This is a genomic window from Schaalia hyovaginalis (assembly GCF_014208035.1).
GTDB classification, from domain to species: domain Bacteria; phylum Actinomycetota; class Actinomycetes; order Actinomycetales; family Actinomycetaceae; genus Pauljensenia; species Pauljensenia hyovaginalis.
Genome location: NZ_JACHMK010000001.1, coordinates 515003 through 572673, shown reverse-complemented (window position 1 = coordinate 572673; position 57671 = coordinate 515003). Strand labels below are relative to the sequence as shown.

Here is a 57671-nt window from a genome sequence, read left to right as displayed (position 1 = left end):
CCGGAGCGAGAGAGCGGGATGCGAAATCCGAGAAGGTGACGGTGTCTCCCGCTTGGCCGATATCGAAATTCGTCGACTCCGTGACGAAGGCGGCATCGAGAAGCCGGGCGTCGTAATTCATGTGACCAACCATGAGCTTCGAGGCGTTGGTCACCCAGATCCCGCCGTCGTCCACATTCACTTCAGTGGTTTCGACCCCTCGGTGAATGATCGCCAGGACCGAAATGATCAGCGAGAGCACAACGACGAAGACCGCCGGAGTCCGCCGAAGCAGACGGCCACGACGGCGCGAACCGGCGCGAGAAGCCATGAACCCCTCTGATCTTCTTCCGATAGCCGACAATCCGCAGACATTCTGTCACGGCCTCTCCCGATTGTGGACGGATCGTCCAGAGATGGGACCGGAGGCCCCGGTCTCACTGGCCGTTGAAGGTGAACTTGCGCTCCTTGCCCTCGCCCTCGACGCCGACGGTGACGACCTGACCGGCGGTGATCTCCCCGAAGAGGATCCGCTCGGACAGGGCGTCCTCGATCTCCCGCTGGATCGCACGACGCAGCGGACGCGCGCCCAGCACCGGATCGAAACCGAGGTCGGCGAGCAGATCGCGCGCCGCGTCGGTGAGCTGCAGGCGCATGTCCTGAGCCTCCATGCGCTTGGCGAGCTTGGCGATCATGAGGTCGACGATGAGCTTGATCTGCTCCTTGCTCGACTTTCCGATTCTCTCCGCGCCCTGCCGGGGAAGCGGGTCTAGACGAGCGCCTCGGAAACTCTTAGTATCGCTGATACTCGAGTAGCTCCTCGTGGCAGTGCCGCCACGAGACCAACGATCCGCGTCGGATAGCGAAAATACCCAAGACACCTACTCACGGATTGAGGGAATGATGACCGTAGTTCGACGAGTATCCGCCACTGCGCTGAGCGTCGCGATTCTCATCACATTCGGAACGACAGCGAGTTACGCCGATTCATCTTTTGACGACTCAATCGCAGGGGAAGTCGGCCTGTCCGACCCGTATGAATCCACCGCGCATGACCTGTCCGCTGACGAGTCGACGAACACGATCGACACGCCTCAACCAACAGCGGTAAACATTAAGACTTACGCACGAGCGCGAGCAGATCTTCCCCACTGGAAAGATACTGGAGGATTCGGCGAAATTGCCGGACACGGATGGTGGGACACCGTAGGAACCACCCATCCGGTGAACCGCGCTCAGGTTCAAAACACTTTATGGCTATGGGATGGGCAGTGGTACGTCGTTAAATCATCAGAATGGGACTGGTACTACCCAAACGGAGGCGCAGGGAAGCGGTCGAACGTCCATGTTCCATGCAAGACGGGCAAAGAGGTTCGCTGGGCGAATCAGTCCAAGGTTTGGGTAGGAGATCATGCGACCACAGGAGTTTCAGAGAGCATCGAGAAAAACCATTTCTGCTACCCCTGGAAATGATCATCAGACGATGATCGAACTGACACTCAGCATATACGGAAAAATCTCATCTCCAATTGAAAACACGCTATCCCATCTTCCAGAAATCGGATTGATGGAATTCGAAAGGATCGCGAAGGCGGCAGGCCGCTACGCCACGGCTCCGAGCGAAGCGGGAAACACTTCACTCGCCTTCTACCCCTTCGACGTCGATCTCCATCTGGAGCCAAGGGAAGGCGAGGGGAACGAGGGAAGAGAACTCATCACCGCTCAATTCGATGTCTGGCCAGAATATCCACCGTTCTCGATCCCCTTCCAACCGATCATCGAATTCACGAAACACACACTAGATCTATTCGTCTCGGCAGAGATCAGCGGAGTATCCGTCGAGCTAGAAATCCCCTCCAACAGAATAAGAGAATCCACCTTAATAACAGATCGGACCTGCGAACACTATTCCCACAATGATTCGGAATGTGGCGCAAAACAGTCGGAACAAGCACTGGGCATCAGTATTGAACACTGCAAGAACATCACATTCAACACCGATGTCTTCATGGAGAAACTCAAGAATCGCCTGGGCCAGAACGAGGATCTCAATGATCCGGTCACCGCATTACTCAGCCCATCAGAGGGAAGAGAAGTCGAACACACCAGAAATTCTTACCTCAGGCACATCTGCACCGAGGGGATCAAGCGCCATTCATTCATATGCAGAATGCCCCGAGCAGCGCTGGCAGATATCAGCAGGATCATTGGCGCCGCCTTCTTAGCGCACCAGGAAGCCGTTGATCAAAAAACAATGATCAGGAGACCGTTAGACGAGCCCGATTCACGATTCACCTTCCTCGAAGATCAGAGGAATATTCCAATTCGCCGTGAACGCGGCGAGTTCATTCGAATTCGGATCAATCCCTTCAACGAAGAGACTGACGACAAAATAAGTCCTCTCTCCACCCTTATTAATCTTTTCAAACGGAAGAGGAACCACATAAGAACCAGATTCAAGATGCACATCTCGACAATTCGCAACATGCCCCTCAGGGTGCTTCTGACAAACAGGAATTCTGTCGATCCTCCCGTTCTCCGCGCGACCGGCGCCATCAATCCCGTTTTCAAAGAATGCGATATCCAAGAATGTTGGCTCGTTATCCAAGATGAGTTCCAGCGAAGTGCCCCGATCGACTAGAAGATCATCCTCCATCCATTTGAACTCAGGAGCGTCATCTCCGAGTTGAACACTCTCCGATGTTTGGCCCACATGGAATCAGTCGGAGGAAACTCTTCAGTTCTCTCGTCTCCTCTTCTCACGATCAGTGACGGAGGCCGATCAGGCAAGAAGTCGGCCATATGAGCGATGTCCTCCGGAGAGTTCCCTGTTTTCTGATCAGCAGAAGAGCAACCGGTCAGGGCAGCGAGAGCAACAAGCACTCCAACTAAGGCAACCATATGCAGTCGCAGCACAGGATGATCCTCTCCTTTCCAGACGAAGAAGAGATCGAATGCTCTGCACGCATCAGTCACTATAGACGCGTATGAACCGCAGGCACTCAGACCCGGAGCTCCATCGCACGCCCCTCCTCGCTCCCGGGGCCGGGGCCGGGGCCGACAGCCTCTCGACTCAGGCGCCGTTGAAGGTGAAGTTGCGCTCCTTGCCCTCGCCCTCGACGCCGACGGTGACGACCTGACCGGCGGTGATCTCCCCGAAGAGGATCCGCTCGGACAGGGCGTCCTCGATCTCCCGCTGGATCGCACGACGCAGCGGACGCGCGCCCAGCACCGGATCGAAACCGAGGTCGGCGAGCAGATCGCGCGCCGCGTCGGTGAGCTGCAGGCGCATGTCCTGAGCCTCCATGCGCTTGGCGAGCTTGGCGATCATGAGGTCGACGATGAGCTTGATCTGCTCCTTGTCGAGCGGCGGGAACACGATCGTGTCGTCGACGCGGTTGAGGAACTCGGGGCGGAAGTGCTGCTTGAGCTCCTCAGCGACCTTCGCCTTCATGCGCGAGTAGTCGTGCGTCATGTTCTCGGCCGACTGGAAGCCCGTGAGGACCCCCTTGTTGATGTCGCGCGTGCCCAGGTTCGTCGTCATGATGATGACGGTGTTCTTGAAGTCGACCTTGCGGCCCTGGGAGTCGGTGAGGCGGCCCTCCTCGAGGATCTGGAGGAGCGAGTTGAAGATGTCCGGGTGCGCCTTCTCGACCTCGTCGAAGAGGACGACGGAGAAGGGCTTGCGGCGCACCTTCTCGGTGAGCTGGCCGCCCTCGTCGTAGCCGACGTAGCCGGGAGGGGCGCCGAAGAGGCGCGACGCCGTGTGCTTCTCGGAGAACTCGGACATGTCAAGCTGGATGAGAGCGTCCTCGTCGCCGAAGAGGAATTCGGCGAGCGCCTTGGCCAGCTCCGTCTTTCCCACGCCGGTCGGGCCGGCGAAGATGAAGGAGCCGCCCGGACGATTCGGGTCCTTCAGGCCCGAACGGGTGCGGCGGATCGACTGGCTGAGGGCGCGCACGGCCTCGTCCTGACCGATGACGCGCTTGTGCAGCTCCTCCTCCATCTTGAGGAGCTTCGTCGTCTCGGTCTGGGTGAGCTTGAAGACCGGGATGCCGGTCGACATCGCGAGGACCTCGGCGATCTCCTCCTCGGTGACCTCGGCGATCTCGTCGGTCTCACCGCCCTTCCAGGCGGCCTCGCGGGCCTTGCGCTCCTCGCCGAGCTTCGACTCCTCGTCGCGCAGCGCCGCGGCCTTCTCGAAGTCCTGGTCGTCGATCGCGGACTCCTTGTTGCGACGGACCTCGGCGATCCTCTCGTCGAGTTCGCGCAGCTCCGGCGGCGCGGTCATGCGACGGATGCGCAGGCGGGCGCCCGCCTCATCGACGAGGTCGATCGCCTTGTCCGGGAGGAAGCGATCCGAGATGTAGCGGTCGGCGAGCTCGGCCGCCGCTTCGATCGCCTGGTCGGTGATGATGACGCGGTGGTGCGCCTCGTAGCGGTCGCGCAGGCCCGTCAGGATCGCAACGGTCTCCTCCACGCTCGGCTCGTCGACCTTCACCGGCTGGAAACGGCGCTCGAGGGCGGCGTCCTTCTCGATGTACTTGCGGTACTCGTCGTTGGTGGTCGCGCCGATCGTCTGGAGCTCGCCGCGGGCCAGCATGGGCTTGAGCATCTGGGCGGCGTCGATCGAGCCCTCGGCGGCGCCCGCTCCGACGAGGGTGTGGATCTCGTCGATGAAGAGGATGATGTCCCCGCGCGTGCGGATCTCCTTGAGGACCTTCTTCAAGCGCTCCTCGAAGTCGCCGCGGTAGCGCGAGCCCGCGACCAGGGAGCCCATGTCGAGGCTGTAGATCTGCTTGTCCTTGATCGTCTCGGGGACGTCCCCGTGGACGATCGCCTGGGCGAGGCCCTCGACGACGGCGGTCTTGCCGACGCCCGGCTCGCCGATGAGGACCGGGTTGTTCTTCGTGCGCCGCGAGAGGACCTGCATGACGCGCTCCATCTCGGTGCGGCGCCCGATCACGGGGTCGAGCTTGTTTTCGCGCGCAGCCTGGGTGAGGTTGCGGCCGAACTGCTCGAGGATCGCGGAGTTCGCGCGATCCGGCCCGCCCGATCCTCCGACTCCCGCGCCCACGGACTCGCGGCCCTCGCCCTCGCCGCGCTGGTAGCCGGAGAGGAGCTGGATGACCGTCTGGCGCACCTGCGCGAGGTCCGCGCCGAGCTTGGTGAGCACCTGCGTCGCCGTGCCCTCGCCCTCTTTGAGGAGGCCGAGGAGGAGGTGCTCGGTCCCGATGTAGTTGTGGCCGAGCTGAAGGGCCTCACGCAAGGAGAGTTCGAAGACCCTCTTCGCGCGCGGGGTGAAGGGGATGTGCCCTTCGACCGGCTTCTCGCCCTCGCCGAGGAGCTCGACGACCGCCTCGCGGACCGCGTCGCCCTTGATGTCCATCATTTCGAGGGCTTTGGCTGCGACGCCCTCGCCTTCGCTGATGAGGCCGAGGAGGATGTGCTCGGTCCCGATGTAGTTGTGCTTGAGACCGCGGGCCTCGTCCTGCGCGAGGACGACGACGCGGCGCGCGCGGTCGGTGAAGCGTTCGAACATCACGTGTTCCCTTCGACGGGCCCTCGCTGTCGCGGGCGGGCCTTCGTACGAACTCCGCGCGTGCGGAGTTCTCGACTGGTTCCCACACTAGGTGCCCGCCGAGCCGGATGCGCGTTAGTTCGCCCAGGGCGTGAGAAGAACGTTGTGCGTGCGCCGTGTGAGCGGGTCACTGACCGCCGAGGGCGGCACCGCATTTCCGGTCGAGTTCGGCGTAGACGTCACCCGTCTGGTCGAGTATCGCGGCGATGGCGCGAAGCGCACCTGCTTCGGTCATCATGAGCTCACGCCACTGCTTACGGGCATTGAAAGCCGCCTCAGCAGCATCGCCTTCCCATTCATTTCTAAGGGAGGAAGTATCGGCATCGAAGTGCTCGAGTGCTGCGTCAATCGCAGTTGCCATTCTTCCCAAGTCGGTCGCCGCGCCAGACAAAGAACTTGGATCAACAACGATCTTCGTCACTGGGAGCCTCCTATGATGCAACCCCGAGTCGGGCGCGCCGGAGGCGCGGGAAAGGTGTCCTCGATTTGGACGCTGAGACTGCGGTAGAAGGGGGAGTCTCCCGGAAGAACAGAGGACATCAGTGTGATCCCTTGGGTGGCCGCATCGTGTTGAGCGCGCGCAATCGTCTCGGTGACCAGGGCTGCAAGCTTTTCACTGCCGAGGGCGAGAGCGTTACTGCTGAAGGTGAGGTTAAGAATTCGCCCCGTCGCTTGAGCAGTCACTTCCACTTCACCCCGAGGTGAGCGGACCGTCGCTGAATGCGACTGGGCGTCTCTTGAGACTTGAGCGAATTGATCTTTGCGGTCTTGAGCTTCACGAAGCTGACGTTCGGCGCGGGCGCGCACAGCCTCAAGCCGGGCATATGCCTCTTCAACGTCGCCCATGTGGCTCCTTCCTTGAAGCGATGAGAGGGGGCTCGGTTCTATATTCGTTGCGCACTGGTCGGATTCTCATTGACGTACGTAGTCGGCAAGTTGGTCGAATTTCTCATCACCGGTAAAGGAGAGGCCTGCCAGTTCCTTCAAGCTCTCCAAGGCGGCGGCAACATCAGCATCACTTGCTTTTCCCTGACCTTCGATGAGAGCATCAACCGCTTCAATGAGGTCAACCTGCTCTCCAGACGCTGCATCCGTAAACACCAGGGAAACTTGACCCGCGCCATGAAAATCGACCTCGTCCGCTAGGGCAACGAAAACATTTTGGAGGAGGCCAGCATCTACTGCCGCCGGATCGAGAGCGACCGTAACGACCGTGCGCCTATTCAGGCCGTCATATCCTCTTCCAACCTTGACCGAGGTCACGCCCTCGATCTCATTCAGGGCAGCAGGGATCTGCTTCACATATCCGCCACCGAAAGCGCAACCGGCCAGAACACCAATCATTGCCGCCCCCACAACACCCACACGAAATCGCATGCACACCCACTAATTCTTTTCAATCCCGCATGTAGTCGGCAATTTCTTTCAAGCGCTCTGGATTTGAGATCGACAGGCCAGCACTGCGCGCAAAGTAGTCAAGAGCAGCCGGGAGATAGTCACCAGTTGGACCACCTTGGTTGTCGATGACATCTTGGACCCCGTTGCGAACGTCACTCCGAGCCTTGGTTTGCACATTGAGGAAGCTCAGGTTTATGTTGCCTGCCCCTGAAAAATCAATATCCCCGAGGGCGACGAAAACTCGCTGAATGTTCTCGGCAGTCACCGGGTCCGAAGCAAGGTAGATCTTGATCACTGTCTTCCGGGTCAGACCGTCATATCCTTTTCCGACCTCGACCGAGGTCACGCCCTCGATCTCATTCAGGGCAGCAGGGATCTGCTTCACATATCCGCCACCGAAAGCACAACCGGCCAGAACACCAATCATTGCCGCCACCACAACACCCACACGAAACCGCTTGCGCACCTGCTACGCCCTTTCCTTCCCGCCAAAACTGCTCATCGCTGCACGACGTCGAACACTTGCTGCTCGATGACCTTGCCGTACATGAACTCGTAGTCACCATAAATGTCAGACGAATACCGATCCACAGAATCCGCATACTGGTTGTTATTATGCGCGCGCATAATTCCATCTTGTCCGGGGAGGAGCACCCTGTGAATATTCTCAGGAACCTCACCATTGGCATTGAGATCGAGCATCGGGACAGGGTCATTCGCGTGCTGGAACGCCACAACAGGAATGTCCTGCGGGATGGTGAAGCCGTCAATCGGCGACCCGTTCGTCACGACACCGATCGTCTGATACGGGAAGCTCGGGTCCGCAGCGAGATTCGCCGCCATGATTCCGCCCTGACTGAAGCCTGTGAGAACAACCGGGTCACCCTGGGCGACTCCCGCCTCAGCCATCGCCCGCAGAACCGCGCGCTCATACTGGCTCTTGAGAACCGGATTATCCATGAGCACGAGCTCGACGTTGGTGTTGCGATCCGCCATCGTCCCCGAACCGAGGATGTCCACCCAGTCCTGAGTTGAAGGCAAGGCGACAACCCAGTGACGTGACCCGTCAGCCGCTTCGACGAGCCTTACCGAAATGGCGGTGGTACGCCCAGTGCCGGTGATCATGTCTGCTAACGAATTTGCCTGCACAAGATCAGCAAGACTACGTATCTCGCTATTCTGGAGAGCCTGAGCGCGCGCCGCCGCAAACTCCTGGTCAAGGGTGGAATCCGGATCGTTGAGGGAATCAACGACAGCTTTCAAGGCTTCATCCGCCTTTTCGTCGGCCGTTCTCACCACCGGCCTGATCGGAATAAAGAGGTCACGCACGCCTCCCGCAATCGTCGTTCCGAGTAGACCCGCCATGAGGGCGCCACTGACTCCGCCAACCAGCGGGCCGATCGGCCATAGAACTGCGGAACCCGTAAGTAAACCAGCAACTCCCCCGAGCAGAATCCCCGCCACGCCACCGGCAATCGGCATGATCTTAGAGAGCTGGATTGCAAGTTTTTCAAGCGCGTCTCGGATCAGAGGAAGGAGCGCAGCGATGAGATCCACAAGCCGTTTGAAGGCATCGATCATCGCACTGATCAGCTTGAAGGCCGAGACGGCGAGATCGTAGACCGCTTCAACGAAAATCTTGAGTTCGGCGAATTTCTCAAAAGGACTGAGGGTGAAGGAAAACAGCGCCTTCGCTGCGGCCTCAAGGGCGGCAAGCGCTTCCATGATGAACCCGCGTGTACCGGCGACAATTGAGGATGCGAGGCGCGCCGCCGCGGCGGCAGCGCTTGACCATTGCGCAGCGTCTTCGGCGATGGGAATGAGGTCGCTGTAGCGCAGTTCAAGGGCCCTGACAGTCCGCCCTTCGTAGTCGGCAATCACGTCCTCGGCGGAACGCAGATCACCGACGATCTCCCAGAAGGACGATTCGATGGAATCCCAGGAAGCCGCAACTGCCTCCACTTCCGTTGGGTTCCCGAGAAGCTCATCCGACCAGGTTGCCAAAGGCTCGACGTATTCGAACAACCAGCCGAAGAAACCTGAAGACTCTTGGTCCTCCACCGAAGGAGAGCCCATTACCGTGCCGACAGCCCATGTCCCGGAGGCAATTTCAGCCGTTCCCATGGGATCTCCTTTCAGCCTTGACCAGCGAATCGATCGAACTGCGCGACCAGTGAATCCTCAAGCTCTTCAAAGGCTTCGGACGTACGGACAAGATTTTCGCTGATCCGCATGCACAGAGTCGCCGCATCCGTCGCGACCCTCTCAGTCCCCTCCGCCAAACGATTGAGCATGGGGACAACACCGGCGTTCATCACTCCAAAAGACGTGGCGGAGATTCGCGCACGCGCCGGGACGACCGACGTTGTGAAGGCGTGCGACGCATTCTCCAAGCTCGCGGCTTGAGTGCGCAGCACTTCGAGGTCGAGGGCGATGCGCTCGTTGATACGGTGATCAGCCATGTCGCAGGGCCTTTCGATCTGAACGATGACGGGACACATCGGTACCCAGCTCTGCGCTGAGGCAGGAATCACCTCACGATAATGGGTGGAAGGCGAGCAATGGAAGAACTTCAGGCTTCGACGAGGACGGTGAAGGGCCCGTCGTTGACGAGCTCGACCTGCATCATGGCTCCGAAGCGCCCGGTTGCGACCTCGAGGCCGCGGCCGCGCAGATCCGCCACGACCGCTTCGACGAGCGGCTCGGCCTCGGGGCCCGGCGCGGCCTGCGACCAGGAGGGGCGCCGTCCCTTGCGGGTGTCCCCGTAGAGGGTGAACTGGCTGACGACGAGGACGGGGGCGCCGGCTTCTGAGACGGACGCCTCGTCCTCGAGGATGCGCAGCTCGGCGATCTTCCGGGCGACGGTGGCGGCCTGCTCGGGGCCGTCGCCGCGTTTGACGCCGAGGAGCACCATGAGACCCGGCCCCCGGATCTCGCCGACGATGCGGTCCTCGACGCTGACCGAGGCGCGCAAGACGCGCTGGATGACGGCCCTCATCAGCGGGCCCCCAGTCCGCCGAGGCCGCCGATCGGGGACGCGTCGTGCCGGCGCAGCGCCGGATTGGCGAGGCCGGCGCCGGGGCGGACGGCCGGGGAGATCGAGGACTTCCCGTCGATGGGGACGATGAGTTCCTGCGCGGCGGCGATGCCGTCGAGGTCGAAGACCGCGTCGGCGGGGACGTTGCGCGCGAGGAGGGCCAGGGCGATCGGGCCGAGCTCCGCGTGGCGCGCCACCGAGGTCACCACCCCGAGCGTTCGCCCCTTGAGCAGGATCTTCTCACCGCGCTCGGGCAGGTCCCCTCTGGAGCCGTCGAGCTGGAGGAAGACGAGCCTGCGCGGCGGGCGCCCGAGGTTGATGACGCGCGCGACCGACTCCTGGCCGCGGTAGCAGCCCTTGTCCGTGTGGACGGCGGTGCGCAGCCAATCGAGTTCGGCCGGGATCGAACGGGAGTCCGTTTCGAATCCGAGGCGGGGGCGCCAGGCGGCGATGCGCATCGCCTCCCAGGCGAGGAGCCCTGCGGGGCGGCGCTTCGCGTCGGCTCCGAGCCAGGCGTCGACGAACTCGCCCGCCCGCGCCTCATCGACGAGGTGCAGGCGCATCCGGGATGCGGCTCCCGGGTGGACGCCCCGGAAGTACTCGGCCCCGCCCTCGGCGACACCGGGCCACGGATCCGCCCAGGTGAGCACGTGCCCCGGAAGGCCATCCGCGGTGTCGGCGTGCGAACCCGCGGTCGCGAAAACGCTGAGGCCCTCGCGCAGGCGGACCTCGACGCGCAGGGCGAAGCGCATGGAGTCGAGGAATGCGGCGAGATCCGGAGCGTCGCCGCCTTCGGTGATGAGGTGGGTCGCCGCACCGTCATCGAGGACGGCGGCGGCGTGTTCGATGCGGCCCTGCGGGTCGAGGACGAGGAGTTCGCGCGAGTCCCCCGGGCCCATTCCCGTGATGACCTGCGTCGTGATCGAGGTGAGCCAGGTCTGCCGGTCGGGGCCGGCGACCGTGACGACGCTCAGATCGGAGCGATCGACGAGTCCGCGCCCGGCTTCGAGCGCCCACTGCTCGCCCGAGGGATCGCCGTAGTGCCAGGCGACGGGGCGGGACGAGGGCGGCGCATCGTCGGCGCAGGCGCCGGGTCCGGCGCCGGACTCATCGCTCTCATCGCTGTCGAGAACCGCGCCGGGCAGGAGCGTCATCGGCGAGGCCCGGTGGTCGTCGTTTGCGGGGTGCTCACACAAGGAAGCCGTCCTCGGTGTCGTGATCGATGCCGTCGATCTCCTCACCGGACTCGGTGGTCGCCTGAGCGGTTCGCATGAGACGGCCGGAGTATTCGACCTCCGTCTCGGCCCCCGCGAGCGTGCGCTCCTGGGTCCACATGAGTTCACCGGCGACCAGGCCGTACATGCGGCCGAGATGCTGGACGTCCTCGGCGCCCGCGCCCCTGGCGATCGCGTCGGAGACCATCTGGACGCGCGGACCGACGCCGACACCCGCCCACAGCACGGCGAGGCCGTTCGTCATCGCCGAGCTCGCGGTGAATTCGCGCGGCGCGTACTGCCCGGGAAGGGGCGGCTCGCCGGTCGAAGGCATGACCGAGACGTAGGCGGTCTCCTCCCAGAGGAGCTCTCCACTGCCGATGAGGCTCAGGCCCGTCGGGGCGTCCCAGGTCGGGTCGATCTGCGCATCGCGGGCGGGGACGCCCTCGTAGACGGATGTCGTGAAGAGCATCTGCTCACCGCGGATCTCGGCGCGGATCTCCTCGATGACGGCGGTGTCGGGGGCGTCGCCGGCGACGGCGCGCATGCCCCAGCCCTTCCACGTTCCGAGCATCCAGGCGAGCGGGGCGAGGCGGGCGGGCAGGTCAGCGGGAATGACGATCATGCGACCAGCCTAGGTCGCGCCGGCCCGGGTCGCGAAGCGGGCCTGCGAGGATCGCGTCTCAGATCCCGCCGATGCGCACGAGCGCGTAGATCGGGATCGCCGCGATGAGGAACTTGGCGGCTCCGCGTGAGATCGTCCCGAGAGGAGGGCGTCGGGCGAGGTGGTCGCCGAGGATGCCGTCGACCACGATGACGGCGAGCGCGATCGTCGTACCGGCGGCCAGGCCGACGATCGCGAAGGCCACGGGCCGTCCGAGGGACTGGGCGATCCCGGGCAGGATGATCGGCATGAGCGAGGTCGCGCGGCCGAGCTGGTAGGCGAGGAGCGATGTGGCGATGCCGGTGAGGACCCCGGCGCCGAGGGCGCTGAACGACTGTGCGCGGAAGCTTCGGCCGATCTGGTCCCCCCAGACGACGACGGCGATGATCGCCGATGTGAGGGGGACGAGAATCCCCCAGTTCTCGAGGACGTCGATGGCGGTCCAGGCGGTTCCCCCGCCGATGAGGACGAGCAGGGACATGGCCGAAGCCACGGACAGCGTCGTCGGTCGGGTCGCGGTCTCCGGTCTCGCCCTGCGGTGGGCCGGGGGCTCGGGGGTTTCGGTCTTGCGCAGTTCCGGCAGGGAGTGCTCGCGGGGCGCCGGCGCGGACAAGATCGTCGCCGCGAGGGTCGCGACCACCGCGATCCCGAGGATCGGCACGGCGTTCCCCAGGTCTCCGGTCGCTGCGACGACGACGGGGAGGACGGCCGATGTGCCGGCGAGCATGATCGTCGTGGCGATGGGCAGTTCGATGCCGGTGAGCGCCGACCATCCGAGGACGAGGGCGATGCCCGCGAGTCCGATCACCGCGCCTAGGGTCCAGGCGCTGCCCGAGATGAGCCAGGTGAGGATGGCCAGCAGTGAGAGCGTCATGACGGTGAAGGCGGAGAGCCTCATTCCGGGCCTGCGCCGCAGGTCGTCTTGAGCGAGGGCGTCGATCATGCCGAGCATGCCTTGCGCCCTCTTGGTGCGGACGACCGGGATCTCTGAGGTGCGGCCGTGCGCTCCGGCGCTCGCGCGGTCCCTGCGTCTGGGGAGTTCGGGCGTCGGAGGCTGTGTGCTCATACCCCAATGGTCGCATATGCGCCGCGCGGGCCGGGACGTGTCATGAAGGCCACGCCTTCGCAGGGGCGCGGCGAGGACCGCGCCGCGTATAGTGGGGCGCGCACCGAGTCGTTAAGCCCCGGGCTCCACACTTCGCCGCTACGAGCGGCCTTCGCGCCGACAGGCGCTTTCGGCTCGGTGCCTCAGCGTTCCCCTTCCGGTCCCCCGCGCGGATCGCCGAAGGCGGAGGACGCTGCGGGGCCGCTTCCTCCGAAGCGGCCCCGCAGCGCGTGCGATGAGGATCGGGGATCAGATCAGCGGATAACGCACGATCGTCGCCTCGCGGCCGGCGCCCACGCCGATCGACTGGATGCGGCAGCGCGAGAGCTCTTCGAGGCGCGCGATGTAGGCCTGCGCGGCGGCGGGGAGCTCGTCGAAGCTCCTGCATTCGGAGATGTCCTCGGTCCAGCCGGGCAGCTCCTCGTAGACGGGGACGGCTCGCTCGAACCCGCCCTGGTCGAGGGGCATCTCCTCGGTGCGCACGCCGTCGACCTCGTAGGCGGTGCACACGGGGATGGTCTCGTAGCCGGTGAGGACGTCGAGCTTCGTCAGGCAGATGTCGGTGAGGCCGTTGATGCGCGTCGCGTAGCGCATGACGACGGCGTCGAACCAACCGGTGCGGCGCGGGCGGCCCGTGGTGACGCCGAACTCCCCGCCCTTTTGGCGCAGGGCCTCGCCGACCTCGTCGTCGAGTTCAGTCGGGAAGGGGCCCTCGCCCACGCGCGTCGTGTAGGCCTTGGCGACGCCGACGACCCGGTCGATGCGGGTCGGGCCGACGCCGGTGCCCGTGAGGGCTCCGCCCGCCGTCGGGTTCGAGGAGGTGACGAAGGGGTAGGTGCCGTGGTCGATGTCGAGCATGGTCGCCTGGCCGCCCTCGAAGAGGACGGTGTCGCCGCGGTCGAGGGCGTCGTTGACGACGAGCGACACGTCGCACACCATGGGGCGCACCCGTTCGGCGTAGGACAGGAGCTCCTCGGTGACGACCGTCGGGTCGAGGGTCTCCATGCCGACGGCGGCGAAGATCTCGTTCTTGGGGGCGAGCGCGGCTTCGACCTTGAGGGAGAGGCCCTCCGGGTCGAAGAGGTCCTGGATGCGCAGGCCGATGCGGTTCATCTTGTCGGCGTAGGTCGGGCCGATCCCGCGGCCGGTGGTGCCGATCTGGTTCTTCCCGCGCGCGCGCTCGTTCGCCTGGTCCATGAGGCGGTTGTAGGGCGGGATGATGTGCGCGTTGGAGGAGATGAGCAGGCGCGAGCAGTCGACGCCGCGCGAGGTCATCTCATTGAGCTCGGCGAAGAGGACCTCGAGGTCCACGACGACGCCGTTGCCGATGATCGGGGTCACGCCCTCGGAGAGGATGCCCGCGGGCAGGAGGTGAAGGGCGTACTTCTCATCGTCGATGACGACGGTGTGTCCGGCGTTGTTCCCGCCGTTGAACTTCACGACGTAGTCGGTGTTCTGACCGAGCTGGTCGGTCGCCTTGCCCTTGCCTTCGTCGCCCCACTGGGCGCCGAGCACGATGACGGCTGGCATGAGTTTCTCCCGCGAATCGGTGTTCGTGCGACGGTGGCCGCACCTTTGCCCAGTCTACTGAGTTCGCGGGCCTGCCCGCTCGGGCCGTTCGGCTCCGATTCGCCCGCCACTCGACTTCCACTCCCCCTTCACCGAGATCATCACTTTTATCCATCGAAAGCATCACTTTCGTCCATCGAAAGCATTACCGCCGCGATTCCCTGCGGCGGGCTTCGCCCTCCGCAGTACGTAAGGGAACACTCTCGACGAAGAAAGGTGATGACCTCGGCAGAGAAAGGTGATGATTTCGACGCAGAAAGGTGATGACCTCGGCGGAGGCGGGAGGCGGGAGGAGGAGGGGTCAGGCGCCCCTGTCGGGTTCCCCCTCCGATGCGCCGGGAGCCCCGCCCTCGGCGATCGGGGTCTTGCGGGGCCTGCCGCGCCCGCGCATCGGGGCCGCCTTCGGGTCGCGCCCGGAGTCCTTGAGGGCGCGCCGCAGGACCATCTCGATCTGGGCGTTCACGGAGCGCAGGTCATCGGCCGCCCACGAGGCGAGCGCCTCATGGACGGCCGGGTCGAGCCTGAGGAGCAGCTGCTTGCGCTCGCGCTTGCCGCCCGCCACGGTTCGGATCCTCCTCCTGGATCGAGGCCGCTCAGTAGAGCGAACCCGCGTTGATGATCGGCTGGGTGTTCGTGTCGGAGCAGAGGACGACGAGCAGATTGGAGACCATCTGGGCCTTGCGCTCGTCATCGAGGGAGACGATCTCGTCCTGCTCGAGGCGCTCGAGGGCCTGGCGGACCATGGAGACCGCGCCCTCGACGATCTGTTCGCGGGCGGAGATCACGGCGCCCGCCTGCTGGCGCTGGAGCATCGCCTGAGCAATCTCGGGGGCGTAGGCGAGGGAGGAGATGCGAACCTCGACGATTTCGAGGCCGGCGAGGGCGACGCGGGCCGCGACCTCGGCCGCGAGCTCTGCCGAGACGATGTCGGTGCCGCCGCGCAGGGAGGTCTCGCCCGGGCCGGGCTCATCGTAGGGGTGCGTCGTCGCGACGTGGCGCAGGGCCGATTCGGCCTGGGCCTTGATGAACTCCTCGTACTCCTCAACGGCGAAGACGGCTCGGGCGGTGTCGGCGACCTGCCAGACGACGATCGCGGCGATGTTGACGGGGTTGCCGTCGGAGTCGTTCACCTTGAGCTCGTGCGTCTCGAAGTTGTGAACCTTGACGGACACCTTCTTCCCGTTCGACAGCGGGGGGACGAGGACCAGGCCCGTGCGCCTCACCGTGCCGATGTACTTGCCGAAGAACTGGCGGACCGAAGTCTGGCCGGGCGAGACGACCGTGAGCGAGGTGAACAGGATGAGGACGAGGAGGAACACGATCGAGGCCACGACGATCCGAAGGATCCCGCCGGCCTCATTGGCGTCGGCCATGATCACGCCCGTGATGAAGAAGTAGATGGAGAAGACGAACCCGGCCACCAGGATGAGGAAGGCCGGGAACGCGGCGGCGGCCCCGAGGGAACTCGCGGGCCTCTCCGCGATTTCAACGCGGGCGGCGGTTCGCGTCGGGTCGTCAGCGAAGTCGGAGCGGGAAGTGGGGGTTGTGGGCGCAGTCATCGCGTTCTCCTCTGCCGTCTCCGCCCGTCGCGCCTTCACGCGACTTCAAGGGCGAAGCCATATCAATATGATATCTATTTTTTATGGCTGCGCAAGACCCCTCCCATCGCCCTCGCCGCTCCACGGCATCGCAGGCTCATCGCCATCGACCGGAGGAAGCCCCCCGACTGATGGGCTCTCGATATTCACGATCCGCCCCTTCAGCCTCGCCGCGGCCCCGTCATCCCGAGGCGATGGTGATCATGAGCGCGGCCACGAAGGCGACAGCGTCGAGCCGCCGGTATCCCGCCCCACCCTCAGACGGCCTTCGCGCCCTCGCCGATGCGCAGCACGACGAGCGGATCGCCGGTCGGCTGATCCGAACCGCCCTCGGGCTCCTCGGTGATGAGGATCTCGATGCCCGGCTCGGGCATCACGTCGAGGAAGGAGAAGGTCGTCCCCTTCGCCGGCTCGTACATGCCGGCCTTCGTGACGACGCCCTTCTGACGGACCCACACCTGGAGGCTGCGCCCCTTGGAGGCCCTGAGCTCCGCCGGAAGGGTCACCGCCGCCATATCCATCCCCTTCGACCAGGTGAGGGTGACGACATGCCCGTCGGGCATCGTGTCCGTCACGCGATCGACGTCCTGGGCCTGATTGAGCTGAGCGTAATGACTGGTCGACTCCATCCCCTCCATCATCGACCAGCGCCCCACGCCCACCCCCACGGCGAGGATCACGAAGGAAGCGGCCATCTGCGCGAACACGCGCACCAGTCGCCGCCGCGAAGAACGGGCAGACACGAAGTCGACGACCCCGGCACCCGGAACGGCGGCGGCAGAGCCCCCGCCCTCCTCGGCGACGGCGTCGACCGCCCCGCCGACGCCTCCGGCCGAAGACTCGCGCACCCGCCTCATCAGCTCCTCACGGAGCGCCGGCGGCGGGGCTACGGGGCGCAGGGACGCGCCGAGGAGCGCCGCCGCCTCGGACTCCAGAGGATCGATCCCGTCGAAACGCTCAGATTCCCCGTTCATCGAGTCACTCCCATCTCGGCCCTCAGCTTGTCGATGCCGTCACGGATCCTGCTCTTCACCGTTCCCAGGGGGACGCGCATCCGCTCCGCGATCTGCGCGTGAGTCAAGCCCGTGAAATAGGCGAGCTTGATCGTGCTCGCATGCGGTTCGCCCACTCGGTCCAGTGCGCGCCTCACCCGCTCCCCCTCCAATCGCTCTTCGATGGCGTCGAGCGTCGAATCGAAATCCGGGTAGTCGCCGTGGTGGCGCGCCTCCCGATCACGAGCGGCCTGACTGGAACGCACCCGGTCGATCGCCCGGCGACGCGCGAGGGTCACCAGCCACGCCCTCGCACTCCCGCGTTCCGCCTCATAGGAGGCCGCAGTCGTCCACACCTGCCAGAAGACGTCCTGGAGGACCTCCTCCGACTGCGCGCGGTCGACGACGATCTGCAGGACCAGGGCGAAGAGGCGGGATGCCCAGCGGTCGTAGAGCTCGGCGAAAGCGGACTCATCCCCCCGCGCGACCTGCGCGAGGAGACGTCCGTCTTGGTCTGCTTCTTCCACGCATGACATGCTACGGGGCTCGCGCGGATCCGCTCATCACGACGGCCCTCCTTCCGCATCCTCATGACGCTCCTTCCGATTCACGGCTCCGCCCGGATTCGCAGCCCTCACCCGAAGGTGAAGGAGTAGAGCTTGAGCCCGGGCGAGGCCTTCAATCTCAGCTCCCCCTCATGGGTTTCAGAGGAGGCGAAGAGTTCGATGCCGTTCGGGGTTCCGGAGATGCGCTTCGTCATCTTCTGGCCGTTCACCTCCCATTCGAGGTCCCCCTCGCCGGAGACGACGAGGTTCACCTGCTTCCCTTTGAAGGCCAGGGAGAGCCCGGCTCCGCCCTCGGCGGGGGCGATGAACTCGTCCTCGACCTTCCAGCGGCCGTCGAGGGCGAAGGTGTCGCGCGCCTGGCTCTCGGGGAGGGAGTATTCGGCGGTCCCGATCTTGAGGCCCCCGTCGACGAAGTGGTTGGCGCGCGCCGCGCCGAGGTAGGTCTCGGGGCTCCGCTCCCCGGTCGCAGTCGGTTCATCGGATGCGAAGACCGGCGCGGGAAGGACGAGGCCGGGATTCGCTTCGGTGAGGAGGCTGCGCACCAGCTTCTCGGTCGTCGCCTCGCCGCCCTCGCCGTACTTGAGGGCGCGCAGCTCGCCCTTCGCGTCGGCGAGGTAGTGGGCGGGCCAGTAGTGGTTGTCGAAGTTCGTCCAGGTGACGAGATCCGAGTCGACGGCGACGGGGTAGGTGATCCCCAGGGATTCGGCCCCCTTCTTCACGTTGTCGACCTCCTTCTCGAAGGCGTACTCGGGAGAGTGCACGCCGATGACCTGCAGGCCGGAGTCCTTGTAGGTTTCGTAGAGCTTCTCGACTCCGGGGATGGAGCGCTGGCAGTTGATGCACGAGTAGGCCCAGAAGTCGACGAGGGTGACCTTGCCCTTCCGCTCGGTCTCGGTGAGGGGCTGGTCGCCGGGGGTGTTGAACCATGCGACGGCGCCTTCGATCTTCGGCAGCGGACCGCAGTTCGCGAGTTCGTCCGCCCCGTCGAGGCAGGTGGTGGACGAAGAGCCCCTGGGGGTGGAATCGCGCAGGTACTTGTCGGTGCCCGCCTGCAGGGATGAGGTCCAATCGGGCAGGGCGCGCTGAATCTTGGCGGGCAGGTCGGTGGCGAGACCGATGGCGAGGAGGATCATCGCGGCGCCCGCGATGATGCGGATCAGTTTCTGGCGGCTGCGGAAGGCGGCGATCCTCTCGGTGAGGCCCCTGCCCGCGAGGGCGAAGGCGAGAAGAGGGATGCCCGTGCCGATCGCGAAGGACAGGGCCAGGGCGACGGTCTCGGGGCCGATGCGGCCCGTGGTCCCCGCGACGGAGACGGCCGCGAGGACCGGACCGGCGCAGGGAACGTAGGCGGCGCCGAGGACGATGCCGAGCAGGAAGCCGTTGTCGGGGCGTTTGCCCTGGGAGCGGCCGAAACGGGTGAAGGGCTTCTCGAGGATCTCCATGAGGCGGGGAATCATCATCGCGATGCCGATGAGGACGAGGGCGACGATTCCGGCGATGCGGATGAAGTCCTGAGGGAGCCCGAGGAGGGTGAGGATCGTGGAGCCCAGCAGGGTGAAGAAGGTGAAGCTGAGGACGAGGCCTCCCACGACGAGGTAGGGGCGCCATTTGCTCGAACGGGCGGGCGACAGGCTCGTCGTCGATTGCGCCGGGGCGCTCCCCAGCGAGGCGAGGGAGCCGGCCGTCATCATGCCGGGGATCCGTGCGATCGAGGATTCGGACTCCCGGGAGCGCGCGCCCTGGGCGCCGCCCGACAGGAAGATCACGGGGAGTACGGGCAGGATGCACGGGGAGATGCCCGTGATGAAGCCTCCGATGAGGCCGATGAGAACGAGGGTGACCATGTATTTCCTCCTTGGACTGTCATCTCTCGTTCGCAGCCGAGGGCGCTTCGGATCGATTCCCTCCAGGATTTGAACAGTGATCCATGTCACCGATCCGAAAGTCTTGCCACTCCGAACCACCCAACGAGCGGGTGCCACAGGGGCGCCCCGGAAACAGATTGGGACATGCATGAACCTCCGCAAGATCCTCGCCGCCTCCGCCCTCGTCGCCACTGCCGCCGTGGGCATCGCCGCCTGCAGCTCCACCGCGACCCCTGACAAGATGGGCAGTGGCGGCACGTCCATGACGGACAAGATGGGCGACAAGAACGCCATGTCCGACCACGGCGCCATGTCCGACAAGGACAAGATGTCCGACAAGGACAAGATGTCCGACAAGGACAAGATGACCGACCAGGGCGCCATGACCGACAAGGACAAGATGACCGACCACGACAAGATGGATGACGGCCAGTCGGGTCACATGCACAAGCACTGAGGCCCTCGGCCCCATCGAGGCGGACCCCGGGGTGCAACCGTGTCCGAGTCGCACCCCGGGATCCACCTCCGTTCTCCGCCCTCTTTGGGCGCGGGCGGGAAGCGCCCGTCGGGAGTGCGAGACGGGCAGGGATGAGGGTCCCGATGCCCCTCATCACGAGCGCCGGGTCACGCCCTCGTCACCCGCGCCGGACCGTCCCCGTAGAGCACGCCCTCCTTCGCCTTGACCGCTGCGACGAGGACGAAACTCAAGGTGACGAGGAGTGCCCACGAGCCGAACTTGCCGACGTGGACCATCTGCCAGCCGGCCTCCTGATCCGGATAGCGCCAGGCGTTGAGGAATGTCGCCGCATTCTCGGCCACCCACAGGAAGAAGCCGATGAGGACGAAGGCGAGCGCCGTCGGCATCCGGTAGCGGTCTCCCCCGACCGTGAATCGGACCTTCGAGCCGTGCAGGGCGAAAAGGAGCGCCACCGCGATCAGCCACCGCAGATCGACGATGTAGTGGTGGGTGAAGAAGTTCGCGTAGACCGCGAGGGCGAGGACGCTCACCGGCCACCAGCGGAAACGGTCGACGTGCAGGTCGAAGCGCCGGAAGGCCTGGCAGATGTAGGAGCCGACCGAGGCGTACATGAAGCCCGAGAAGACCGGCACTCCCCCGAGGCGCACGACCCCGGCGTCGAGGTAGGCCCAGGAGCCCTGGCTCACCTTGAAGATCTCGAGGGCGAGGCCGAGGACGTGGAAGACGCAGATGACGCCGAGTTCCCTCCATGTCTCGAGCTTGAAGGCGACGAAGGCGATCTGCACGATCACGACGTAGATGAGCAGCGCGTCGTAGCGGGCGATCGGCATGTCGAAGCGGGCCCACACGAAGGAGGAGGCGGCGAGGCCGAGGAAGACGGCCGCCGGGAACAGGCAGCACTGGATCTCCATCCACGCGAACTGGACGAGGCGCAGCGGGAGGAGTCTGAGATCGCTCAGCGGACGGCGTTCGGGCATGGGTTAAGGGAAGCACGGATGAACGGCGGAATGTGGGAGCCGCAGGCTTGAGCTGCAGTACGCCGACGGAACTGAAACCGCCAGTCCCTCGCTCACACCGACAAGACGAGGCTGATAGCGGAGTACTCCGAGCCGCACCAGAACCCGTCAGTCAACTGCAGTTCGTCGGTTCGTAGCGAAGACGGGGAGTGGACATGCCGTTCTGGAACTCGTTGAGAGTCGTTCTCATCCTCTCGTGTCGGAGGGCCGATCCGAAGCGCCGAAGATAGGGCCGACAGCTCCGCGAGGCTCGCATTCACGAGGTGATGCGGGGCTTGAAGAAGTCATACCAGAACGGCAGCTCCTCACGAATGATGCCGATCTGCTCTTGTGTGAAGGCGTGAAGAAAATCGGGGAACAGGTTGTAGGACGTCTTGCGATTGAAGGTGACGTTGACTTCGCCGATAACCGCACTCCCATCGACATAGCGGCTCGCGTGGCGGACGCGCGGAGGAGTCGGACGATCCCAGTCCTCTGGTTCATCGATTTCGTAGTGGTCACATGATGTCACATGACTCCCTCTCTCCAGCCCGCTTTCTAAGGCATAGAAGACTCTGATGCGATCACCCTCATGTGAGCCTTTTAGCAAGGTGAATAGCCCTCGGTTACAGGGAGCGCGACTGCCGAGCCGGGGCCATCTGCCCGATCAGAGCCAGCACAAGCCGGGAACGCACGAACACGCACTCCGCTTGGTGTGTACCCTCTGGAGATCGTCCCCGTATAGGCGGGGAGCACGGAAAACAGTTGGCCGACCTCCTCGAAACCCTCGGATCATCCCCGCCTATGCGGGGAGCACTCGTCGTCGAGGCCGTTCCAGGCGTTGCGGACCGGATCATCCCCACCTATGCGGGGAGCACGTCGCCTGCGGTGGAGACGATCCAGAGTTGCCGAGGATCATCCCCGCCTATGCGGGGAGCACCCGACCCCATAGACCCGATGCCGTTGATGAACCCGGATCATCCCCGCCTATGCGGGGAGCACGGCCTCGACGAGATCCGTACCCTCCGCACCGCAGGATCACCCCCGCCTACGCGGGGAGCACCAAGTCGTCCCCGCCCTGACCGGCGCCGCCGCCGGATCACCCCCGCCTACGCGGGGAGCACCACCTCGCCTCCAAGTGGGACGACTGGGACGCCGGATCACTCCCGCCTACGCGGGGAGCACAATCTACCTGGTGAACAACCAGGACCCGACGTCGGATCACCCCCGCCTACGCGGGGAGCACAGGGTGAGGCGGGCGAGACGGTTGTCCGCCGCCGGATCACCCCCGCCTACGCGGGGAGCACGCGGGTGGCGCGGCTTGCCGTCGATGAGCCACAGGATCACCCCCGCCTACGCGGGGAGCACAATGCGGCTGGCCCGCATGGAATCGCCCAGTCTGGATCACCCCCGCCTACGCGGGGAGCACGGGCGGGCTCGGGGCTGATGAGCGCGATCTCGTAGGATCACCCCCGCCTACGCGGGGAGCACCTCGCTGCGGATCTCGCGTTCCAGTGCGCGTTGGGATCACCCCCGCCTACGCGGGGAGCACGCTGGCTCGAACGAAATCCACACGAGTCGACGCGGATCACCCCCGCCTACGCGGGGAGCACAAATTGTTCGCCTGACTGCCGGAATCAATTACCGGATCACCCCCGCCTACGCGGGGAGCACGTGGGCGCGCAGGGCGACGGTGGCGGCGATGAGGGATCACCCCCGCCTACGCGGGGAGCACGCCGGCGGTGGTAGGGGTGCTCTGCTCGAGGTGGGATCACCCCCGCCTACGCGGGGAGCACCCGCTAATGCCGCGCCTGGTGCGGGTGTCGGTGGGATCACCCCCGCCTACGCGGGGAGCACCCCCTCGCCCGCACTCTAACCCCCTGCCCCCCGGATCACCCCCGCCTACGCGGGGAGCGCCAACGGCCCGGGCAGGCCGTCGCGTAGTAGTCTGGATCACCCCCGCCTACGCGGGGAGCACCCCTACCAAAGGATCGTGTTTGCCATCGGATCCGGATCACCCCCGCCTACGCGGGGAGCACCGACGCGGCCGACCGCGATGGGGCTGATGAAGCGGATCACCCCCGCCTACGCGGGGAGCACGGCGGCGGCGTGGCGATCCTGGACATCAACGGCGGATCACCCCCGCCTACGCGGGGAGCACCGCCGTGTTGAGGACTCGTATCGGCCCATCTCGGGATCGCCCCCGCCTACGCGGGGAGCACGTGGAAGCCGATCCCCAAGGAACGCAAACGCTAGGATCACCCCCGCCTACGCGGGGAGCACACGATCCTGTCGATCTTTCGCCCCTGCCTCCCCGGATCACCCCCGCCTACGCGGGGAGCACTCCGGCTATACTCGCGTCCCATTGTGTTCCTCCGGATCACCCCCGCCTACGCGGGGAGCACAGACGCGACTGCGGCGCGAACATCTACGCTACCGGATCACCCCCGCCTACGCGGGGAGCACGGGAGCGCCGGGGCGCGCGATCGCGCAGGATGCGGATCACCCCCGCCTACGCGGGGAGCACATGATCTTTACTCGGTCGGATGAAAGCCCGTAGGGATCACCCCCGCCTACGCGGGGAGCACGCGGGCGCACACCTGGTCGCTGCCCTGTGCCGCGGATCACCCCCGCCTACGCGGGGAGCACGACGCCGTGCAGTGGACGGCGACGCGCCAGAACGGATCACCCCCGCCTACGCGGGGAGCACAACCTGTGGATGGGCACCAGCGCATGGCAAGGAGGATCACCCCCGCCTACGCGGGGAGCACCGAACCCAGATGAGGGGCGTCTGCGGGCGCGTGGGATCACCCCCGCCTACGCGGGGAGCACGGAGCCATGGGGGCTATCGGCGCGGCGGTTGGAGGATCACCCCCGCCTACGCGGGGAGCACGGAATGGCCGACGAGAAGAACATCTCGCCGGACGGATCACCCCCGCCTACGCGGGGAGCACTGTGAACTGCGCAAGCTGGGTCTCCCCGGCAAGGGATCACCCCCGCCTACGCGGGGAGCACATGCGTCCCGAGATGCTGGAAGCGTTTCCCGCAGGATCACCCCCGCCTACGCGGGGAGCACCCATCAGGCAGCCGAGGACGCGCACCTCGCAGAGGATCACCCCCGCCTACGCGGGGAGCACACTCTCATGCGACGCCTGAAAGACGGCGACCAGGGATCACCCCCGCCTACGCGGGGAGCACCAGTTCAACGAGTCCGGGTGGCGGTCTGGACAGGGATCACCCCCGCCTACGCGGGGAGCACCGTCGGCTTTGTCGAGCTCGTCTCTGATGAGCTGGATCACCCCCGCCTACGCGGGGAGCACCAGAACTCCAGAACATCGACGCGGAAACCCAGAGGATCACCCCCGCCTACGCGGGGAGCACATGGTTCCCGTAGAGAAAGACCCGGCCAAGGGCGGATCACCCCCGCCTACGCGGGGAGCACCTCATTGTCTTGACGGTCATCGTTAGTGCTCCGGGATCACCCCCGCCTACGCGGGGAGCACGCCTGCCCCTGGTTGACGAGGTTCGCGAGTGCCGGATCACCCCCGCCTACGCGGGGAGCACCTCGACGAGCCGATCAGCATCCGCGCTGTCTTCGGATCACCCCCGCCTACGCGGGGAGCACCTGCGTGGTGTGCGGGCGGCGTTGCTCGCGCTCGGATCACCCCCGCCTACGCGGGGAGCACAGCGGATCTATGAGCAGGTGCGCCGTGGGGAGCGGATCACCCCCGCCTACGCGGGGAGCACGCCGCCCGGTCGTGGGGGCGCAGGCCCACTGAGGGATCACCCCCGCCTACGCGGGGAGCACGTACGCGTATGCGTCGCATGAGATCGTCATCGAGGATCACCCCCGCCTACGCGGGGAGCACTGTGTCACGGGGCCACAGTTTGGAGGGGTTCGAGGATCACCCCCGCCTACGCGGGGAGCACTCTCCCGCATCGTTGGGCGACGGTTCACGTCAGGGATCACCCCCGCCTACGCGGGGAGCACCACTCCGACAACGATGTGGAAGAAGGTGGGTGCGGATCACCCCCGCCTACGCGGGGAGCACCGCGGTTGGGGTCGTCGCGGTAGCGGGCGGCTCCGGATCACCCCCGCCTACGCGGGGAGCACCAGGTAGGCGGCCTCGCGTGCCGCCGCGTTGACGGATCACCCCCGCCTACGCGGGGAGCACGCTCCTTCACTTTCTGGTGCTGCGCTTCGTCGGCGGATCACCCCCGCCTACGCGGGGAGCACTCCGCAGGCAACTCGATGAAGCGGTCGCCGCCAGGATCACCCCCGCCTACGCGGGGAGCACCCAATCGTTGTCTGCGATCTCCTCGAGTGGCACGGATCACCCCCGCCTACGCGGGGAGCACGCACCTCGTCTACGTCGCCGAACTCGACTTCGAGGATCACCCCCGCCTACGCGGGGAGCACTCGCTTCCAGATGCGGATCGAGAGGCGGGCCGCGGATCACCCCCGCCTACGCGGGGAGCACCCGACCTGCGGGGCTGGAAACCTCCTCGCAGTCGGATCACCCCCGCCTACGCGGGGAGCACAAGTCCTCAACGCCAGGATGCCCGGCGGGGACAGGATCACCCCCGCCTACGCGGGGAGCACCGTCAAGGACATTTCGGATGATGGTGGTTCTTGGGATCACCCCCGCCTACGCGGGGAGCACGACAACTGGGACTATCACGATCAACGGCCATGAGGATCACCCCCGCCTACGCGGGGAGCACGTCTGGCCTTTCCCGGTGACCTTCGGTGTCTTGGGATCACCCCCGCCTACGCGGGGAGCACGGCCTGCAGTTCTTCCTCTGTGGCGCCTTGTGCGGATCACCCCCGCCTACGCGGGGAGCACGAATCCTGCCTGCTCGAGGATGGTGAGGGTGTGGGATCACCCCCGCCTACGCGGGGAGCACCGCCTCGTATCGGCCCATTTCGTTGCCGTCGAGGGATCACCCCCGCCTACGCGGGGAGCACGATGGTGCCCGTCACGATCGGGCCTCCCTCTTCGGATCACCCCCGCCTACGCGGGGAGCACACGAATCGCCTCGTTCTTCGCCGCGATTCTGAAGGATCACCCCCGCCTACGCGGGGAGCACTTGTGATACCCGGTCATGTGGTGTCATGTCCGGGGATCACCCCCGCCTACGCGGGGAGCACTATCCGCTGACGTGGCAACAGGTGACAGCACAGGGATCACCCCCGCCTACGCGGGGAGCACCCTGCCCAATCGATCAAGCTCACACCGTTGACCGGATCACCCCCGCCTACGCGGGGAGCACGCCAGTGGGACGAGTCCACGTCCGCGCACTGTAGGATCACCCCCGCCTACGCGGGGAGCACGGAAGACTCATGGGAACCATCAGCTTTGCCGGGGGATCACCCCCGCCTACGCGGGGAGCACGCCACCGACAGCGAATACTGGTTCACCGTCTCCGGATCACCCCCGCCTACGCGGGGAGCACGTGATGGTGGCGTGACCGTATCCGACTGCCGTCGGATCACCCCCGCCTACGCGGGGAGCACACGGGGCAGGAAACCAAGGAAACACAGCAATCCGGATCACCCCCGCCTACGCGGGGAGCACTCCCTTCCCCGGCCGAGCATCATTCGTCGCTCCGGATCACCCCCGCCTACGCGGGGAGCACATCCCAAGTATTCCCCTCAAACCGCTTGCACTAGGATCACCCCCGCCTACGCGGGGAGCACAAGGCCTTTTCGCCCACGGCGTGCCCGGGACAGGGATCACCCCCGCCTACGCGGGGAGCACGAACTCGTCGAAGCCGGGGTCAGTGTCGGGTACGGATCACCCCCGCCTACGCGGGGAGCACTGTTGCGTGAGGTCACACTCGATGGCGCTCCGGGGATCACCCCCGCCTACGCGGGGAGCACTTCCTTCGTGGACACTCCGGCCTTCTGCGAGGCGGATCACCCCCGCCTACGCGGGGAGCACCGCATGCAGGCGGAGCGGGTAAGGCGCAGAGGGGGATCACCCCCGCCTACGCGGGGAGCACAACGACCTCGAGAACCGCCTGCTCCTGCTGCCCGGATCACCCCCGCCTACGCGGGGAGCACCAGGCCGTTGGACTCGCACAGGTCTCGGATCGCGGATCACCCCCGCCTACGCGGGGAGCACCGCACCTCAAGATCCACAGGCTTAGACCCGCTGGGATCACCCCCGCCTACGCGGGGAGCACGGAAGCGTTCCAGCGTTCTTTCGCTTCGTCGGCGGATCACCCCCGCCTACGCGGGGAGCACTTACAAGGCTCATGAGATGGTGTCTTTCTTGGGGGATCACCCCCGCCTACGCGGGGAGCACGTGTCCGCAGTCAAGTCCGCCACCCTGTGGGGCGGATCACCCCCGCCTACGCGGGGAGCACCCTGGTGGCCGAGGGAGCGGACCGCATCCTCGGGGATCACCCCCGCCTACGCGGGGAGCACTCCGCCCATCGCTCGACACCATCGCCAAGAGCAGGATCACCCCCGCCTACGCGGGGAGCACTTCGAACCGCAGCCCTATACATACACACACCCCGGATCACCCCCGCCTACGCGGGGAGCACGCAGGCATCCAACTCCCCGTCGACTACCAGTGGGGATCACCCCCGCCTACGCGGGGAGCACTCGGTGATGGTCCAGGTGGGCATGAGGGGGTCCGGATCACCCCCGCCTACGCGGGGAGCACCTTTTGCCATGGTGTGGGGTCCTTGCGGAAGAGGGATCACCCCCGCCTACGCGGGGAGCACCTTCCGGGCTGGGATGTCGCGGTCTGGTCCGAGGGATCACCCCCGCCTACGCGGGGAGCACCGACGTGTGGAGCATCGAATGAGCAAAGCAGTCGGATCACCCCCGCCTACGCGGGGAGCACCTGCTCAACGCAGGAAAGAGCGTCATCCAGGGCGGATCACCCCCGCCTACGCGGGGAGCACTGCGTGCCACGCGGTATCCGTCGGGTCGACGAGGGATCACCCCCGCCTACGCGGGGAGCACGCTTCTTGATCAGCGATGTTACCCCATCGGGCGATCAGATCTTGGGAAGCCCCGCCGTGATCTTCTTCGCCTTTCGAAGTCACTCATGCCACGACGCCCTTTCCCCTGACTCATCGCATCCTGTCGAAGTTCAGGAGCGATTGTCGCATCCACGGTATTTGGCCGGACCATCAAGGTCAGCCCTTCGAAATCTGCCGGCTCCCAGGCATCTCCAAGCGTCAAGAAAGAAAGGCCCTGTTCATTGGGCGCATGAAAGACGAGAACTGCTCGGCCGCCGCCAATATGGGTTTTCACCGATTCCCACAAGCGTTCCCGCACCCGAGCGTTCACACGACCAACGAAAACCCCCGGCGATATCTCGAGAAGCCAGCGACTGACATGCCCACGAAGACCTTCTGACACCGCCGACAGAACGAGAACGATCATCACGATTCACCGTTCGGCATATGAGATTCCCGATGGGACGAACCCCTGGACCTCGTCCCATAGGCGCAAATCGTCAACTTCCAGATCGTCCCAACCATCAAGTTCCTCGCCCTCCGAAAGGAGGCTCTTGATATCTCGTACGGCGCGCTCGAGAACTTGACTCTGCCTCATGCTGTCTCTCATCCGCCGACGGCTCTCCTCCCCAACCCCGGCCTCGAGTTCCTCTGCTGCGACATCGAATGCGACAGGGATCGAGAGATCAGCCTTGTAGAGATCCGCGATGTCATAGACGAAGGAACGATAGGTTCCGGAGTGGACGAACCCGAGTCCCGGAGAGCAGCCAAGAGCGACGATTACAGCATGCACAACTCCATAAAGTGCACTATTTGCAGCAGAAAGGCACCTATTCACCACCGATCCGGAATCAAAATCGTCCGGATCGTATTCCCGACCATCCCATTCAACGCCGGTCCTTCGGGAATTCTCCCTGTAGAGGCGGCGCACTCGTGCCCCTTCCCGTCCGCGGAGCTGCTGCATCGACAGGCGATCAACGCTTTCACCCTCGAAACGCATGAGATACATCCTGCGCGCCACAGAGAGACGCGAAGCAGGATCGCTCACAAGCCTGGCTTGCGCCTCCAGGAGTCGTGAAGAACGCGATGGCGGGGCTCCATGCGCGTAGTAACGGACTCCATTCTCCCCCACCCAGATCGCCGTCGACCCGCTTTCGGCGAGCAGCGAGACCGCACTGTGAGTAATCCGCACTCCGGGTCCCATCATGAGGACAGAAAGCGCAGCCGCTGGGATGTGAGCGACTCCTCGAGCATCCGTGACTGTGATGGCATTCGAGTCCCGATGAACGACGCATTTCTCAACATAGAGAAAAGTGAGCCGATCCCGGACCCGAAGGAGGTCCTTCGGGTCCGGGGGTCGTATTCCGGGCTTCGGAGTCATGGCTTCGCGAGTGTGAGAAGACCAGAACCATAGCCCTTCGCTCGTCCGATCCCGTTAGTCATGGAATTGCGCAGCAACACAGGATCAACGATTCGGAGGTGTCCTTCAAAGGTGGCCAGCTGCAGAGTAACGATACGGGCATCTTCACCGACTCCCCGCCGGAACCTCTCGGTGCGACGATTAGCCAAACTGATGAGAAGAGCATCCCCATCGCACCTCTCACCCTTTTCTGTCTCCATCACCGGAAGGTCGCCACCGATCTCGGCCGCTGTCGGAATTTCAAAGCCGAGGGAAGGAATGCGATCGAGCAACCACTGCGTCTGTTGTGCAACGGTGATGTGCGCGAGAACCTTTTTCCTTCCATTCTCAGCGACTTGACCTGCTCTACGGAAGGTTGGATTCACGGTCACACGGAACGCCCATGCCTGCCCCTCTCGAAGGGAGTCAAGGAAAGGGTCCATCCGCTTGATGAGAACACCCCCCTCGGTCTCATAACCCGCTTGCTCGATCAATCCCGCCGGATCCGGCGGCACAGGGCTCGAGATGTACAGGCTGAGTGCAGGGCTTTCGCGAAAAGCGCCCCCGCCATCTTCTCTTGTGCGTTGAGGCGGGAATGACGGGGTGTCGAGTCGCCACAGAACCCGGCCCGACTCATGTGCTCCGTCAAGAACTCCGGGGGGGAAACTCGCAAGCACAGCAGCGTGCATCTTCTGCGGAGAGGAGACAAGCCGTTTGCACCCCCGCCGGTATGGATTGAGATAGATCCTGGTCAAGTACATCAGAGCACCTCCATCGGATCGTGGGAGAGCACTTCTCCTCCGAGACGCGGATTCCTCACGCCAACGAAAGCGGGATTCATGATGTCGACTCTCGATTCCTCCACGGTTCGAGTGCCGTATTCCCTTCGGAGAGGATCGAAGGTGATGGGAACATCACGAATGTCTCGTGACGAGAGATCCTGACCTGGGATCACCCCTCGATCGGCGACAACGCGAAGACTTACCCGCTCATCGAAACGGTGCCTGCGCTGATGGAAGTTCGCCGCGAGCCACGGCAACTCCTCGATCGCTTTCCAGATGGTGCCCTCCCGCGTTTCGAGTAGCAATGGCAAGGTGGGAGGACATGCTCTTCGCCCGAGGAACAAGGGGTAGACCGGGTTCCGAATGGCATCCGCGAGGGCATCGATCAGGTCATCGGGCCCCCCGATGAAGGCTGCGAACACAGCATCTGAGACGTAATATCTCCACGACAGGGGCATCGCCTTATCCCCGCGGTGTGCGGTATGAAAATCCTCCAGCAATTCCCCTGGCTGATCGATCCTCGCAGCCATGGTGAGGGAAGCCAAGTCTTCAATCGGATCCGTGCGCCGCCTGCCTTCCGCAGCGGCGAGGAGGCCGACGATTCCACTCTTCGTGGGAAAGAACTCGGTGCTCCGATTCGTAAATCGACTCGCAGATCCCCAGGACTGCATCGGTCCTGCGAGCCTGAGGACGAGCACTCGACTCATTGCTCGCTCCGGATTGCCTTGACAGTTTCCTTTCCGAGTTCCGAAAGCGGAACTCGCTTCCCGAGAGCAGCGATCTCGCCCGCTCGCTCTGTCGTCCATGCAACCAGGGATGTCGCGGGGCGAAGCCCGCTTCCCTCTTCAAGGTCTTTCTCGTAGCCAACGAAGCGCTTCGTCGCTGGAGCAACGAAGCCACCCTCATCCGAGCTGACCGGATCTTCGAACGCTCCAACGAGGTTGATCGGCTGATCATCCCGAACTTGAACGAGTACCGCGTCAGGAAGCGTGCGATTCGCAAAAGTTGTGATCTTCCCGGTGGGCATTGCCCGGACGAAGCTGGTGATGAACATATCGACCGCTTCCTCAGCGACCGCCTGATCCCCAAGGTTCTTACGAAGCATCTCGAGGTCGATCGTGGCATAACGGTAGAGGGTCGCCGAAGCGAACTCGATCGTACCGATCATCCCGGCGCCTTCATCCGCGTCATCGTCAGCGCTCTTCGCATCATCGACGGCCGTGTAGTAGTCGAACTCGGACATCACCGCGCCGACGCCGAGAGCGTGAGCAACTTGGCAGGCCGCATCGACGTTGAGGGCGTTGGGTTCTGCGACCATCCTTCCGAAGAGGGCAATATCGACCGAGTGATCGGTATCCACAAGGGTTTTCGGCCTCAATTCCTTGAACGCCTTCTTCACGTCCTCGGCCTCAGCAACCGAAATGATCGCATCGGCAACATGCTCGATCTGCTTTGCCGAGAGGAACACGAGGAATCCCGCTTCTTTCAGCTGTTCCTCCGTCTTCTTGCCCTTCGGATCGCCAATCTTGAACCCAATTTCAGTCAGCGCCGTTTCGGCGAGGGCAGTCGCCTGAGACTCGAGCTCAGGACGACGCGAAACAATCTCCTCACGGAGGATCTCAACGATTCGCTTCGTCCGAATCCCCCGGTTCCCATCAGGCAGGGAGGTTTCGAAATCTTTCCTGGTTGCCCGTTTGATCGCTTGCGAAGAGATTCGCATCCTTCGAGCCCCTCCGAAAACTGCGGACTTGGGCGCCCCGGTTTGATCACGATTGGGATTCGAGGGCGGGAGGGTCTGAAGAACGTGGATATCAATGAAACGTGCCATGGTAGGACTTCCTTTCGAAGAAAACTGAGTGGGGAATGAGAAGGCGGTGAGGGCTGATGTTCAATCGGATTCCGGCTCGTCATCATGAGGCGTTCGCGCGAAGTCGCGTCCCCACTGTCGAACGACTCGGGATCGCCTCTCGGGATCCTGCCACTCGTAGAGATCCGCTGCGAATCGCCCATAATCCATCGGAATATCTGACGAAGAGAGGAGCGCGACGAGCCCTCGAGCATGGACGGAAAGAGCCGCGAATGTCGGTGCCGCAATCATCGCACACAGACGTTTGTAGCTCGAGTGCTCTTCTGGATGCTCGGCACCAGCCGCCACTGCGAGTCGTCGAACGGAGCCGCCGATGGTCGATGCTCGTCGCGTCACCAGGTGCATCGGCGTCGGATGCGATCCTTGATGAAGCGCCCACAGGGTAAGGGCAAGGTGAACAGCACATTCACCCCGTGTCGGTTCATCGCCGAGAAGGCGTTCGGGGCCTTCCTCGAGAGTGTATGCCCAAATCGCCGGATCACTCCCGGGCTCCTTGGCAATGGCCGAACGCAATTGCGCACGTCCGGCGACTGCTGAGGGACTCCGGCCACTGAGTCTGGCGATCACAGCGAGCATTCGCTTCCGAACCGCCTCCCCGTCTCCTAGATCTCGGGGCCGATCAGCACCCGGCTTGGTCGATGTCGTCATGCTGATTCTCCTTTCGTGTCGCTTCCAGACAACTGAAGGATTCGATTGAGGTCATTTCTGAAAATGGATTCAGCTCGCCATGCGCTCATGAAGGTCATGCCTGTATCTCTTCCGATCAGCGCGCTCTCGGGTGCGCGATCGATGAGTTCACCGGCGAGATGGAGCGCCGTATTATGAAGAACGCGCTTCCACTGATCACGCTCAGATTCAATGTTCGAAGTCTCAGCAATTTCGGACAGCCATTGCCTGAAGGGAGCATCGATCAACGAGAAGAATCGCGTTTTAGCCCGATCGCGGGCTCCATCGCCGACTCCTTCGCCGCTCTCCCCTGCAGCTCGCGCAAGGTTTGCCGCAAGAATGCCGATTCTCGTCGCAACTTGCTCGACGGCTTCCACTTCAGTCCGAATAAGGTCGGGGAAGTCTCTCTTCCGCTCTCTGAGGAGAACTGTCGCGAGGTCTACTTCATCGTGGTAAATGTCGTCGATCGATGCCTCTTGAGCACCGTATTGAATGCCTACGGCCTCGAGCCGAATCCGGATCGGATACTCCTTCGACACGGTGAGATTCTCGATCGATGCGTGGAACTCAAGGGTTGCGCTGGGAAGAAAGGCATCATGCGCCTGTCCGTCTACTCCCTTGGTTTTTTCAACAAAGGGAAGCGTTCCCGGAAGCGAACGCCAAAATGCACGGCCCGGCTCGTGCTTTCTCGGCATGTACACCGTTCTTGAGAATTTCTTTGATTGCGGAGCGGAATACCGCCATAGACTCATCGGCTCGTAGTCCTGCATGTTCTGCGGCCCGAGCTTATCGCCTTGCGCTAGGATCACACCGGTGACACCGTCAACATCGCCGAAAAGACGGATCCTCCTGGAATGCCAGGTGAGGAGCCGCGAGATCGCGTATCCCTGAGGATCGGGATTGCCATTCGGATTTTCTTTCGTCTTCTGCGCGTAGTTCCTACGGATGGCCGTCTCAATTTCATCCGTTTCCCAAGAGCAGGCGCCGAGGGGGCCAAGGCTTGAGGGCCCCTTGGTCTTGAGACGATCTCGCGGAACGAGGTTGAGGACCAGAGACTCGTCCAGGGTCTCTCCTTTGAGCCATACGCCTCCGAGTTGCCCTGTCCAGCTGGGGCCAATCGGATAGCCCTTTCCATTGGTCTGCTCAGGGTCGCCGACCGCACCTGATCGGATTCCTGAGGGATCGAAGGCCTGCGCATGAATCAGCCATTGTGCGCCCTCAGCCGGGGAGATCCGCTCGATCGAGCGCTGCTGTCGAATCGTGAAGAAGGGTTCGCCGTTCGGAATGTCGGCGACGATCTTCTCCAGTCCGGACACGGCGCCCTTCGGAGTGGCGAGCTGCGGCGCCTGCATGAAGGGGTACTGAGGATCGAAGAGGTAGAAACGATCATTCCACCGATCGAAATACTGTTGAATCGGCTCTTCCGGCAGACCCGAGTCCCAGATCTCTCCCCAGGATTCAAGATCTGGCACATCGATGGTTCGATAACAGATCGCAAGAAGCAGCCGTTTAATCGCGAAACTCACCGTCGGCAGCTCGCAGGCAAGATCAGCGATTTCTCCTGCTCGAGAGAAGAGCTCTCGGAAACCGACATGATCCACCGTGCCGTCGAGCAGGCGGATGGGAATCCATTTCTCGTCGAGAAGGTTGTAAGCGGATTCCGTCATGAGTTCTGCACCTCCAATCCTCGTCGATTCGTGTAGACGAGTCGCCGCCCTCGAACCTCTGCTTCGAGGCGGTCCGAGAATTCGTCGACTTTGACCATGGGAAGAACAAGCTCGCCGCTGAGCAGGGGATGCTCGAGGAGCCTCCACTTCGTCACGCGTTCATCTTTCCAGATGGCTTGTGCAACTGCAGCGATCGTGGCGTCGAGATCCTCCGCCTTCTCTTTGAACTTCCAGGGCGGCAGCGAGACGCTCCAGGAGCGGATTCGTCTGGCCAAGCCGCTCGACGGCCATGTACTCGTTTCAATGATGCGCAGTTCGCCGCCTTCCCCTTCCCATGGAAGTTCAACCGCCACTCCCCCCAAGAAGGGATCGATGGGCACAACGATGATGGGGATCTGGTCCTCCGAGTCGCGCACCGCCGCACGAGCCCCGGCCCGCCCGACGGGACTCGCTTCCTCACCTGTCGCTTCATTCCCGGAGAAGTGAATCAAGAGCGATTCTCCCGTCCAGGACTGGAGTTCAGGAGAATAGAGCGACCACTCATTGGCCCTGAGTCGAGCAGTGTTCTCATTCGACTCGACTTCCCGCCGCGCTTCTTCCATGAGTTCCTGCCACGACTTCGGACCGAGGGGTTCGTCAGAGTATGCGCGCTGAGTGAGCATCGCGTAGTCCTGGGGCTCAGCGACGGTGAGCTGCCCGGTCTCGGAGAGCATGGCGAGCATTCGGAGGATCCTGTGCGCGCCATACACCCGTTCGCTTCCCTTCGAGTACTCCCACGGATCCGAGCCGATCGTTTTGAGGAGCACAAGGCATTCTGCCTCGTGAAGTCGTGAAGGTCTGATGCGGCCGATGTGACGATGCAGCCGGCCCGCCCTCTGCAAAAGGAGATCCATCGGTGCCGGATCAGTGAAAACGACGTCGAAGTCAATATCGAGGCTTTGTTCGATCACTTGCGTAGCGACGACGACATGCCGACGCGGCCGCTGCCTCGAGTTCTTCCCGAAAAGATCGCGCATCTTCGCGTCAAGCACGATCCTGTCACTCGCAAGAAAACGGGAGTGCAGGAGTGTCGTCTCATCTGCGTCGAAGAATCCAAGAAGGGCATCGTAGGTTCGTTGGGCCTCGTCCACGGTGTTTCGTACGACGAGGGCACAGCCGCCTTCGTCGAGCAGGTCATGAAGGTGACCTCCGATTTCTTCCTCACTCGCCATGCACACTGGGCGGATCGTCTTCTTCACGTGGTCCTGCCCACCATCGAAGACTTTCACCGATGGCGGACGTCCATCCGAGGGGAGGCTGGTGATCACCGGGTAGCCGATATCCCCCTCGAGTGCCGCTGTCCCGACCTCCTTCCCAGTCCGCCCTCGCTGATAGGCGCTGACGAGGGCGCGTCGCCGAGCCGAGGGGAGGGTCGCAGAGAGAAGAACGACCGGCACTTCATACATTCCGAGCCATGTGAGCGCAGATTCGAGATAGGTCTCCATGTAGGCGTCAGCCGCATGCACTTCATCGATGATGACGACTTTCCCCATGAGACCGAGGTGACGCATGAGCACATGCCGGGACTGAAGGGCAGCGAGCAGCACTTGATCGATCGTGCCGACGACGACGGGGGAGAGCAGGCTGCGCCAGCGCGAGGCCATCCAACTGTTCGCCACGAGCCCCGCACCAAGCTTGGTCTCCCCGTGCGATCCCAGGAGCGGAGATTCGTCATCGTAGACCTCGAGCCCCCGAGCATCGTTGTCGAGAAGCTGAAGGAAGTCCTCATTGAGTTCGTTCTTCCCATGGGCGAGGAAGATGCCCAGGTTTTGTGGCACATCTTCGAGAATGCTCCTCAGCCATGCTTTGGCGCGCTCGAACATGGCGTCGGTGGTCGCCTGAGTCGGAAGGCCCACCATCACACCCTGAAGGCTCCTCTTCTTCATGAGAACTTCAGCCACGGAGAAAGCAAGCTCAGTCTTGCCGCTACCGGGCGGGGCTTCAACGATCATGAGATCCGGGTCATCGTCCTCCGCAGCCTGCACAGCACCGACCTGTGCGGCCGTTGGGCGGATCTCATCTCCCCAACCAAAGCGGAGGCGATAGCGATTCGGAATGTCGTTCTCAATATTTCTTCCGAAGCGCATGGGCGAGGGCATGCGCGCAGCTCGCCAACCCGCTTCAACTCTGCGAATTTGGGCGGCGGGGCACATCGACGCGAAGCGCTGTTCGACCGGCATGAGAGGGAAATAGGCTTCGTTCGAGGCAATCCAATCGGCCATGACAATGAGCGAGGCGTACACCGAGGCAACCGCGATCGGCAGTTTCGGCAAGGCGCTCGGCTCAGGAGCGCTCAGCGGAAATCCGCTTCGCTTCGCCGCCCACTCGATGATTTCCCGCCTCGCCGCACGCCATCGTTCAGCGCCCGCCAGTCTTGTGTCCGCATAGGCAGCTCTCGCATCATTCATGGTCGAGGGGCTCGGATATCTCCCGTGATGCACACCGACGAGCGCGGCCCACTGACGGGCCCGAATCTCATCCCCACCACCTGCGACGATTGCTTCGACAAGGGCGAAGTAGCTGACGAAACCGTGTGGTAATCGTGAACGCCCAGGCAACTCCTTCCAGTGAGGGACCTCGAGATCTTCGGGCCGAAGGAGATCCGCAAGGGTCGGCACTTGGCAAGCAAATGCTGGAGAGCACTTACCAACATCGTGCACCGCAGCCAGGAAGCACAAAGCGGAGCGGGCCGAACCTTGATCCCCTCCCCACACCGAGGCCATGAGCTTCCGATGATGCTCCGAGGCGTACTCATCGAAGAGCTTCCCTGCGACATCCGAGGCGTCCATCAAGTGCTGCGGAACCGAGAGCCACAAGTCGGGCCTCCCCCTGCCGCTCTTCGCCCAAAATGAGTGAGCCAGCAACGAAAGGGAGGAGTCGGTGAGATCACTCTGCGGCTCAAGGAACTCAGCATCGTGTCGCTTGAGCGTCTGACATGCCAACGCATCGTGAACAACCTTCGTTCGCGCCATTGCAACCTCCACATGCACATGGTCGAGAGGAGACTCTCACCTATGGGGAACTTGATGAACATCGTAGATCTCGCGATCCATATTCGTCAACCCTCAATCTCCCAAGCGTTTTAGTCTTTAAAAAATCGACACATGCCTTCGTAGAGATTGATCTGAGATCTAGTTCCTTTGAGGCGCACTGATGAGGAACGACTCGAATGCGCGTGAGCCGTGAGCTGACATCGTCACCTCACGGCTCACCAGCCCCGCGAAGATGAAGATCGAAGCGGGGACCACATGTCCTCCCGAGCGTTTTAGTCGGGTCAACCCGCTGGTAGGCGGGAAAACAGTCGCGCTTTCCGAAGCGGAAGGCACGCCAATCTCGGCGGGCCTCTACTCCCCCTCCGCCCGCACCGACGCCACCTCGTAGAGCGCGATGCCGGTGGCGACGGCCGCATTCAAGGACTCAACAGCGGACGAGATCGGGATAGAGACGATCTGGTCGCAGGCCTCACGCACCAGTCGGGACAGTCCCGCACCCTCGGCACCCGTGACGACCACCAAAGGCGAAGTCGCCAGGGGCAGGTCGCGCAGGGGGGCGTCCCCTCCCCCGTCGAGGCCGATGATGAAGAATCCGGCCTTCTTGCACTCCTCGAGCGCGCGGACGAGGTTGGTCGCCCGAGCCACGGGCACGCGCGCCGCCGCCCCCGCAGACACCTTCCACGCGGTCGTGTTCACGCCCGCCGAACGGCGTTCCGGAATGATCACACCATCCACCCCGAAGGCCCCTGAAGACCGCAGAACGGCACCCAGGTTGTGCGGGTCGGTGACCTGGTCGAGTGCGACGAGCAAGGGCGTACCGACCTGCTGAAGCGCCCCCGCGATGAGGTCGTCGACGTGCATGTACTCGTACCCGCGGACCTCGATGGCGACGCCCTGGTGGACGGCGCCGTCGGTCGCGACGTCCAGATCGCGCCGCGTCACTTCGAACACGGGCGCACCCATCGTCGAGGCGAGCCGAATGACCTCTTCAACCCGGTCGTCCTTGATGTTGTCCAGGACGAATACGCGCTCGACCGGCACATTCGCTCGGACGGCTTCGGCGACGGGGTTGCGGCCCGCGATGAGCTCATGGCCGGGAGCGATCTTGATCGAGGTCTTCGCCCTCGCCCTCGCGATCGCGGCCTCCTGGGCCTCCTTCGCCTCGCGGGCGAGCTTGCGCTTGTGGGCGGGATGGTAGGTCCGGTCCTCGGCCTTCGGCGTCGGCCCCTTGCCCTCGAGTCGACGGCGCGAGTGACCGCCGGTGCCGACCTTCGCGCCCTTCTTCGAGCCGGGCTTGCGCACCGCTCCGCGGCGTCCGTCGTTTCCAGCCATGTGTGCCCCTCTCCTCGCGAGCGCCTCCCGGCGCCACTGATCCGGTTCAGCCTAGCCGGTCCGTCCTGCGCAACGGCAGTCCCCCAGCCCCATTGCGGCCGGATTCACGCGGAGCAAGGCGCATTCCACGAGAGCGCGAAACGGAACCGAGCAGACTCTCTGTTCGTCACGCCAGCTTCCAGCTCGCCCCGTCCCGACCGTCGGCCACGGCGATGCCCGCCGCGGCGAGGCGGTCGCGCAGTTCGTCGGCTCGCGCCCAGTCCTTCGAAGCGCGCGCCTGGGCCCGCTCGGAGATGAGCGCCTGGACAAGGGCGTCGAGCGCCTCGTGCTCGGACGAATCCGCGCCGGCGCCCGCGCCGAGGCCGGAGCGCCACTGCTGCGACGCCGGATCCAGGCCGAGGACGTCGAGCATGGAGCGGACGAGCATCTGCTCCCTCTTCACGGCCGCGGCATCGCCCTCGTCGATCGCGGTATTGCCGCGCTTGAGGTGCTCGTGGATGACCGCGAGCGCTCCCGCGACGTTGAGGTCGTCGTCCATCGCAGAGACGAAGCCACCGGGCAGCTCGGAGGCGGGCACGGCGAGATCCTCGACGGGGACCTCGCCGACCGCGTCGATCGCGCGTTCGACGAAGCCGGAGAACTTCACCCAGGCGGCAGCGGCAGCGGGCAGGGTTTCCGGGCCCCATTCGATCGCCGAACGATGATGAACGGTCGACAGGGCCCACCTCACGGCCGCGGCCGGGAAGTCCCTCGTCAGAGCCCCGATGGACAGGACGTTGCCCAAGGACTTCGACATCTTCTCGCCCTTGGTCGTCACCCACGCGTTGTGGACCCACAGGCGCGCGAACTCCCATCCGGCGCCGTGCGACTGGGCCTGCTCGTTCTCGTGGTGCGGGAAGCGCAGGTCGATGCCGCCGCCGTGGATGTCGAACTCGTCGCCGAGGTAGCGGCGCGACATGGCCGAGCACTCGAGGTGCCAGCCCGGACGCCCCCTCCCCCACGGCGATTCCCAGGAAGCGGTCTCGGGCTCCGAGTCCTTGCGCGCCTTCCACAGGGCGAAGTCGCGCGGATCGCGCTTGCCCGCTTCGACGGCCGCGTCGATCTGGGCCTCGTCCTCGGTCGTGCGCATGTCGACGAGCCGCTGGCGCGTGATCGACCCGTAGTCGGGCTGGGAGTGAACATCGAAGTAGACGTTGCCGCACCCGTCGTCGTAGGCGTGCCCGCGCTCGATGAGGCGGCGCACGAGCTCGATCTGGTCGGGGATGTGCCCGGTCGCGCGCGGCTCGTAGGTCGGCGGAAGAACGCCGAGGGTGTCGTAAGCCCCGGTGAATTCGCGCTCGAATCGGTACGCCCAGGCCCACCAGTCGGCGCCCGCCTCGGCGGACTTGGCGAGGATCTTGTCGTCGATGTCGGTGACGTTGCGGACGTAGGTGACCTCGAGCCCCTGGCGGAGCAGCCAGCGCACGAGCGTGTCGAAGGAGACCGCCGCGCGCAGGTGACCGACGTGCGGGGAGCCCTGCACCGTGGCGCCGCACAGGTAGATCCCCACGCGCCCGGGGTTCACCGGGATGAGGGGCTGGAGGCGGGCCGTCTTCGAGTCGTGCAGGTGCAGCGTCATGCCCCTGATCCTACCGGTGCGGCCGGGGAACGAGGGCGGGGCGCCTCCTCCGGGACGAGGTGACGAGCTTGGCAGGAGCCCTCACCCCTTTCGGGATCATGAGGCCGTCTTCGTCTTCGACTCAGCGACGACGATCTTGCCCCCGCCCGATGAGAACGGGACGAACTTGCCCGTCCTCGGATCCCGCGTGGACTTTACGGTGTAGGACCCCGTCGAGCTGCGAACGTATCCGGTCGTCTTCGTCGCGTTCTTCTTCGATGCCATCTCCGCACCCCCTCATTTCGAGTCTAACGAGAAACACTCTCTCAGTAGGCGGTCCGAGACAGACGCTCGCCCCACTCGTCGCCGACATCGAGCAGTGCGTCGTACCATTCCCGTCGTTTGAGCAGAGTCTCGGATCGCACCGACATTCCGAAGGTCAGCGCTCCGCACACGAACGGAGGATGCACGCCATCACTCGCGTAGAGGGGAACACCGAGGACGGATCTGCGCGCAGGCTGAACATTCGGGTTCCTCGGTTCGTCCTTGAGCTTCATCTCCTCTGTACCGACGATCTCACCCGCGATGCGCGGACTGTCGTGTCCGGTAGGAACGCGCCTCATCGTTCGGATCCGCTGATGGATCACACCGCCGCCCGCCCAGCGGGCGATCCTTCCCCTCGCATCCGCCAGCCACATGGTCGGGGCGGTCACTTTGCACCTGGCAGCACTCGAGATGGTCCGCGCCGATTGCTCAAGTTCGGCGGAGTAGCGGGATTGAAGGTCTTTGAGTTGCTCGGCGTGAGCGTCCCATATGCGTCGCACGCGCTCTTGCGGACTGACGTATTCCGGCTGACCGACGAAGGCGAGCTCCCTGATGACCGTCGCGATGTCGCACAAGTCGTGAAGACGAAGCGCTAAGAGGCCGACTGACTCCCATTCTTTGACGAGCGCGTCCTCAATCGACGAGAAGTCCTTTCGGCTCAGCCCCAATCCCTCGCGCACAATCGTGACGATCGCGGCATAGGCGGTCCGGCTCTTGTCGGCCCGGATCCGATGGAGCCACTGCCGAATATCCGGGTCCCGGTACGATGTGCCCGTGAAGAGCAGGGGACCGGATTGTACACATGCATCGAGGAAGTCGAGCTGCCACGGGGTTTCAGCGATCTGCAGGTGCATGTAATCGGAGTGCGAAACAACGGGTGAGCGGACGATTCCCGGAGCGACGACTCCGTGGAGGTGATGGACGCTCATCTCCCCATCAATCGGATGGCCGCTCATCTCGATGACAGTGTCCGTTCCGTCCGCTTCTCTCGACGCGAGCGCTTGTTCAAGGAGCACGTCGAAGTTCAACGTCGCCACGGTCGTCGAATCCGGTCGCTCGACCTTATGTCCGGCAACCGCGTAATGAAGAGGAGAAGGGACCGGATCGAATTCCCCTCGATAGAGCGCTTCGACTAGGAGGTCCTCCCAGCGGTCCCCAGCAGCCGCATGCGCTCCTTCGAGGACGAGCGCAGGATCCTGACGCGACAGAAGGAGACCCGCAGCCGTTTCGGAGTCGACGAGTCCGCTTGAAAGCGCGACGCGCCGAGCGAATTCATCCCACATCGGCAAGCCCGACGGGGCTGAGGCTCCCGCGCCTAGGACGAAGGTGAGGTGCGCTTCATCGCGGACCAGTGGCGCGAAGCTCTCAAGAAGATCGTTCGAGATATCCGCTGCACTCATGCGCCGAGCTTACGGAAGCTCCCCATTCGACTGCGCATATCCACAGTCCGAATCGTCATCGCAGAGCCCTCCCCTGTGAGCGCATCCCGCCCCATCAGTCCAGTTGCTTCACCCTCTCCTCGATGAGCGCCCGCAGGGCGGCCGCATCATTGGGCATCTCGACGAGGCGCTGGGCCCCGCCCTCGACGCCCTCGAAACGGGCGGGGACGGGCGGCATGTGGCCGGTGGCCTCGAGGATCGTCTCGGCGAACTTCACCGGCAGGGCCGTCTCCATGACGACGAGCGGTCCGTCGAGCCCCTCGGCGAGCGCCCGCGCGACATGGACGCCGTCGGCGGTGTGCGGGTCGATGAGGTAGGCGTCCTCGTCCTCGGTCCGCCGGATCTCCTCGAGGCGGTCGGAGTGCGAGGAGGCGCCCGAGACGAAGCCGAAGTCCTCGCGCAGGGCCGCGAACTCCGGGGTTTCGGACAGGTCGAAGAAGCCGTCGCGCGCCAGGGCGTCCCCGAAGAGCCCGGCCGTGCGCTCCGCATCGCGCCCGAGCAGGTCGAAGACGAAGCGCTCGAAATTCGAGGCCTTCGAGATGTCCATCGAGGGCGAGGAGGTCGCCAGGGTCTGCGCCGAGGAGCGCGGCCGGTACACGCCCGTGCGGAAGAACTCGTCGAGGACGTCGTTCTCGTTCGTCGCGACGACGAGGGCGCCGAGCGGCACGCCCATCTGACGGGCGATATGCGCGGCGCACACGTTCCCGAAGTTCCCCGAGGGGACGACGACGTTGACGCGCGGGAGCGGGGCCTCGTCGAGAGCGCGGGGCTCCTCCCGTCCCGCCGGCTCCTCGGCCCCGCCCTCGGCGATCGCCGAGGTGACGCGCAACCACGTGGCCACGTAGTACACGACCTGCGCGAGGAGGCGCGCCCAGTTGATCGAGTTGACGGCGCCGATGTGCCATGCGGCCTTGAAGGCGGGGTCCATGTTCACGGCCTTGACGAGGTCCTGGCAGTCGTCGAAGACCCCGTCGACCGCGACGTTCACGATGTTCTCGTCGAGCAGGGAGAACATCTGCGCCCGCTGGAAGGCGGTCATGCGCCCCGCCGGGGTGAGCATCACGACCGACAGGCCGGGCCTGCCGCGCAGGGCGTACTCTGCCGAGGAGCCGGTGTCGCCCGAGGTCGCGCCCACGATGGTGAGCCAGTCGCCGCGGCGGCCGAGCTCGTACTCGAAGAGCTCGCCGAGCAGCTGCATCGCCATGTCCTTGAAGGCGGCCGTCGGCCCGTTCGACAGGTGCGCGATCCACAGGCCGCCGGGCAGGTGCGAGACGGGCACGATCGCCGGATCGGAGAAGGCGGGCGTCCGGTAGGCGCGGGCGGTGATCGCCGAAAGGTCCTCGACGGGGATGTCATCGATGAAGAGGGCGAGGACCCTGGCCGCGAGCGCCGCGTACCCCTCGTTCTCGAGGACGCCGCGGAGCTCCTCCAAGTCGCCCGCCGTCAGGACCGGATACGACTCGGGCAGGTAGAGCCCCCCGTCGGGGGCGAGCCCTGCGAGGAGGATGTCGCTGAAGGAGCGGGCATGATCCGCCGAACCGCGGGTGGAGATGTAGCGCACGCCCCGATCCTATCGGGGCGGCGGCGGACGAGCCGCCCCGTCCGCGAGCGATTAGCCTGAGTCCATGAATGCTTCCCCCTTCCGCATCGGTCAGGCCATCGACGTTCACGCCTTCGCCGCAGGCGAGGGCACCGGCACTGGCACTGGCACCGGCCAGGATTCCCCGCTCATGCTCGCCTGCCTCGAATGGCCGGGCCAGACGCCCCTATCCGGTCACTCCGACGGCGATGTGGCCGCCCATGCCCTGTGCGATGCGATCCTCGCGGCGACGGGCCTGGGCGAGATGGGAACCGTGTTCGGGACGGATCGCCCCGAGTGGGCGGGCGCCTCGGGCGAGCAGTTCCTCACCGAAGTCCGCCGCATGGCCGAAGCGGCCGGCTGGACCCTCTCCAACGCGACCGTGCAGGTCATCGGGAAGCGCCCGCGCATGGCCCACCGTCTGCCCGAGGCCTGCTCGCGCCTGTCCGAGATCCTCGGCGCGCCCGTATCGGTGAGCGCGACGACCACCGACGGCCTCGGCTTCACGGGCCGCGGCGAGGGCCTGGCGGCTTCGGCGGTCGCGCTCCTCGTCCCCTCCGCTGTGAGCGCCGAGGGCGGGGCGGTCGAATGAGCGGGAAGGAGAACGGCCAGGCCCTCGCGCGCACGGCCCTCGACTGGGAGGCGCGTTACGCCTCCCGTGAGCGCTTGTGGTCGGGCGCCGTCACCCCCCTGCTCCCCGAAATCGCAGGGGGCGCTAAACCCGGTCGCGCCCTCGACATCGGCTGCGGTGAGGGCGCGGATCTGCTCTGGCTGGCCGAACGCGGATGGGAGGTCGTCGGCGTCGACGTCTCCGCGACCGCGATCGAACGCTACCTCGAGGGTGCCCGCCTCATCGGCGCTCAGGACCGCGCCTCCGGGATCGTCGGATCCGCTCAATCCTTCACGGCTCCCGGAGCCTTCGACCTCATCTCCTTCTTCTACCTGCACCCGGGGGAGGAGACCCCCGGCGGGCTGGCCGCGCTCATCACGGCGCAGGCCCGCCGCCTGCGCCCGGGCGGGAGGATCCTCGTCGCGGCGCACGCGGTGATCCCCCCTGGAAGGCCGGGTCCTGCGCGGACGTACCGCCTGGACGGGCTCCTGTCCGCGCTCGACGGGGAAGTCGCGCAATGGAGGGTCGAACTCGCCGAGGAGCGGTGGAAGGATCTTCCGGCCACCGGGGAGCTTCCGGCGGCGCGCAGCGCGGACGCCGTCCTCGTCCTCAGGGCTCCCTGACCGCGTCCCCGACGCACGGAGGCGCTCCGCTGGCGGCGCTGCCGTGTGCGCGGGTTCGCCGCCACCCCTCGGCGCGGAGGCGCTCCCCGCGGCACGGAGGCGAGGGGTCAGTCCTCTTCGAGGTGGTCCAGGTGCGCGGCCTGCGGCTTGACCGGGATCGTGAGGAGCAGGCCCGCGAGGAGCACGAGGATGATGCCGAGGATGCCCCAGTAGGTGTGGTCCTGACCCGCGGGCGTCACCGCGCTGCCGATCCTGAGGAACACCCAGTACATCGCCGGGGCGATGAAGGAGACCGCGCGGCCGGTCGTCGCGTAGAGGCCGTAGACCTCGCCCTCGCGGCCCTTCGGGATCATCCTGCCGAGGAAGGTGCGCGACGCCGACTGGGTCGGCCCGACGAAGATGCACAGCACCAGGCCCAGGGTCCAGAAGACGATCTTCCCGTGGGAGTGCAGGGCGAACACGCCGAGTCCCGCGGCGCACATGGAGATGAGCGAAAAGATGATGACCTTCTTCGGACCGAATCGGTCATCGAGGCCCCCGAAGGAGATCGTGGCGAGGCCGGCGACGATGTTGGACGCGATCGCGAAGATCATGACGTCCCCGGAGGAGAATCCGAAGGCGGTTCCGGCGATGATCGCGCCGAAGGTGAAGACGCCCGCCAAGCCGTCGCGGAAGATCGCAGAGGCGATGAGGAAGAAGAGCGTCTGCGGCGCCTCCTTCGCGAGGGACTTCACCGTGCCCCACAGGAGGCGGTAGGAGTCCCTCAGGGACTCGTGCTCGCCCGTATCGTGGCGGATCACCGAGGGCTTCGGCGGATGGATGACGACCGGGAGGGCCGAAAGGCCGAACCAGGCGGCGGCGATGAGCATCGAGATGCGGATGTTGAGCCCGTTGTCCGTGGGGACCCCGAAGACGTTCGGGCCGATGAGCCCGACGTACAGGATGAGGAGGAGGACGATGCCGCCGACGTAACCCGAACCCCAGCCCAGGCCCGAGACGCGGCCCATGTTGTCCTTGGTCGTGAGGTGGTTGAGCATCGCGTTGTAGTTCACCGAGGCGAACTCGAAGAAGATGTTGCCCAGGCCGAGCAGGGCGATGCCCAGCCACATCGCGCCCGTCGGCCCCATCGGGGACTCGGGGGCGACGAAGAACATCGCCGCGCAGCACAGGACGACCATGCCGGTGAACCAGCCGAGCCACACGCCGCCCTTGCCGCGACGGTCCGCCCTCTGGCCGGTGATCGGGGCGAGCAGGGCGATGATGAGTCCGGCGATCGTCATTCCGGTCGACAGGTTCTCAGTGGCGACGCCCTTGGGCGCGAAGGTCCCGTCGCTCGTGAGGTAGACGGAGAACACGAATGTCGTGGCGACTGCGTTGAACGCCGCCGATCCCCAGTCCCACATCGCCCAACTGATGATGGGCCGGGTGAGGATCTTCTGCTTCCCGGAGGCTCCCGGAACCGAATCGACCGATGCCTGAGACATGCACTGCTCCTATCGGGGTCTTCGCTGACGCGATTCACCTGGAACCTAGCACGTCGGAACGAGGACTCCGTTCGCTCCCCCGCCGCCCTCATCTGCAACTTCCCTTATGAACAGGCCTTTCGCGGCTTCTCGGATCCGAGGAATCCGGAGATTTCTCACCTGATGAAATTATTCAGTCGGGCCTTTTCGGAAAGGAGGAGCTCCGCGAGGGCCAGGTCCACGGGCGTCGTCACCTTCAAGGCGAGCGGATCGCCCTCGACGACGACGACCCTCCCGCCGGCCGCCTCCACGAGACCGGCATCATCAGTCGCCGCGGTCGACTCCGAATCGGCGCGGGCCGCGGCCGATTCATGCGCCCGGCGCAAAGCCCCCCATGCGAAGCCCTGAGGGGTCTGGACCGACACCAGCGTCGAACGATCCGGCGTCGCGACAACGGGCCTCACGCCCTCGTCGACGCGCTCACCGACCCGCTTGAGCGTATCCGTCACCGCGATCGCCGGGATCACGGCCTCATGCCCGGCGGCGACGGCGTCGATGACCCGCGCGATCGCGGCCGGCGGGGTGAGGCAGCGCGCGGCATCGTGGACGAGGACGACGCTCCGTTCCTCCAGGGCGAGGCCGCAGCGATCGCCGAGGGCGGGCAGCGCTGCGAGACCTCGGGCGACGGAGGCCTGACGGGACGCGGGAGAGCCTTCAACGACCTCGATCGGGACCTCGACGGCCCCGTCCCCGGCCCGAGGCCCCTCGAGGCTGAGGCGCCCTCCCGGGAACGAAGAGGCGAAGGCGCCCAGGTGATCCCTGGGCGCCGTGATGACGATCCCGGCAACGCCGGCCTCGGCCAGGCCCCGAGCCGCATGGACGAGCAGGGGCACGCCGCCGAGCTCGACCAGGGCCTTCGGGCCCCGAGCCCCCAGGCGCGTCCCCGAACCCGCAGCGGTCAAGACCGCGAGCGCGCGGCTCACTCGCTCGGCGCCTCTTCCTCGATGCGCCCCTCCTCGAGGATCTCATCGAGGCGCAGGGCCGCGGCCTCCTTGTCGATGTCACGCGCGAGCGCCAGCTCGGACACGAGGATCTGACGGGCCTTCGTGAGCATGCGCTTCTCACCGGTGGAGAGCTTCTTCTGGTCGTCCCGGCGAGTCAGGTCGCGCACGACCTCGGACACCTTGACGATGTCGCCCGTCGCGATCTTCTCCTGATTCGCCTTGTAGCGGCGCGACCAGTTCGTCGGTTCTTCGATGTAGGGGGCGCGCAGGACGGAGAGCACCTTCTCCAGGCCGTCCTCGTCGACGACGTCGCGCACGCCGACCAGATCGACGTTGTCGGCGGGCACCTGAATCGTCAGATCGCCCTGATTCACACGAAGGGTGAGGTACGTCTTCTCCTCGCCGCGGATCTTGCGCGTCGAGATTTCCTCGATCGTTGCGGCGCCGTGATGCGGGTAGACGACCGTCTGACCGATCTCGAAAGACATGTGGGACTCCCCCTGAATGAATACGAATTCCGGGAATCATTCTATCATTCGTCGGAGTTTGGCCCCCTGGGGACGATCCTCCTCATCGCTCAGCCCTTCGGCTCGGAGACAAGCTTGTATCCCAGCCCCCTCACGGTCACCAGGCGAACCGGCGCCGAGGGATCCGGCTCGATGCGCGAACGCAGGCGCTTGACGTGCACGTCCAGGGTCTTCGTGTCGCCGAGGTAGCCCGCGCCCCACACGCGGTCCATGAGCTGGCCGCGCGTGAGCACGCGATCGGGATTCCTCGCGAGGAACTCGAGCAGTTCGAACTCCCTGAGCGGCATCGCGACCGCCTCCCCGTCGACTCGCACTTCGTGCCGGTCCACCCAGAGGCGGATCGGACCGGCCTCCAGCAGCTCGTCGTCCTCGACGGCCCGGGGAGCCGGCGTCCTCCGCCGCAGAACGGCGTGGATCCGCGCCAGCAGTTCACGGAAGGCGTAGGGCTTCGACACGTAGTCGTCCGCGCCGATCTCCAGGCCGATGACCCGATCCACCACGTCGTCCTTCGCGGTCACCATGATGACGGGCATATCGGAGGACTTGCGCAGATTCCTGCAGACGTCGATCCCGGAGATCCCGGGAAGCATGAGATCCAGGAGGAGCAGATCCGCCCCTCCCGAACGCGCCAGCTCCAATCCGCGCTCTCCGTCCCCGGCTTCGATCACGTCGAAGCCCTCGCGCCGCAGATTGAAGGCGAGGGACTCCCTGTAGGTCTCCTCGTCCTCGACCACGAGGATCGTCGTCATCTGTCATCCTCCTGCGTTCCCTCAGGCTCAGCGGCGTCGAATCCCGCAACGCCGACGGGCTCCTTCGAGTCCTCGGTGGCGGCTTCCGGCAGGACCAGGGTGAAGGTGGAGCCGCGCCCCCGCCTCGACCACACCGACACCGTGCCGCCGTGGTCGGAGGCGATGTGCTTGACGATCGACAGGCCCAGGCCGGTCCCGCCGGTCCCCCGCGAGCGCGCCGGATCCACCCGGTAGAAGCGCTCGAAGATGCGATCGAGCTCGTCCTCGGCGATGCCGATCCCCGAATCCACCACGTTGATCCGCACCAGGTCGTCCTCGACTTCGACGCTCAGAACGACGCGCCCGCCCTCGGGCGAGTAGCGGATGGCGTTGTCCAGGAGATTCGTGATCGCGATCGCGATCATGTCCGGATCCCCCCAGACTTGCGCGCCGCTGGATCCGCCCGGACCGATCAGCTCCACGCCGGACGCCGCCGCCCTCGTCGATTCGCGCTCGAGGGCCACGGATGCCAGCCGGTCGATATCGACCAGGGAGGGGGAGGCCAGCGGATCGGGCGCTTCCAGGCGCGACAGGTCGATGATGTCGGTGACGAGGCTCGAGAGCCGTTCGGCCTCGCGCACCAGCTTGGGCGCGAAGTGCGCGACCGCGTCCACGTCCTCGGGGGAGGCCGCGATCGTCTCGGCCAGCAGGCGGACCGTCCCCACGGGGGTCTTCAACTCATGCGACACGTTCGCGGTGAAATCCCTGCGAGCCGCCTCGTTGCGCCGCTCCACGGTCGTGTCCTCCACGAGGATCAGGGAGTAGCCGCGCGGCAGGGGCGACACCCGCACGTTGAAGTCCAAGAAGCCCGAGGAGTCCATCGAGGAGCGGGGCAGTCGCATCTCCTCGCGGGCGGGCAGCCCCGACTCCACGACTCGGTTCACCAGGGCGATTAAGCCGGCGTGCGCAAGGCCCTCGCCTTTGACCAGCCCTTTCGCGAAGGCCGCCGCATCCGCTCTGAGGATCGAAGCGTCGCGATCCACCACGATCGAAATCGTCGGCAGGGAGGTGAGGATCGCGAGGGCGTCCGCACTCAAGCCCTGCTGCTCGGGCTCGACCGACTCCTCACGGGCCATCTGGGCCTGCGACATCCGGTACGACCCCACGCCGAGGGCCCCGACGAGAAGGCCGAGCAGGGCGACGGTGACGAGGGTGAGGATCTCAGGCACGATCCCAGCCTATCGGCGCACGCGCCCGGTCCGGCCGTTGAACGCAGCCGCCCGCCCAAGTCATCCCGAATCGTGTTCACGTGTTCACGTCCCGTTCACCCGCGCTCCATCGCCCGGTCAGACGGGGATGATGGGATCCGAGGCGAGCGCGGGCGCCGGGCCCGCGGCAGAAAGGGTGCATCGTGAGGGAACTGTACCGCCAGGAACTCGCTCAGCTCGGAGCCGAGCTCGAGAGGATGGGGCGCGGAGTGTCCCGCGCGATCGATCGGGCGACCACCGCGCTCGGCGAAGCCGACATCACCATCGCCGAGCAGACGATCGACGCCGACGAGCGCCTCGACGAGAACGCCCGCACCATCGATGAGATGTGCGTCCATCTGCTCGCGCTTCAGGGCCCCGTCGCCTCCGACCTGCGGCTCATCCTCTCGGCGCTCCGCCTTTCGCAGACCTTGGAGCGTCAGGGCGATCTCGCGCGCCACCTCGCCGCGATCGCCCGCTCCACCTTCCCGACCCGCTCCATCGCCGAGCCCGCGGCCGGGCTCATCACGCGCATGGGCCGCGCCGCCGCCGAGATGGGCGCCCTCGAGGAGCGCCTCATCATCACTCACGACACCTCGATCGCCGACGAGATCAGCCGCTACGACGACACCCTCGATGATCTCCAGGTCGAGGTCCACCGCCTCATCGGCGACGACTCCGTCTCCTTGACGCGCCGCCAGATCGTCGACCTGACGCTCGGCGCCCGCTTCCTGGAGCGCTTCGGCGACCATGCGGTTTCGGCGGCCCGTCGTGTCGTTTTCATCGTCGAGGGCGCCCGGGAGGCGACCTCCGAGGGCGGTATCGACGCCCACCTGTGAGCTCTCCGGGCTCGCCGTCGAGCGCGCCTCACGGATGACGACGAAGCGGGGCCCGGCCGATTCTCCCCGGCCGGGCCCCGCTCGGCAGTCGATCGCGCGCGGTCATCGCGCAGGCGATGAGGCGCCGCGCTCCGGACTCACTTGCCCTGGTTGGCGACGGCGGCGATCTTCGCCTCCGCCTCGGGATCGAGGTAGGTGCCGCCTTTCTTCACGGGCTTGAGGGTCTCCTCGTCGAGTTCGTAGACGAGCGGGATGCCGGTCGGGATATTGACGCCGGCGATCTCGTCATCGGAGATCTCGTCGAGGTGCTTGACGATGGCGCGCAGGGAGTTGCCGTGCGCGGCGATCATCACGGTCTTGCCCGTCTTGATCGTGGGGACGATGGTGCCCTCCCAGTAGGGCAGGAGGCGCTCGAGGACGTCCTTGAGGCACTCGGTCATCGGGATCGGCTCGCCGGCGTAGCGCGGATCGGCGTCCTGCGAGTATTCCGAGCCGGCCTCGATGGCGGGCGGCGGAACGTCGTAGGAGCGACGCCACTGCATGAACTGATCCTCGCCGTACTCGTCGCGGATCTCCTTCTTGTTCTTGCCCTGGAGCGCGCCGTAGTGGCGCTCGTTGAGGCGCCAGTTGCGCTCGACGGGGATCCAGTGGCGATCGGCCGCGTCGAGGGCGAGGTTCGCCGTCATGATCGCGCGACGCAGCATCGAGGTGAAGAGGACGTCCGGGAGGACTCCGGACTCCTTGAGGAGCTCGCCACCGTGGGCGGCTTCCGCACGGCCCTTCTCGGAGAGGGGGACGTCCACCCAACCGGTGAAGAGGTTCTTCGCATTCCATTCGCTCTCGCCGTGGCGGAGCAGCACCAATGTGTAGGTCATGCCGTCATTCTTCCATTCTCTTCAGAGCGTGTCACCCGGCGCGCGAAGGCCTTTCAGGCCTTCGCCGCCTCATAGGCGGCCACGACATCGGCGGAGATGCGGCCGCGCTCGTTGACGGACACCCCTTCGGCCTTGGCCCATTCGCGAATGAGGGCGGCGCGCGAATCCGCCTTGGGCTTCGCGGAGCGGGAACGGGTCTGTCGGCCACCCACGCGCCGCGCCTTCTGCGTCCACTTCGCGAAATCAGCGGTCATTTCTTCGATGTGCGCTTCAGAAAGATCGATTTCGTAGGAGACGCCCTTGAAAGCGAAAACGATGGTGTCGTCGGCGGCACCGCCATCGATGTCATCAACGAGGACGACCTGAGTCTTCTTCATTCGAGATTCTCTTTCATTTCGGACGGGCCGACGTTCGGCTCGTTATTCCGCAAGAAGAATAGCAAGAGGAATGCCTCCGAATGAAGAGCGATAATTTTTAAGGGACGAATGGGGGAATTCCCGGGGGCGCGAGCAGCCTTCATTCCCGCAACACCCCTCGCGCGAGTGAGGAACATCACCCCGCACCTCTCCCAGATAGTTGAAACTTGTACTATTCTCGTGCTGAAGCCTACGAAGGAGCCCCCATGCAGTTCGGAATCATGAGCGTCTCCGACCTCACCACCGACCCGACGAACGGACGCACCCCCACCGAATCCGAGCGCATCGCCGACATCCTCGTCATGGCGAAGCGCGCCGAAGAAGCCGGCCTCGACGTCTTCGCCCTCGGCGAGCACCACAACCCGCCCTTCTTCTCCTCCTCACCCACGACGACCCTCGCCCGCATCGCCGGCGCGACCGAATCCCTCACCCTGTCGACTTCGACGACGCTCATCACGACGAACGACCCGGTGAAGATCGCCGAGGACTACGCCATGCTCCAATACATGGCCAACGGCCGCCTCGACCTCATGATGGGGCGCGGGAACACCGGCCCCGTCTACCCCTGGTTCGGTCAGGACATCCGCCAGGGCATCCCGCTCGCGATCGAGAACTACGCCCTGCTGCGCAGGCTCTGGTCGGAAGAGGACATCGACTGGTCCGGCAGATTCCGCACGCCTTTGCGCGGATTCACCTCGACGCCCCGCCCCCTCGACGGAATCCCCCCATTCGTATGGCACGGCTCGATCCGCTCCCCCGAAATCGCGGAGCAGGCCGCCTACTACGGCGACGGATTCTTCCACAACAACATCTTCTGGCCTCCCTCGCACACCGCCCGAATGGTCGCCCTTTACCGCGAACGTTTCGAGCATTACGGGCACGGCGCCCAGAAGAAGGCGATCGTCGGCCTCGGCGGACAGGTCTTCATGCGCAAGAACTCCCAGGACGCCATCGCCGAATTCCGCCCCTACTTCGATAATGCGCCCGTTTACGGAAACGGTCCCAGCCTCGAGGATTTCATGCGCCAGACCCCGCTCACCGTCGGCTCCCCGCAAGAGGTCATCGACCGCACCCTCGGATTCCGCGACGTCGTCGGCGACTACCAGCGCCAGCTCTTCCTCATCGATCACGCCGGCCTGCCCCTGCGCACCGTCCTCGAGCAGATCGACCTCCTCGGCGAGATCGTCCCGATCCTGCGCCGCGAATTCGACGCCATGCGCGATCCGGAAGCCCCCTCGGACCCGCCGACTCACGCCTCCCTCCTGGCCGAACGCGACGGGGCGGACGCCGTCAACGCGATCCGCCGCGAACTCGCCCGCGCCGAGGGCATCGCCGAATCCGTCCGCCTGGGCGGCCCGCACGCCCCCTCGCCAAGCGACACCCCCGCCCGCGTGAAGGCCGAGGCCGCAGAAGCCTTCGGCAACTCCGACGCCTTCGGAGTGCGCATCGCCTCCAAGGAGGACTCAGTGACCGGCGCCTCCTTCTACGAGCAGCGCGAATCCGAGGAGGCAGCCGTCTCGCACGCCGACGCCCTCCTGCGCGACCTCGCCTGACGCCCCCGCACCACCGGCCCCGCAGGAAAGGAATCGATGAAGCGTGCCCACGATCGTCATCATCCACGCCGGGATGAGCGAGGAATCCTCGACCGCGAACCTCGCCTCCCGCTTCCGCTCGACCCTTGAGGACGAGGGCGCCTCATCCGCCCCGCGGATCGACGTCCGAACCATCGCGCTGCGGCCGCTCGCACATGCGATCACGGACCACGTCCTCACCGGATTCCCAAACGAGCGCCTCGCCGAGGCCCAGAACGCCGTGATGAGCGCGGAGGGGATCGTCGCGCTCACCCCCACGTATCAGGCCTCCTACTCCGGGTTGTTCAAGTCCTTCTTCGACGTGCTCGACCCGGACGCCCTCAGGGGGAAGCCGGTCGCCCTCGGCGCCACGGGAGGCACTCCCCGGCACAGCCTGGTCACGGAAGTCGCGATGCGCCCCCTGTTCACCTACCAGCACGCCGACCCCGTCCCGACCGCCGTCTACGCGGCGACCGAGGACTGGGGCGCGCACGCGCACGACTCGGATCCCAGCGGCGGCGACGGACTCGCCCGACGGATCCGCAGGGCGTCGCAAGAACTCCTCTCACGGCTCCCCGGACACGGGTCGCCCCGCCCCGAGGGCGTGCAGACGATTCGAACGGCTACACTTGGCGCTCACACGGAAGCGCCGACCGAAGCCGACACGTGGCCCGGATTCGTCGAATTTGAAGAGCTCATGGGAGGCACTGAATGACCGGACGCGACGCGCGTGGACGGGCGTGGGAGGCCTACTTCACGACCACGACACGCCTGTCTAACCGGATCGAAACCGAGCTCAAGAGCAAACGGAGGATCAGCCTCCCCGAATACAACGTCCTGCTCCAAGTCTCGCGAGCCGGAGAAGAGGGCATCCGCCCCTCGGTTCTGGCCCACCAGGTCGTCTTCAGCCCCTCCCGTCTGACTCATACGGTGAACAGGCTCATCGCACGCGGATTCCTCTCCCGCACGACCTGCGCCGAGGACGGCCGCGGCGGACTCATCCACCTCACCCCTGAAGGGGCGGACCACTTCCGGGAGACTGCGCTCGTCCACCGCGACATCATCCGTTCACTCGCGCTCAACGACCTGTCCGATGAGGAGATCGAGGTCCTCGATCGGGTCTTCACCCGGATCGAGAGGCGCATCGACGACTCCTGCGGGACCGGGGCCGCGAAGCGCCAGAAAGACTGATCGAGGGCGGAGCGCGTCGAGTGCGGGAACACTCTCGGCGCAACAAAGTGATGCTTTCGGCGCAACAAAGTGATGCTTTCGGCGCGACAAAGTGATGCTTTCGGCGGGGGAAGGGCGCGCGATCTAGAGGGAGGCGGAGAGCTCGGCGGTGCGCAGCGGGTCGAGGACCCGGGAGAGGAAGCGCCGCGTCCGCTCGTTCCTCGGGCGCGAGAGGACCTCGCGCGGACTCCCCTCCTCGACGATCGTCCCGCCGTCGAGGAAGAGGACCCGATCGGCGACGTCGCGGGCGAAGGCGATCTCATGGGTGACGATCACCATCGTCCAGCCCTGATCGGCGAGATCGCGGATCACCTCGAGGACGTCCCCGACGGTCTCCGGATCGAGGGCGGAGGTCGGCTCGTCGAAGAGGAGGAGCTCGGGCTCGAGGGCGAGGGCGCGGGCGATACCGACGCGCTGGGCCTGACCGCCCGACAGGCGCGAGGGGCGGGCGTCGAGCTTGTCGCCCAGGCCGACCTTCCGCAAGAGCTCGACGGCCTGCGCCTTCGCCTCGACGACGGGCCGCTTGAGCGCGTGGACCGGCCCCTCGATGACGTTCTCGAGGACGGTGCGGTGTGGGAAGAGGTGGTGGGCCTGGAACACCATGCCGGATCGGGCGCGCAGGGCCTTGAGCTCTCCCCTGCTGGGCTTCGCCGAGTAGTCGACCTCGGTCCCGCCGATGCGGACCCGCCCGGCCTCGGGGATCTCGAGGGCGTCGAGCGAGCGCAGGAGCGTCGTCTTGCCCGATCCGGAGGGGCCGATGAGGGCGGTGACGGTGCCGGCCTCAGCGTGAAGATCGACCCCCCTGAGGACCTCGTGGTCGCCGTAGGACTTCCTCAGGCCGGAGACGGCGAGGAGCGGTGCGGTCATGAGCGGGCCTCCAGCTTCTTCTCGATGCGGGACTGCGCGATCGCGAGGACCGTGCAGATGAGCCAGTAGTAGAGGGCGGCGAGCGAGTAGAGGAGGAGGAAGCGGTAGCTCGGCGCGGCGATGATCTGGGCCTCGCGCAGCAGTTCGCTCACCATGATCGAGGAGGCGAGCGAGGTGTCCTTGACGAGGCCGATGAAGGTGTTGAAGAGCGGCGGGACGGCGACGCGCAGGGCCTGCGGGGCGATGACCCGCCGCAGCGTCGTCGCCCGGTCGAGGCCGATCGTCAGGGCCGCCTCCCACTGGCCCTCGGGCACGGAGAGGATCGCCGCGCGGATCGTCTCGGCCGTGTAGCCGCCGACGTTGAGGGAGAAGGCGAGGATCGCCGAGGGGAAGGGGTCGATGACGACCCCGAGCTGGGGCAGCGCGTAGAAGATGACGAAGAGCTGGACGAGGAGCGGCGTCCCCCGGATGAGGGAGACGTAGAAGCTCGCGAGTCCCCTGAGGATCCGCGACTCGCCGAGGCGGGCGAGTGCGACGAGGATCGCGATGGCGAGCCCGAGCGCGAAGGAGGCGAGGGTGAGGGGGATCGTCGCGGCGAGCGCGCCGCGGGCGAGCGGCCAGATCGACCGGCTGAGGAGATCGAGGGCGGTGGCGTCCACGAGGGGCCTTTCTCATGAGCGGCTCTCGGCCGCGGGCCCCGCCCTCGTCCCCGCGTCGGGGGACGAGGGCGGGAGGTGTTCACTTCGCGGATCGGGCGGAGTCGGTGAGCGGGACGGAGACGTCCTCGCCGAAGTACTTCTCGGAGATCTTCGCGAGCGCCCCTTCGGCGCGGAGCTCGTCGAGCGCCCGATTGATCGCGTCGAGGAGCCCGGAGTCCTTGCGCAGGGCGAAGGCCTGGGCGACCGCGCGCTCGGGGAGCTCGAAGGCGATCTTCACGCCCGCGTCCCCCGTCGACTTCAGGTAGTCGAGGACGGCGAGGTTGTCATTGATCGTGTAGTCGACGCGGCCGTCGCGGATCGCGGTGATCGCCTCGGTGAAGCCGTCGACGGGCTCGATCCTCGCCCCCGCGCCCTTCGAGATCTGCGCCCAGTTCGAGGTCGCCGAATGGGCGCCCCTGAGCCCCGCGATGTCGTCGACGGAGGCGATCGAGGTGTTGTCCTCTGCGACGACGCCGACCGGGATCGAGGTCGCGTAGGTGTCGGAGAGGTCGTAGCGGGCGAGGCGCTCGTCGTTGACGCTCACCTGGTTCGCGATGAGGTCGTAGCGCCCCGCCTCGAGGCCGGCGAAGATCGCGTCCCACTTCGCCTCGGCGAACTCGGGGGCGACGCCGAGCTTGTCGGCGAGCGCGCTGGTGACCTCGACGTCGTAGCCGGTGAGCTCGTTCGTCACCGGATCGTGGTAGGTGAAGGGCGCGTAGGTGCCCTCCGTCCCGATCTTCAGCACGCCGGACTCCCGGAGTGCGGCGAGGGCGTCGTCTTCCGCCGCGGTGCTCGACGCGGCGCCCGCGGACCCGGGGTCGGCCGTCGGCGCCGAGGAGCAGGCGCCGAGGGCGAGCACGGGGATGAGGACGAGTGCCGAGGCCGAAAGCGCGCGGGCGAGGAGGGAAGAGGGCATGGTGGCTCCTGGGAAGCTGGGGAAAGGGGCGCAGGCGGGCGCCGAGGGGAACGAGGGGAAGGGCGCGCCCTCAGGCGCGCAAGCCGTCGCCGGACGCTCCGGTCCGGCCGAATCGGCGGGTCAGCGACAACAGGTCCGACACGGGCAGTCGCGAAGAGCACGCACCGCCGCGCGCTCCGCCGAGACGGCGGAGGAGGCGGGGGCGAAGATCGTGCGGCTCATGATCGACGAGCCTAGGACGCGGAAGCGGCCCTCGCATCGCGGGGTCCGCCACCCGGTCCTTCGTAACACGGGGTCGTAGAGTGAGCCCCGTGAATCCCGATCCTCCGGCATCCGACAAGCGTCACGGCC

53 protein-coding genes, 1 pseudogene and 1 CRISPR repeat array (2 of these 55 running past the window's edge) are annotated in these 57671 nt (G+C 65.3%); of the genes and pseudogenes, 10 read left to right on the top strand and 44 right to left on the bottom strand.

Annotated elements, in window-relative coordinates; all coding sequences use genetic code 11:
- Together HD592_RS02450 and HD592_RS02445 are read right to left on the bottom strand one after the other, a co-directional pair.
- Window positions 1-310: the start of an Ig-like domain-containing protein gene (locus HD592_RS02450; protein WP_246429966.1), read on the bottom strand. 5780 nt of this gene lie to the left of the window's left edge; only the first 310 of its 6090 coding nucleotides appear in the window; it begins with the start codon at window positions 308-310; its stop codon lies off the left edge, out of view.
- Between the two features lie 106 nt (window positions 311-416).
- A pseudogene (locus tag HD592_RS02445) lies at window positions 417-695 on the bottom strand (NDP-hexose 4-ketoreductase); the annotation flags it as partial.
- Between the two features lie 184 nt (window positions 696-879).
- On the opposite strand from HD592_RS02445, the gene HD592_RS02440 reads away from it, so the two are divergent.
- Together HD592_RS02440 and HD592_RS02435 are read left to right on the top strand one after the other, a co-directional pair.
- Window positions 880-1452 (top strand): hypothetical protein, encoded by a 573-nt coding sequence (locus HD592_RS02440; RefSeq protein ID WP_184451618.1) that lies wholly within the window; start codon window positions 880-882, stop codon window positions 1450-1452.
- 10 nt (window positions 1453-1462) lie between these two features.
- Window positions 1463-2620 (top strand): hypothetical protein, encoded by a 1158-nt coding sequence (locus HD592_RS02435; protein ID WP_184451616.1) that lies wholly within the window; start codon window positions 1463-1465, stop codon window positions 2618-2620.
- 432 nt (window positions 2621-3052) lie between these two features.
- On the opposite strand, the gene HD592_RS02430 is transcribed toward HD592_RS02435, so the two are convergent.
- From HD592_RS02430 to HD592_RS02350, 17 genes are all read right to left on the bottom strand, one after another.
- Complete coding sequence (locus HD592_RS02430; RefSeq protein WP_184451614.1) at window positions 3053-5521, bottom strand: ATP-dependent Clp protease ATP-binding subunit; 2469 nt, start codon at window positions 5519-5521, stop codon at window positions 3053-3055.
- Window positions 5522-5687: 166 nt separating this feature from the next.
- On the bottom strand, window positions 5688-5981 hold the full coding sequence (locus HD592_RS02425) for a WXG100 family type VII secretion target (protein WP_184451612.1): 294 nt from the start codon (window positions 5979-5981) through the stop codon (window positions 5688-5690).
- Window positions 5978-6406 (bottom strand): YbaB/EbfC family nucleoid-associated protein, encoded by a 429-nt coding sequence (locus tag HD592_RS02420; protein ID WP_184451610.1) that lies wholly within the window; start codon window positions 6404-6406, stop codon window positions 5978-5980. The genes HD592_RS02425 and HD592_RS02420 overlap by 4 nt, the downstream gene beginning before the upstream one ends.
- A 66-nt stretch (window positions 6407-6472) precedes the next feature.
- The gene (locus tag HD592_RS02415; RefSeq protein ID WP_221437802.1) at window positions 6473-6937 is read right to left on the bottom strand and encodes a hypothetical protein; all 465 of its coding nucleotides are present in this window, start codon (window positions 6935-6937) and stop codon (window positions 6473-6475) included.
- Between the two features lie 19 nt (window positions 6938-6956).
- Entirely contained in the window at window positions 6957-7424 is a 468-nt protein-coding gene (locus HD592_RS02410; protein WP_184451606.1) for a hypothetical protein, read from the bottom strand.
- 32 nt (window positions 7425-7456) lie between these two features.
- Complete coding sequence (locus HD592_RS02405) at window positions 7457-9082, bottom strand: alpha/beta hydrolase family protein (protein WP_184451605.1); 1626 nt, start codon at window positions 9080-9082, stop codon at window positions 7457-7459.
- An 11-nt stretch (window positions 9083-9093) separates the two neighbouring features.
- A complete protein-coding gene (locus HD592_RS02400; protein WP_184451603.1) occupies window positions 9094-9420 on the bottom strand; it encodes a hypothetical protein in 327 nt (108 codons plus the stop codon).
- A gap of 110 nt (window positions 9421-9530) precedes the next feature.
- The gene (gene dtd / locus HD592_RS02395) at window positions 9531-9956 is read right to left on the bottom strand and encodes a D-aminoacyl-tRNA deacylase (RefSeq protein WP_184451602.1); all 426 of its coding nucleotides are present in this window, start codon (window positions 9954-9956) and stop codon (window positions 9531-9533) included.
- On the bottom strand, window positions 9956-11140 hold the full coding sequence (ygfZ, locus tag HD592_RS02390) for a CAF17-like 4Fe-4S cluster assembly/insertion protein YgfZ (protein ID WP_425503119.1): 1185 nt from the start codon (window positions 11138-11140) through the stop codon (window positions 9956-9958). Before ygfZ ends, dtd begins: the two co-directional genes overlap by 1 nt.
- Window positions 11141-11183: 43 nt before the next feature.
- Complete coding sequence (locus HD592_RS02385; protein ID WP_184451600.1) at window positions 11184-11834, bottom strand: heme-binding beta-barrel domain-containing protein; 651 nt, start codon at window positions 11832-11834, stop codon at window positions 11184-11186.
- Window positions 11835-11892: 58 nt separating this feature from the next.
- Entirely contained in the window at window positions 11893-12939 is a 1047-nt protein-coding gene (locus tag HD592_RS12100; RefSeq protein WP_246429965.1) for a hypothetical protein, read from the bottom strand.
- Between the two features lie 288 nt (window positions 12940-13227).
- A complete protein-coding gene (locus HD592_RS02375) occupies window positions 13228-14508 on the bottom strand; it encodes an adenylosuccinate synthase (protein ID WP_184451598.1) in 1281 nt (426 codons plus the stop codon).
- Between the two features lie 340 nt (window positions 14509-14848).
- Window positions 14849-15109 (bottom strand): hypothetical protein, encoded by a 261-nt coding sequence (locus tag HD592_RS02370; RefSeq protein ID WP_184451596.1) that lies wholly within the window; start codon window positions 15107-15109, stop codon window positions 14849-14851.
- 31 nt (window positions 15110-15140) lie between these two features.
- The gene (locus tag HD592_RS02365) at window positions 15141-16106 is read right to left on the bottom strand and encodes an SPFH domain-containing protein (RefSeq protein WP_184451594.1); all 966 of its coding nucleotides are present in this window, start codon (window positions 16104-16106) and stop codon (window positions 15141-15143) included.
- A 296-nt stretch (window positions 16107-16402) separates the two neighbouring features.
- Complete coding sequence (locus HD592_RS02360) at window positions 16403-17119, bottom strand: anti-sigma factor (RefSeq protein WP_184451592.1); 717 nt, start codon at window positions 17117-17119, stop codon at window positions 16403-16405.
- Window positions 17116-17664, bottom strand: a complete 549-nt coding sequence (locus HD592_RS02355) for a sigma-70 family RNA polymerase sigma factor (protein WP_407822467.1) — start codon at window positions 17662-17664, stop codon at window positions 17116-17118. The genes HD592_RS02360 and HD592_RS02355 overlap by 4 nt, the downstream gene beginning before the upstream one ends.
- 107 nt (window positions 17665-17771) lie before the next feature.
- Window positions 17772-19547, bottom strand: coding sequence for a cytochrome c biogenesis protein CcdA (locus HD592_RS02350; RefSeq protein WP_184451589.1), 1776 nt, complete (start codon window positions 19545-19547; stop codon window positions 17772-17774).
- A 169-nt stretch (window positions 19548-19716) separates the two neighbouring features.
- Here HD592_RS02350 and HD592_RS02345 point away from each other — a divergent pair, with 169 nt between their 5' ends.
- Window positions 19717-20025: a hypothetical protein gene (locus tag HD592_RS02345; protein WP_184451587.1), complete on the top strand. Its 309-nt coding sequence runs from the start codon at window positions 19717-19719 to the stop codon at window positions 20023-20025.
- Between the two features lie 167 nt (window positions 20026-20192).
- Here the strand turns inward: HD592_RS02345 and HD592_RS02340 are convergent, their stop codons facing one another.
- The 15 genes from HD592_RS02340 to thrC all read right to left on the bottom strand — a co-directional run bounded on the left by HD592_RS02340 (window position 20193) and on the right by thrC (window position 43688).
- Window positions 20193-21023: a DUF817 domain-containing protein gene (locus HD592_RS02340; protein WP_184451585.1), complete on the bottom strand. Its 831-nt coding sequence runs from the start codon at window positions 21021-21023 to the stop codon at window positions 20193-20195.
- Between the two features lie 295 nt (window positions 21024-21318).
- Window positions 21319-21573, bottom strand: coding sequence for a DUF7675 family protein (locus HD592_RS02335; protein ID WP_184451583.1), 255 nt, complete (start codon window positions 21571-21573; stop codon window positions 21319-21321).
- 257 nt (window positions 21574-21830) lie between these two features.
- Window positions 21831-28023: direct repeats of the CRISPR family, unit length 28 nt; unit sequence GGATCACCCCCGCCTACGCGGGGAGCAC.
- Window positions 28024-28041: 18 nt separating this feature from the next.
- Window positions 28042-28449 (bottom strand): type I-E CRISPR-associated endoribonuclease Cas2e, encoded by a 408-nt coding sequence (gene cas2e / locus HD592_RS02330; RefSeq protein WP_184451581.1) that lies wholly within the window; start codon window positions 28447-28449, stop codon window positions 28042-28044.
- 6 nt (window positions 28450-28455) lie between these two features.
- The gene (gene cas1e / locus HD592_RS02325; protein ID WP_184451579.1) at window positions 28456-29403 is read right to left on the bottom strand and encodes a type I-E CRISPR-associated endonuclease Cas1e; all 948 of its coding nucleotides are present in this window, start codon (window positions 29401-29403) and stop codon (window positions 28456-28458) included.
- Window positions 29400-30182, bottom strand: coding sequence for a type I-E CRISPR-associated protein Cas6/Cse3/CasE (gene cas6e, locus HD592_RS02320; protein ID WP_184451577.1), 783 nt, complete (start codon window positions 30180-30182; stop codon window positions 29400-29402). Before cas6e ends, cas1e begins: the two co-directional genes overlap by 4 nt.
- Complete coding sequence (cas5e, locus tag HD592_RS02315) at window positions 30182-30910, bottom strand: type I-E CRISPR-associated protein Cas5/CasD (RefSeq protein ID WP_184451575.1); 729 nt, start codon at window positions 30908-30910, stop codon at window positions 30182-30184. The genes cas6e and cas5e overlap by 1 nt, the downstream gene beginning before the upstream one ends.
- Window positions 30907-32031, bottom strand: a complete 1125-nt coding sequence (gene cas7e / locus HD592_RS02310; RefSeq protein WP_184451573.1) for a type I-E CRISPR-associated protein Cas7/Cse4/CasC — start codon at window positions 32029-32031, stop codon at window positions 30907-30909. The genes cas5e and cas7e overlap by 4 nt, the downstream gene beginning before the upstream one ends.
- Before the next feature lie 60 nt (window positions 32032-32091).
- Window positions 32092-32718, bottom strand: a complete 627-nt coding sequence (casB, locus tag HD592_RS02305) for a type I-E CRISPR-associated protein Cse2/CasB (protein WP_184451571.1) — start codon at window positions 32716-32718, stop codon at window positions 32092-32094.
- Window positions 32715-34403, bottom strand: a complete 1689-nt coding sequence (casA, locus tag HD592_RS02300; RefSeq protein ID WP_184451569.1) for a type I-E CRISPR-associated protein Cse1/CasA — start codon at window positions 34401-34403, stop codon at window positions 32715-32717. Before casA ends, casB begins: the two co-directional genes overlap by 4 nt.
- Window positions 34400-37414, bottom strand: coding sequence for a CRISPR-associated helicase Cas3' (cas3, locus tag HD592_RS02295; RefSeq protein WP_184451567.1), 3015 nt, complete (start codon window positions 37412-37414; stop codon window positions 34400-34402). Before cas3 ends, casA begins: the two co-directional genes overlap by 4 nt.
- A gap of 372 nt (window positions 37415-37786) precedes the next feature.
- Window positions 37787-38767, bottom strand: a complete 981-nt coding sequence (rlmB, locus tag HD592_RS02290) for a 23S rRNA (guanosine(2251)-2'-O)-methyltransferase RlmB (RefSeq protein WP_184451565.1) — start codon at window positions 38765-38767, stop codon at window positions 37787-37789.
- A gap of 166 nt (window positions 38768-38933) precedes the next feature.
- Window positions 38934-40385, bottom strand: coding sequence for a cysteine--tRNA ligase (gene cysS / locus HD592_RS02285; RefSeq protein WP_184451563.1), 1452 nt, complete (start codon window positions 40383-40385; stop codon window positions 38934-38936).
- A gap of 96 nt (window positions 40386-40481) precedes the next feature.
- The gene (locus HD592_RS02280; RefSeq protein ID WP_184451561.1) at window positions 40482-40649 is read right to left on the bottom strand and encodes a hypothetical protein; all 168 of its coding nucleotides are present in this window, start codon (window positions 40647-40649) and stop codon (window positions 40482-40484) included.
- A gap of 41 nt (window positions 40650-40690) precedes the next feature.
- Complete coding sequence (locus tag HD592_RS02275) at window positions 40691-42088, bottom strand: SIR2 family protein (RefSeq protein ID WP_184451559.1); 1398 nt, start codon at window positions 42086-42088, stop codon at window positions 40691-40693.
- A gap of 94 nt (window positions 42089-42182) precedes the next feature.
- Entirely contained in the window at window positions 42183-43688 is a 1506-nt protein-coding gene (gene thrC / locus HD592_RS02270; RefSeq protein WP_184451557.1) for a threonine synthase, read from the bottom strand.
- A gap of 64 nt (window positions 43689-43752) precedes the next feature.
- Here thrC and ispF point away from each other — a divergent pair, with 64 nt between their 5' ends.
- Both ispF and HD592_RS02260 read left to right on the top strand, forming a co-directional pair.
- On the top strand, window positions 43753-44298 hold the full coding sequence (gene ispF / locus HD592_RS02265) for a 2-C-methyl-D-erythritol 2,4-cyclodiphosphate synthase (RefSeq protein ID WP_184451555.1): 546 nt from the start codon (window positions 43753-43755) through the stop codon (window positions 44296-44298).
- On the top strand, window positions 44295-44939 hold the full coding sequence (locus tag HD592_RS02260) for a class I SAM-dependent methyltransferase (RefSeq protein ID WP_184451554.1): 645 nt from the start codon (window positions 44295-44297) through the stop codon (window positions 44937-44939). The genes ispF and HD592_RS02260 overlap by 4 nt, the downstream gene beginning before the upstream one ends.
- Window positions 44940-45046: 107 nt before the next feature.
- Here the strand turns inward: HD592_RS02260 and HD592_RS02255 are convergent, their stop codons facing one another.
- The 5 genes from HD592_RS02255 to HD592_RS02235 form a co-directional block, all read right to left on the bottom strand.
- Window positions 45047-46423 (bottom strand): MFS transporter, encoded by a 1377-nt coding sequence (locus tag HD592_RS02255; RefSeq protein ID WP_184451552.1) that lies wholly within the window; start codon window positions 46421-46423, stop codon window positions 45047-45049.
- A gap of 155 nt (window positions 46424-46578) precedes the next feature.
- Window positions 46579-47385: an IspD/TarI family cytidylyltransferase gene (locus HD592_RS02250; protein WP_184451549.1), complete on the bottom strand. Its 807-nt coding sequence runs from the start codon at window positions 47383-47385 to the stop codon at window positions 46579-46581.
- Window positions 47382-47894 carry a CarD family transcriptional regulator gene (locus tag HD592_RS02245; protein ID WP_184451547.1) on the bottom strand — a complete coding sequence of 171 codons (513 nt, stop codon included), beginning with the start codon at window positions 47892-47894 and terminating at the stop codon, window positions 47382-47384. Before HD592_RS02245 ends, HD592_RS02250 begins: the two co-directional genes overlap by 4 nt.
- A gap of 89 nt (window positions 47895-47983) precedes the next feature.
- The gene (locus HD592_RS02240) at window positions 47984-48682 is read right to left on the bottom strand and encodes a response regulator transcription factor (RefSeq protein ID WP_184451545.1); all 699 of its coding nucleotides are present in this window, start codon (window positions 48680-48682) and stop codon (window positions 47984-47986) included.
- Window positions 48679-49890, bottom strand: a complete 1212-nt coding sequence (locus HD592_RS02235) for a sensor histidine kinase (RefSeq protein WP_343058710.1) — start codon at window positions 49888-49890, stop codon at window positions 48679-48681. The genes HD592_RS02240 and HD592_RS02235 overlap by 4 nt, the downstream gene beginning before the upstream one ends.
- Before the next feature lie 182 nt (window positions 49891-50072).
- Here HD592_RS02235 and phoU point away from each other — a divergent pair, with 182 nt between their 5' ends.
- A complete protein-coding gene (gene phoU, locus HD592_RS02230; RefSeq protein ID WP_184451542.1) occupies window positions 50073-50747 on the top strand; it encodes a phosphate signaling complex protein PhoU in 675 nt (224 codons plus the stop codon).
- Window positions 50748-50884: 137 nt separating this feature from the next.
- Here the strand turns inward: phoU and HD592_RS02225 are convergent, their stop codons facing one another.
- A complete protein-coding gene (locus HD592_RS02225; protein WP_184451540.1) occupies window positions 50885-51622 on the bottom strand; it encodes a phosphoglyceromutase in 738 nt (245 codons plus the stop codon).
- Window positions 51623-51675: 53 nt separating this feature from the next.
- Entirely contained in the window at window positions 51676-51999 is a 324-nt protein-coding gene (locus tag HD592_RS02220) for a histone-like nucleoid-structuring protein Lsr2 (protein WP_184451538.1), read from the bottom strand.
- A 245-nt stretch (window positions 52000-52244) separates the two neighbouring features.
- Between HD592_RS02220 and HD592_RS02215 the strand changes: the two genes are divergently transcribed.
- Genes HD592_RS02215 through HD592_RS02205 form a run of 3 tightly spaced genes read left to right on the top strand, consistent with a single transcriptional unit; the run spans window position 52245 to window position 54800 of the window.
- A complete protein-coding gene (locus HD592_RS02215; RefSeq protein WP_221437801.1) occupies window positions 52245-53591 on the top strand; it encodes a CE1758 family FMN-dependent luciferase-like monooxygenase in 1347 nt (448 codons plus the stop codon).
- 43 nt (window positions 53592-53634) lie between these two features.
- A complete protein-coding gene (locus HD592_RS02210; RefSeq protein WP_221437800.1) occupies window positions 53635-54324 on the top strand; it encodes a CE1759 family FMN reductase in 690 nt (229 codons plus the stop codon).
- Complete coding sequence (locus HD592_RS02205) at window positions 54321-54800, top strand: MarR family winged helix-turn-helix transcriptional regulator (RefSeq protein ID WP_184451537.1); 480 nt, start codon at window positions 54321-54323, stop codon at window positions 54798-54800. The genes HD592_RS02210 and HD592_RS02205 overlap by 4 nt, the downstream gene beginning before the upstream one ends.
- Before the next feature lie 123 nt (window positions 54801-54923).
- Here HD592_RS02205 and HD592_RS02200 read toward each other — a convergent pair whose 3' ends face one another.
- From HD592_RS02200 to HD592_RS02190, 3 genes are all read right to left on the bottom strand, one after another.
- Window positions 54924-55706 carry an amino acid ABC transporter ATP-binding protein gene (locus tag HD592_RS02200; protein WP_184451536.1) on the bottom strand — a complete coding sequence of 261 codons (783 nt, stop codon included), beginning with the start codon at window positions 55704-55706 and terminating at the stop codon, window positions 54924-54926.
- Window positions 55703-56365 carry an amino acid ABC transporter permease gene (locus HD592_RS02195; protein WP_184451535.1) on the bottom strand — a complete coding sequence of 221 codons (663 nt, stop codon included), beginning with the start codon at window positions 56363-56365 and terminating at the stop codon, window positions 55703-55705. Before HD592_RS02195 ends, HD592_RS02200 begins: the two co-directional genes overlap by 4 nt.
- 79 nt (window positions 56366-56444) lie before the next feature.
- Window positions 56445-57320, bottom strand: a complete 876-nt coding sequence (locus tag HD592_RS02190; RefSeq protein ID WP_184451534.1) for a transporter substrate-binding domain-containing protein — start codon at window positions 57318-57320, stop codon at window positions 56445-56447.
- Between the two features lie 311 nt (window positions 57321-57631).
- Here HD592_RS02190 and HD592_RS02185 point away from each other — a divergent pair, with 311 nt between their 5' ends.
- A protein-coding gene (locus HD592_RS02185; protein WP_184451533.1) for a chloride channel protein crosses the window boundary here: on the top strand, window positions 57632-57671 show its 5' end (the start). Its footprint extends 1223 nt past the window's final position; only the first 40 of its 1263 coding nucleotides appear in the window; it begins with the start codon at window positions 57632-57634; its stop codon lies beyond the right edge, outside the window.

Coding starts and splice junctions, on each gene's coding strand:
- HD592_RS02440 (WP_184451618.1), top strand. CDS start 880: ATGATGACCGTAGTTCGACGAGTATCCGCCACTGCGCTGAGCGTCGCG.
- HD592_RS02435 (WP_184451616.1), top strand. CDS start 1,463: ATGATCGAACTGACACTCAGCATATACGGAAAAATCTCATCTCCAATT.
- HD592_RS02430 (WP_184451614.1), bottom strand. CDS start 5,521: ATGTTCGAACGCTTCACCGACCGCGCGCGCCGCGTCGTCGTCCTCGCG.
- HD592_RS02420 (WP_184451610.1), bottom strand. CDS start 6,406: ATGGGCGACGTTGAAGAGGCATATGCCCGGCTTGAGGCTGTGCGCGCC.
- HD592_RS02415 (WP_221437802.1), bottom strand. CDS start 6,937: ATGCGATTTCGTGTGGGTGTTGTGGGGGCGGCAATGATTGGTGTTCTG.
- HD592_RS02405 (WP_184451605.1), bottom strand. CDS start 9,082: ATGGGAACGGCTGAAATTGCCTCCGGGACATGGGCTGTCGGCACGGTA.
- HD592_RS02400 (WP_184451603.1), bottom strand. CDS start 9,420: ATGGCTGATCACCGTATCAACGAGCGCATCGCCCTCGACCTCGAAGTG.
- dtd (WP_184451602.1), bottom strand. CDS start 9,956: ATGAGGGCCGTCATCCAGCGCGTCTTGCGCGCCTCGGTCAGCGTCGAG.
- HD592_RS02385 (WP_184451600.1), bottom strand. CDS start 11,834: ATGATCGTCATTCCCGCTGACCTGCCCGCCCGCCTCGCCCCGCTCGCC.
- HD592_RS12100 (WP_246429965.1), bottom strand. CDS start 12,939: ATGAGCACACAGCCTCCGACGCCCGAACTCCCCAGACGCAGGGACCGC.
- HD592_RS02375 (WP_184451598.1), bottom strand. CDS start 14,508: ATGCCAGCCGTCATCGTGCTCGGCGCCCAGTGGGGCGACGAAGGCAAG.
- HD592_RS02365 (WP_184451594.1), bottom strand. CDS start 16,106: ATGACTGCGCCCACAACCCCCACTTCCCGCTCCGACTTCGCTGACGAC.
- HD592_RS02360 (WP_184451592.1), bottom strand. CDS start 17,119: ATGAACGGGGAATCTGAGCGTTTCGACGGGATCGATCCTCTGGAGTCC.
- HD592_RS02350 (WP_184451589.1), bottom strand. CDS start 19,547: ATGGTCACCCTCGTTCTCATCGGCCTCATCGGAGGCTTCATCACGGGC.
- HD592_RS02345 (WP_184451587.1), top strand. CDS start 19,717: ATGAACCTCCGCAAGATCCTCGCCGCCTCCGCCCTCGTCGCCACTGCC.
- HD592_RS02340 (WP_184451585.1), bottom strand. CDS start 21,023: ATGCCCGAACGCCGTCCGCTGAGCGATCTCAGACTCCTCCCGCTGCGC.
- cas2e (WP_184451581.1), bottom strand. CDS start 28,449: ATGATCGTTCTCGTTCTGTCGGCGGTGTCAGAAGGTCTTCGTGGGCAT.
- cas1e (WP_184451579.1), bottom strand. CDS start 29,403: ATGACTCCGAAGCCCGGAATACGACCCCCGGACCCGAAGGACCTCCTT.
- cas6e (WP_184451577.1), bottom strand. CDS start 30,182: ATGTACTTGACCAGGATCTATCTCAATCCATACCGGCGGGGGTGCAAA.
- cas5e (WP_184451575.1), bottom strand. CDS start 30,910: ATGAGTCGAGTGCTCGTCCTCAGGCTCGCAGGACCGATGCAGTCCTGG.
- cas7e (WP_184451573.1), bottom strand. CDS start 32,031: ATGGCACGTTTCATTGATATCCACGTTCTTCAGACCCTCCCGCCCTCG.
- casB (WP_184451571.1), bottom strand. CDS start 32,718: ATGACGACATCGACCAAGCCGGGTGCTGATCGGCCCCGAGATCTAGGA.
- casA (WP_184451569.1), bottom strand. CDS start 34,403: ATGACGGAATCCGCTTACAACCTTCTCGACGAGAAATGGATTCCCATC.
- cas3 (WP_184451567.1), bottom strand. CDS start 37,414: ATGGCGCGAACGAAGGTTGTTCACGATGCGTTGGCATGTCAGACGCTC.
- rlmB (WP_184451565.1), bottom strand. CDS start 38,767: ATGGCTGGAAACGACGGACGCCGCGGAGCGGTGCGCAAGCCCGGCTCG.
- cysS (WP_184451563.1), bottom strand. CDS start 40,385: ATGACGCTGCACCTGCACGACTCGAAGACGGCCCGCCTCCAGCCCCTC.
- HD592_RS02280 (WP_184451561.1), bottom strand. CDS start 40,649: ATGGCATCGAAGAAGAACGCGACGAAGACGACCGGATACGTTCGCAGC.
- HD592_RS02275 (WP_184451559.1), bottom strand. CDS start 42,088: ATGAGTGCAGCGGATATCTCGAACGATCTTCTTGAGAGCTTCGCGCCA.
- ispF (WP_184451555.1), top strand. CDS start 43,753: ATGAATGCTTCCCCCTTCCGCATCGGTCAGGCCATCGACGTTCACGCC.
- HD592_RS02260 (WP_184451554.1), top strand. CDS start 44,295: ATGAGCGGGAAGGAGAACGGCCAGGCCCTCGCGCGCACGGCCCTCGAC.
- HD592_RS02255 (WP_184451552.1), bottom strand. CDS start 46,423: ATGTCTCAGGCATCGGTCGATTCGGTTCCGGGAGCCTCCGGGAAGCAG.
- HD592_RS02245 (WP_184451547.1), bottom strand. CDS start 47,894: ATGTCTTTCGAGATCGGTCAGACGGTCGTCTACCCGCATCACGGCGCC.
- HD592_RS02240 (WP_184451545.1), bottom strand. CDS start 48,682: ATGACGACGATCCTCGTGGTCGAGGACGAGGAGACCTACAGGGAGTCC.
- HD592_RS02225 (WP_184451540.1), bottom strand. CDS start 51,622: ATGACCTACACATTGGTGCTGCTCCGCCACGGCGAGAGCGAATGGAAT.
- HD592_RS02220 (WP_184451538.1), bottom strand. CDS start 51,999: ATGAAGAAGACTCAGGTCGTCCTCGTTGATGACATCGATGGCGGTGCC.
- HD592_RS02215 (WP_221437801.1), top strand. CDS start 52,245: ATGCAGTTCGGAATCATGAGCGTCTCCGACCTCACCACCGACCCGACG.
- HD592_RS02205 (WP_184451537.1), top strand. CDS start 54,321: ATGACCGGACGCGACGCGCGTGGACGGGCGTGGGAGGCCTACTTCACG.
- HD592_RS02200 (WP_184451536.1), bottom strand. CDS start 55,706: ATGACCGCACCGCTCCTCGCCGTCTCCGGCCTGAGGAAGTCCTACGGC.
- HD592_RS02190 (WP_184451534.1), bottom strand. CDS start 57,320: ATGCCCTCTTCCCTCCTCGCCCGCGCGCTTTCGGCCTCGGCACTCGTC.